Origin of the sequence: uncultured Brevundimonas sp. (genome assembly GCF_963975535.1) — a bacterium.
Taxonomy (GTDB): Bacteria; Pseudomonadota; Alphaproteobacteria; order Caulobacterales; family Caulobacteraceae; genus Brevundimonas.
On record NZ_CAXBHE010000012.1, the window covers coordinates 1 to 46323 of the forward strand.

At 62.4% G+C, this 46323-nt stretch carries 66 protein-coding genes and 1 tRNA gene; 22 read left to right on the forward strand and 45 right to left on the reverse strand.

The features are described 5' to 3' along the window. The 40 genes from AACZ75_RS14065 to AACZ75_RS14260 all read right to left on the reverse strand — a co-directional run. Positions 1 to 240 (reverse strand): hypothetical protein (locus AACZ75_RS14065; RefSeq protein ID WP_339873723.1); only part of this gene is annotated, 240 nt, incomplete at its 3' end. Further along, on the reverse strand, positions 237 to 638 hold the full coding sequence (locus tag AACZ75_RS14070; protein WP_339754181.1) for a hypothetical protein: 402 nt from the start codon (positions 636 to 638) through the stop codon (positions 237 to 239). The genes AACZ75_RS14070 and AACZ75_RS14065, both read right to left, overlap by 4 nt. Further along, positions 635 to 1000: a hypothetical protein gene (locus AACZ75_RS14075; protein ID WP_339754179.1), complete on the reverse strand. Its 366-nt coding sequence runs from the start codon at positions 998 to 1000 to the stop codon at positions 635 to 637. Before AACZ75_RS14075 ends, AACZ75_RS14070 begins: the two co-directional genes overlap by 4 nt. Then, positions 997 to 2142 (reverse strand): hypothetical protein, encoded by a 1146-nt coding sequence (locus AACZ75_RS14080; RefSeq protein ID WP_339754176.1) that lies wholly within the window; start codon positions 2140 to 2142, stop codon positions 997 to 999. The genes AACZ75_RS14075 and AACZ75_RS14080 overlap by 4 nt, the downstream gene beginning before the upstream one ends. After that, positions 2136 to 3188 (reverse strand): glycine-rich domain-containing protein, encoded by a 1053-nt coding sequence (locus AACZ75_RS14085; RefSeq protein WP_339754173.1) that lies wholly within the window; start codon positions 3186 to 3188, stop codon positions 2136 to 2138. The genes AACZ75_RS14080 and AACZ75_RS14085 overlap by 7 nt, the downstream gene beginning before the upstream one ends. 12 nt (positions 3189 to 3200) lie before the next feature. After that, positions 3201 to 4082, reverse strand: a complete 882-nt coding sequence (locus AACZ75_RS14090; RefSeq protein ID WP_339754170.1) for a hypothetical protein — start codon at positions 4080 to 4082, stop codon at positions 3201 to 3203. Then, a complete protein-coding gene (locus AACZ75_RS14095) occupies positions 4079 to 8914 on the reverse strand; it encodes a tape measure protein (RefSeq protein WP_339754168.1) in 4836 nt (1611 codons plus the stop codon). Before AACZ75_RS14095 ends, AACZ75_RS14090 begins: the two co-directional genes overlap by 4 nt. A gap of 362 nt (positions 8915 to 9276) precedes the next feature. Then, a complete protein-coding gene (locus tag AACZ75_RS14100; RefSeq protein ID WP_339754165.1) occupies positions 9277 to 9654 on the reverse strand; it encodes a hypothetical protein in 378 nt (125 codons plus the stop codon). A 102-nt stretch (positions 9655 to 9756) separates the two neighbouring features. Continuing rightward, a complete protein-coding gene (locus tag AACZ75_RS14105) occupies positions 9757 to 10215 on the reverse strand; it encodes a hypothetical protein (RefSeq protein ID WP_339754162.1) in 459 nt (152 codons plus the stop codon). Positions 10216 to 10309: 94 nt separating this feature from the next. After that, positions 10310 to 10504 carry a hypothetical protein gene (locus AACZ75_RS14110; protein ID WP_339754159.1) on the reverse strand — a complete coding sequence of 65 codons (195 nt, stop codon included), beginning with the start codon at positions 10502 to 10504 and terminating at the stop codon, positions 10310 to 10312. Then, positions 10501 to 11052, reverse strand: a complete 552-nt coding sequence (locus tag AACZ75_RS14115) for a hypothetical protein (protein ID WP_339754156.1) — start codon at positions 11050 to 11052, stop codon at positions 10501 to 10503. The genes AACZ75_RS14110 and AACZ75_RS14115 overlap by 4 nt, the downstream gene beginning before the upstream one ends. 41 nt (positions 11053 to 11093) lie before the next feature. Beyond that, positions 11094 to 11651, reverse strand: a complete 558-nt coding sequence (locus tag AACZ75_RS14120) for a class I SAM-dependent methyltransferase (RefSeq protein WP_339754153.1) — start codon at positions 11649 to 11651, stop codon at positions 11094 to 11096. After that, the gene (locus AACZ75_RS14125) at positions 11639 to 12220 is read right to left on the reverse strand and encodes a hypothetical protein (protein ID WP_339754150.1); all 582 of its coding nucleotides are present in this window, start codon (positions 12218 to 12220) and stop codon (positions 11639 to 11641) included. Before AACZ75_RS14125 ends, AACZ75_RS14120 begins: the two co-directional genes overlap by 13 nt. Beyond that, on the reverse strand, positions 12214 to 12762 hold the full coding sequence (locus tag AACZ75_RS14130; protein ID WP_339754148.1) for a hypothetical protein: 549 nt from the start codon (positions 12760 to 12762) through the stop codon (positions 12214 to 12216). Before AACZ75_RS14130 ends, AACZ75_RS14125 begins: the two co-directional genes overlap by 7 nt. Before the next feature lie 46 nt (positions 12763 to 12808). Then, positions 12809 to 13219, reverse strand: coding sequence for a phage tail terminator-like protein (locus AACZ75_RS14135; RefSeq protein ID WP_339754145.1), 411 nt, complete (start codon positions 13217 to 13219; stop codon positions 12809 to 12811). Beyond that, positions 13216 to 13635 (reverse strand): hypothetical protein, encoded by a 420-nt coding sequence (locus AACZ75_RS14140; RefSeq protein WP_339754142.1) that lies wholly within the window; start codon positions 13633 to 13635, stop codon positions 13216 to 13218. The genes AACZ75_RS14135 and AACZ75_RS14140 overlap by 4 nt, the downstream gene beginning before the upstream one ends. Position 13636: 1 nt before the next feature. Next, positions 13637 to 14665, reverse strand: a complete 1029-nt coding sequence (locus AACZ75_RS14145; RefSeq protein ID WP_339754139.1) for a phage minor head protein — start codon at positions 14663 to 14665, stop codon at positions 13637 to 13639. Then, positions 14662 to 15012, reverse strand: a complete 351-nt coding sequence (locus tag AACZ75_RS14150) for a hypothetical protein (RefSeq protein ID WP_339754136.1) — start codon at positions 15010 to 15012, stop codon at positions 14662 to 14664. The genes AACZ75_RS14145 and AACZ75_RS14150 overlap by 4 nt, the downstream gene beginning before the upstream one ends. Beyond that, positions 15009 to 15524: a DnaT-like ssDNA-binding protein gene (locus tag AACZ75_RS14155; RefSeq protein WP_339754134.1), complete on the reverse strand. Its 516-nt coding sequence runs from the start codon at positions 15522 to 15524 to the stop codon at positions 15009 to 15011. Before AACZ75_RS14155 ends, AACZ75_RS14150 begins: the two co-directional genes overlap by 4 nt. A gap of 2 nt (positions 15525 to 15526) precedes the next feature. Continuing rightward, entirely contained in the window at positions 15527 to 15847 is a 321-nt protein-coding gene (locus AACZ75_RS14160) for a hypothetical protein (RefSeq protein WP_339754131.1), read from the reverse strand. Between the two features lie 46 nt (positions 15848 to 15893). Next, positions 15894 to 16433 carry an HNH endonuclease signature motif containing protein gene (locus tag AACZ75_RS14165; protein ID WP_339754128.1) on the reverse strand — a complete coding sequence of 180 codons (540 nt, stop codon included), beginning with the start codon at positions 16431 to 16433 and terminating at the stop codon, positions 15894 to 15896. 80 nt (positions 16434 to 16513) lie between these two features. Then, the gene (locus tag AACZ75_RS14170) at positions 16514 to 17458 is read right to left on the reverse strand and encodes a major capsid family protein (RefSeq protein ID WP_339754125.1); all 945 of its coding nucleotides are present in this window, start codon (positions 17456 to 17458) and stop codon (positions 16514 to 16516) included. A 12-nt stretch (positions 17459 to 17470) separates the two neighbouring features. Next, entirely contained in the window at positions 17471 to 17956 is a 486-nt protein-coding gene (locus AACZ75_RS14175) for a hypothetical protein (RefSeq protein WP_339754122.1), read from the reverse strand. Next, positions 17956 to 19077, reverse strand: coding sequence for a DUF2213 domain-containing protein (locus AACZ75_RS14180; protein ID WP_339754119.1), 1122 nt, complete (start codon positions 19075 to 19077; stop codon positions 17956 to 17958). The genes AACZ75_RS14175 and AACZ75_RS14180 overlap by 1 nt, the downstream gene beginning before the upstream one ends. Positions 19078 to 19080: 3 nt before the next feature. Next, positions 19081 to 20406, reverse strand: coding sequence for a phage portal protein (locus tag AACZ75_RS14185; RefSeq protein ID WP_339754116.1), 1326 nt, complete (start codon positions 20404 to 20406; stop codon positions 19081 to 19083). Then, on the reverse strand, positions 20403 to 21848 hold the full coding sequence (terL, locus tag AACZ75_RS14190; RefSeq protein WP_339873730.1) for a phage terminase large subunit: 1446 nt from the start codon (positions 21846 to 21848) through the stop codon (positions 20403 to 20405). Before terL ends, AACZ75_RS14185 begins: the two co-directional genes overlap by 4 nt. Further along, positions 21817 to 22263 carry a terminase small subunit gene (locus AACZ75_RS14195; RefSeq protein WP_339754111.1) on the reverse strand — a complete coding sequence of 149 codons (447 nt, stop codon included), beginning with the start codon at positions 22261 to 22263 and terminating at the stop codon, positions 21817 to 21819. The genes terL and AACZ75_RS14195 overlap by 32 nt, the downstream gene beginning before the upstream one ends. A 1425-nt stretch (positions 22264 to 23688) precedes the next feature. Further along, positions 23689 to 23798 (reverse strand) — tRNA-OTHER (locus AACZ75_RS14200). Between the two features lie 228 nt (positions 23799 to 24026). Further along, positions 24027 to 24254, reverse strand: coding sequence for a hypothetical protein (locus tag AACZ75_RS14205; RefSeq protein WP_339873732.1), 228 nt, complete (start codon positions 24252 to 24254; stop codon positions 24027 to 24029). Between the two features lie 35 nt (positions 24255 to 24289). Further along, positions 24290 to 24772, reverse strand: a complete 483-nt coding sequence (locus AACZ75_RS14210; protein ID WP_339754107.1) for a sigma factor-like helix-turn-helix DNA-binding protein — start codon at positions 24770 to 24772, stop codon at positions 24290 to 24292. Positions 24773 to 24797: 25 nt separating this feature from the next. After that, positions 24798 to 24947: a hypothetical protein gene (locus tag AACZ75_RS14215; RefSeq protein WP_339754105.1), complete on the reverse strand. Its 150-nt coding sequence runs from the start codon at positions 24945 to 24947 to the stop codon at positions 24798 to 24800. After that, positions 24944 to 25315 (reverse strand): VRR-NUC domain-containing protein, encoded by a 372-nt coding sequence (locus AACZ75_RS14220; protein WP_339754103.1) that lies wholly within the window; start codon positions 25313 to 25315, stop codon positions 24944 to 24946. Before AACZ75_RS14220 ends, AACZ75_RS14215 begins: the two co-directional genes overlap by 4 nt. 220 nt (positions 25316 to 25535) lie before the next feature. Continuing rightward, positions 25536 to 25742, reverse strand: a complete 207-nt coding sequence (locus tag AACZ75_RS14225) for a hypothetical protein (protein ID WP_339754101.1) — start codon at positions 25740 to 25742, stop codon at positions 25536 to 25538. Next, a complete protein-coding gene (locus AACZ75_RS14230) occupies positions 25739 to 26077 on the reverse strand; it encodes a Ref family recombination enhancement nuclease (protein ID WP_339754099.1) in 339 nt (112 codons plus the stop codon). Before AACZ75_RS14230 ends, AACZ75_RS14225 begins: the two co-directional genes overlap by 4 nt. After that, the gene (locus tag AACZ75_RS14235; protein ID WP_339754096.1) at positions 26074 to 26514 is read right to left on the reverse strand and encodes a recombination protein NinB; all 441 of its coding nucleotides are present in this window, start codon (positions 26512 to 26514) and stop codon (positions 26074 to 26076) included. Before AACZ75_RS14235 ends, AACZ75_RS14230 begins: the two co-directional genes overlap by 4 nt. Continuing rightward, positions 26511 to 27656 (reverse strand): site-specific DNA-methyltransferase, encoded by a 1146-nt coding sequence (locus AACZ75_RS14240; protein ID WP_339754093.1) that lies wholly within the window; start codon positions 27654 to 27656, stop codon positions 26511 to 26513. Before AACZ75_RS14240 ends, AACZ75_RS14235 begins: the two co-directional genes overlap by 4 nt. Next, complete coding sequence (locus AACZ75_RS14245) at positions 27653 to 27823, reverse strand: hypothetical protein (protein ID WP_339754090.1); 171 nt, start codon at positions 27821 to 27823, stop codon at positions 27653 to 27655. The genes AACZ75_RS14240 and AACZ75_RS14245 overlap by 4 nt, the downstream gene beginning before the upstream one ends. Continuing rightward, positions 27820 to 29616: a toprim domain-containing protein gene (locus AACZ75_RS14250; protein WP_339754087.1), complete on the reverse strand. Its 1797-nt coding sequence runs from the start codon at positions 29614 to 29616 to the stop codon at positions 27820 to 27822. The genes AACZ75_RS14245 and AACZ75_RS14250 overlap by 4 nt, the downstream gene beginning before the upstream one ends. Continuing rightward, entirely contained in the window at positions 29603 to 30541 is a 939-nt protein-coding gene (locus tag AACZ75_RS14255) for a hypothetical protein (RefSeq protein ID WP_339754084.1), read from the reverse strand. Before AACZ75_RS14255 ends, AACZ75_RS14250 begins: the two co-directional genes overlap by 14 nt. Beyond that, positions 30541 to 30732: a hypothetical protein gene (locus tag AACZ75_RS14260; RefSeq protein WP_339754082.1), complete on the reverse strand. Its 192-nt coding sequence runs from the start codon at positions 30730 to 30732 to the stop codon at positions 30541 to 30543. The genes AACZ75_RS14255 and AACZ75_RS14260 overlap by 1 nt, the downstream gene beginning before the upstream one ends. Before the next feature lie 289 nt (positions 30733 to 31021). On the opposite strand from AACZ75_RS14260, the gene AACZ75_RS14265 reads away from it, so the two are divergent. Then, positions 31022 to 31249 carry a hypothetical protein gene (locus AACZ75_RS14265; RefSeq protein ID WP_339754079.1) on the forward strand — a complete coding sequence of 76 codons (228 nt, stop codon included), beginning with the start codon at positions 31022 to 31024 and terminating at the stop codon, positions 31247 to 31249. A gap of 101 nt (positions 31250 to 31350) precedes the next feature. On the opposite strand, the gene AACZ75_RS14270 is transcribed toward AACZ75_RS14265, so the two are convergent. After that, complete coding sequence (locus AACZ75_RS14270; RefSeq protein WP_339754076.1) at positions 31351 to 31761, reverse strand: hypothetical protein; 411 nt, start codon at positions 31759 to 31761, stop codon at positions 31351 to 31353. Positions 31762 to 32086: 325 nt separating this feature from the next. Between AACZ75_RS14270 and AACZ75_RS14275 the strand changes: the two genes are divergently transcribed. The 21 genes from AACZ75_RS14275 to AACZ75_RS14375 all read left to right on the forward strand — a co-directional run bounded on the left by AACZ75_RS14275 (position 32087) and on the right by AACZ75_RS14375 (position 43911). Further along, positions 32087 to 32665: a helix-turn-helix transcriptional regulator gene (locus AACZ75_RS14275; RefSeq protein WP_339754072.1), complete on the forward strand. Its 579-nt coding sequence runs from the start codon at positions 32087 to 32089 to the stop codon at positions 32663 to 32665. Continuing rightward, positions 32662 to 33336, forward strand: coding sequence for a hypothetical protein (locus AACZ75_RS14280; RefSeq protein ID WP_339754069.1), 675 nt, complete (start codon positions 32662 to 32664; stop codon positions 33334 to 33336). Before AACZ75_RS14275 ends, AACZ75_RS14280 begins: the two co-directional genes overlap by 4 nt. Positions 33337 to 33355: 19 nt before the next feature. Further along, complete coding sequence (locus tag AACZ75_RS14285) at positions 33356 to 33958, forward strand: hypothetical protein (protein ID WP_339754066.1); 603 nt, start codon at positions 33356 to 33358, stop codon at positions 33956 to 33958. 164 nt (positions 33959 to 34122) lie between these two features. Further along, positions 34123 to 34470 (forward strand): hypothetical protein, encoded by a 348-nt coding sequence (locus AACZ75_RS14290; RefSeq protein ID WP_339754063.1) that lies wholly within the window; start codon positions 34123 to 34125, stop codon positions 34468 to 34470. Next, positions 34467 to 34637, forward strand: coding sequence for a hypothetical protein (locus AACZ75_RS14295; protein WP_339754060.1), 171 nt, complete (start codon positions 34467 to 34469; stop codon positions 34635 to 34637). The genes AACZ75_RS14290 and AACZ75_RS14295 overlap by 4 nt, the downstream gene beginning before the upstream one ends. Then, positions 34634 to 34963, forward strand: a complete 330-nt coding sequence (locus tag AACZ75_RS14300) for a hypothetical protein (RefSeq protein ID WP_339754057.1) — start codon at positions 34634 to 34636, stop codon at positions 34961 to 34963. Before AACZ75_RS14295 ends, AACZ75_RS14300 begins: the two co-directional genes overlap by 4 nt. Continuing rightward, positions 34960 to 35175 (forward strand): hypothetical protein, encoded by a 216-nt coding sequence (locus tag AACZ75_RS14305; RefSeq protein ID WP_339754054.1) that lies wholly within the window; start codon positions 34960 to 34962, stop codon positions 35173 to 35175. The genes AACZ75_RS14300 and AACZ75_RS14305 overlap by 4 nt, the downstream gene beginning before the upstream one ends. After that, on the forward strand, positions 35172 to 35975 hold the full coding sequence (locus AACZ75_RS14310) for a hypothetical protein (protein ID WP_339754051.1): 804 nt from the start codon (positions 35172 to 35174) through the stop codon (positions 35973 to 35975). The genes AACZ75_RS14305 and AACZ75_RS14310 overlap by 4 nt, the downstream gene beginning before the upstream one ends. Next, positions 35972 to 37735 carry a YqaJ viral recombinase family protein gene (locus tag AACZ75_RS14315; protein WP_339754048.1) on the forward strand — a complete coding sequence of 588 codons (1764 nt, stop codon included), beginning with the start codon at positions 35972 to 35974 and terminating at the stop codon, positions 37733 to 37735. Before AACZ75_RS14310 ends, AACZ75_RS14315 begins: the two co-directional genes overlap by 4 nt. Then, positions 37732 to 37959, forward strand: a complete 228-nt coding sequence (locus AACZ75_RS14320) for a hypothetical protein (RefSeq protein WP_339873738.1) — start codon at positions 37732 to 37734, stop codon at positions 37957 to 37959. Before AACZ75_RS14315 ends, AACZ75_RS14320 begins: the two co-directional genes overlap by 4 nt. Continuing rightward, positions 37956 to 38495 (forward strand): DUF1643 domain-containing protein, encoded by a 540-nt coding sequence (locus tag AACZ75_RS14325; RefSeq protein ID WP_339873739.1) that lies wholly within the window; start codon positions 37956 to 37958, stop codon positions 38493 to 38495. The genes AACZ75_RS14320 and AACZ75_RS14325 overlap by 4 nt, the downstream gene beginning before the upstream one ends. Then, entirely contained in the window at positions 38492 to 39259 is a 768-nt protein-coding gene (locus AACZ75_RS14330; RefSeq protein ID WP_339873740.1) for a DUF4942 domain-containing protein, read from the forward strand. Before AACZ75_RS14325 ends, AACZ75_RS14330 begins: the two co-directional genes overlap by 4 nt. A gap of 67 nt (positions 39260 to 39326) precedes the next feature. Beyond that, the gene (locus tag AACZ75_RS14335) at positions 39327 to 39716 is read left to right on the forward strand and encodes a hypothetical protein (protein ID WP_339873741.1); all 390 of its coding nucleotides are present in this window, start codon (positions 39327 to 39329) and stop codon (positions 39714 to 39716) included. Next, on the forward strand, positions 39713 to 39916 hold the full coding sequence (locus AACZ75_RS14340; protein WP_339873742.1) for a hypothetical protein: 204 nt from the start codon (positions 39713 to 39715) through the stop codon (positions 39914 to 39916). The genes AACZ75_RS14335 and AACZ75_RS14340 overlap by 4 nt, the downstream gene beginning before the upstream one ends. Further along, positions 39913 to 40107: a hypothetical protein gene (locus AACZ75_RS14345; protein WP_339873743.1), complete on the forward strand. Its 195-nt coding sequence runs from the start codon at positions 39913 to 39915 to the stop codon at positions 40105 to 40107. Before AACZ75_RS14340 ends, AACZ75_RS14345 begins: the two co-directional genes overlap by 4 nt. Further along, positions 40107 to 40601 carry a hypothetical protein gene (locus AACZ75_RS14350; protein ID WP_339873745.1) on the forward strand — a complete coding sequence of 165 codons (495 nt, stop codon included), beginning with the start codon at positions 40107 to 40109 and terminating at the stop codon, positions 40599 to 40601. Before AACZ75_RS14345 ends, AACZ75_RS14350 begins: the two co-directional genes overlap by 1 nt. Continuing rightward, positions 40598 to 41047: a hypothetical protein gene (locus AACZ75_RS14355; protein ID WP_339873747.1), complete on the forward strand. Its 450-nt coding sequence runs from the start codon at positions 40598 to 40600 to the stop codon at positions 41045 to 41047. The genes AACZ75_RS14350 and AACZ75_RS14355 overlap by 4 nt, the downstream gene beginning before the upstream one ends. 151 nt (positions 41048 to 41198) lie before the next feature. After that, positions 41199 to 42770, forward strand: a complete 1572-nt coding sequence (locus AACZ75_RS14360; protein WP_339873749.1) for a recombinase family protein — start codon at positions 41199 to 41201, stop codon at positions 42768 to 42770. Positions 42771 to 42937: 167 nt separating this feature from the next. Further along, complete coding sequence (locus tag AACZ75_RS14365; RefSeq protein WP_339754201.1) at positions 42938 to 43216, forward strand: hypothetical protein; 279 nt, start codon at positions 42938 to 42940, stop codon at positions 43214 to 43216. A gap of 6 nt (positions 43217 to 43222) precedes the next feature. Then, positions 43223 to 43486, forward strand: a complete 264-nt coding sequence (locus AACZ75_RS14370; protein ID WP_339754198.1) for a hypothetical protein — start codon at positions 43223 to 43225, stop codon at positions 43484 to 43486. 74 nt (positions 43487 to 43560) lie between these two features. Then, on the forward strand, positions 43561 to 43911 hold the full coding sequence (locus AACZ75_RS14375) for a hypothetical protein (protein ID WP_339754195.1): 351 nt from the start codon (positions 43561 to 43563) through the stop codon (positions 43909 to 43911). Between the two features lie 141 nt (positions 43912 to 44052). Here the strand turns inward: AACZ75_RS14375 and AACZ75_RS14380 are convergent, their stop codons facing one another. The 4 genes from AACZ75_RS14380 to AACZ75_RS14395 are packed head-to-tail and all read right to left on the reverse strand — an operon-like array spanning position 44053 to position 46196. Next, positions 44053 to 44595, reverse strand: a complete 543-nt coding sequence (locus tag AACZ75_RS14380; RefSeq protein ID WP_339754192.1) for a hypothetical protein — start codon at positions 44593 to 44595, stop codon at positions 44053 to 44055. Continuing rightward, entirely contained in the window at positions 44592 to 45074 is a 483-nt protein-coding gene (locus tag AACZ75_RS14385) for a hypothetical protein (protein ID WP_339754190.1), read from the reverse strand. Before AACZ75_RS14385 ends, AACZ75_RS14380 begins: the two co-directional genes overlap by 4 nt. Then, positions 45067 to 45879 (reverse strand): hypothetical protein, encoded by an 813-nt coding sequence (locus AACZ75_RS14390; protein WP_339754188.1) that lies wholly within the window; start codon positions 45877 to 45879, stop codon positions 45067 to 45069. The genes AACZ75_RS14385 and AACZ75_RS14390 overlap by 8 nt, the downstream gene beginning before the upstream one ends. After that, positions 45843 to 46196 carry a hypothetical protein gene (locus tag AACZ75_RS14395; protein WP_339754186.1) on the reverse strand — a complete coding sequence of 118 codons (354 nt, stop codon included), beginning with the start codon at positions 46194 to 46196 and terminating at the stop codon, positions 45843 to 45845. The genes AACZ75_RS14390 and AACZ75_RS14395 overlap by 37 nt, the downstream gene beginning before the upstream one ends. Positions 46197 to 46323 lie beyond the last annotated feature (127 nt).

Sequence of the window (46323 nt, forward strand, 5' to 3'; positions counted from 1 at the left end):
CATCGTTTCGCCGATGCTGCCGATCTTCGTCGCCTGCTTTTCGATGTCCTTGCCGAGCTGATCCAGGCGGCGCTCAAGGCCGCGCTCCATGCCCTTGACATACGCGCCGATCAGCCCCAGCACAATGCCGATGAGCGCCAGCGCGACATCACGCCCGGTCAGAGATTCGGCAGATGCGTAGGCGACGGTTGACCATGCCAGCGGCAGCACGGCCAGCGGCAACGCCCATTGCCGAATCACAACCGCGCCTCAATCAACTTTCGCGCCCGCTCCGGGCTGATCTTGACACCAGCAGCCATGCCCGCCGCTGCGCTCTCAATCGACCGCCCGTGCTGCACGCTCACGGCATAGCCCCGCGCCTCGCGCCACTCTTTGAACCACTGCGCGTTGCTCAGGATCAGGTAACCCAGCCACATGAGCCGCCATTTGTCGCGCACATGCTGGCGCTCATGGGCAATCGTTGCGGCATCAGCCTGCGGGTGCGCCCAAACCCAAAACAGGGACGATCGGCCCATGACGCGCCCGCCGTTTTTGCCGCCCAAGTCTTTGCGACGGACAGGCACTTTTTCGGGCATAGGCGTCCACGACAGAAGATGAAGTAGCAGGAAGGGACCGAAAATAATCAGGAATGCAGTCATATCGGCTCCTCGGTGGTGACGATTTGCAGGCCAAGTCGCGACATCGCCTCGAATGCAGGCTCGCTGCTGATGTCTCCCTGCATTCGGATGGCTTCACAATCAGCCAACGTGGCTGTCAGCGTCAGCCCCTGTTGCACGGCCCCTTGTTCAGCCGCTGCGTGCGTTGCGCTTGCATCAGAAAGCAGGTTGATAAACGCAACCTGCATTGTCCCGCTGCTGATGTAATGCGTAGCTGGCTCGTTCCCGTCTGCTGAGAGCCCGGTGATATACATGCCATGACCACCAGGGGCGAGACATTCAGCAAGATTGCGAGCAGCATCAACGAGCGAGGCTGGGACAACAATCGTGACATGGGCATTCATGGCAAAACCACTCCCGCCTTGGCAGCCAAGTATGCTTCCAAGCTCTGCCGCTGGCCAACTGAAAGCTCGTCGGCAATCTGCACTAGGGCGTAAATACGCCCGGTGAGGAAATTTTGAGCCCCCCCAGTGCGAGACCCAATGGTCACGAACCTGCCCCCAGAATTTAAGGTGCCGGTAGGTGTTGTGGGGCCATTACTCACCCCATTGTTGAACACTTCAACAGTGGATGCGGATACTTGAGTTAGTACAACGTCTGTGTTGGCAACAGTGGCGGGGCCGGGGTCATTAAAGTCTTCCGTGCCTACAAAGCTAATACTCTCCGGGACAAGGCTCTGTGTTCTGAGATTTTGAGTCAGCCGAGAACCCCCCACGTATGAGTCGGAGTCCAGATACATCTGTAAGCCAACCCCAGTGTTTCGCCCTGAGATGCCCGCAGAGTGTTTCCCAGCCACAATTACGGGGTAGCTGGCTATTACAAGACTATCATCAACACCATCAAACTCAAGCCAATGCCTAGCCCCATCTGTACGATAGAGCTGCCTAGCCGTAGCTGTCGCCTGTGAGGCGTGGTTGCCATTGCCTGATTTATCCAGCGCCAAGCCCACTGGCTGGCCATCAGCAGTGACAGGCGTAGTGCCAGCACTGTCCTGAAACAGGGTGCTGAGGTCTGATGGGTCATACCATGCACCTTGCTCGCCGTTGGAAAATAGAATCAACGGGTTTACTTGCAAGGCCGCTGTATACAGCGTCTCCACATAATCCAACTGATTCGCCGTTAAGCTGGCCGCGCGAAAGAACCCCGACTGCACCTGCTTATTCACGTCCAATGCCGGATGCAGGAAATATCCATCCGCAGCGGCGTCGGGCAGGTTGTAGTAGGCGCGCAGCGGCAGCACGTCCACGGCATCGATGCCGAACGCTGCATATCGCGGCGATTCAGTGCTGCCGATCCGCAGCCAGCAGGCGGGCACCCAGGTTTCGGGCTGCGAGGATGCGTTCAGGTAGCGGCCAAAATCGGGGCCTGCCCGGTCGTTGCCGCCGAGGTAGGTGTACCCTGCGGGCAACGCGGGCAGTGACACACCTACGCCGAAGCCGGGCAGCCCGGCTGTGCCGATGTCGCTGGGGCCGATGGGGACTACCATTGCCACACCCGCACTTCGCCGCGTGCGCCTGCACCTGAGCCTCCGTCGTTGGTTGATCCGCCGCCACCGCCGCCGGGGGCTGTGCCAGCTACGCCGGGAACACCAGCCGAGCCATTACCGGCCCCACCTGAGCCGCCGTATTGAGACGCGCCGCCTGCGCCTTGGGTTGTGTTGCCGCTACCGCCGCCGCCAGCGCCCCCGTATACCGTTGGGCGACCTGCAGTATTTGAAAAACCAGCTGCCGAACCAAATTGATACGGAATACTGTTCGTTGTGGTCGCATCTGCGAGAGCACCGCCCGCGCCCCCGGGATTCCCCGCACTTGATGAGGTTCCTCCAAACCCACCTTTGGCAGTCAATAAAGCGCCAAATGTTGTATTGCCGCCAACATTTCCATCTGCTGCCACCCCATTCGCAATTGCCGCGCCACCGGCGCCGATAACAACAGAAATGGGCGACGAAACATCAGATGCACGAAACAACTGTCGCACGGACTGCCCGCCGCCACCGCCGCCAGAGCTGGTTGTGCTTGCGTTGTTTCGGCCCGATGCACCGCCGCCAATGCACTCAACTTGTATCCACGTCGCATTCGGGCTTTTAGAGAAATCACCCGATGCTGTGATGACGGTGTATTCGTCCTCAATGCCGACGCCCCATTCAACGCCATCTTCGGTAGCGTTGACCTTGAGGACACGCCCAGCCTGCCCCACCAACGACGGCAACCCCGCCGCACTCTGCACCGCAGCGGCGATGACTTCGTTTGAATCTTTGATGTCCTGAGATTCAGCCCGTGCAAGATCGGAGTTGACGGCGGCGACTTGGGCTGAGGCGCGGAAGTCGTCGGCGTCAGAGGCGCTGGTGGCAGCGGCGGTGGCGCTGTCTGAGGCTTCTCCGGCGGTGGTCTCGACGTAATCGGCAACCGTGTTTATGCCGTCAATGACATCCGGAAACTCCCCAAGGAAAGTGTCCATCCGGGGGCTAAAGTTCTCCGGGTCATTCCGGTTCGGTGCAGGGGTGGTGATCTGCGGTACTTGGGGTGCTGGCATTTGTGGTCGCTCCTAGAGTCCTTCAACCCGGATCGTCCCGTCGCTATACGCCGGGCCGGAGAATGTTTTTTCAAAGTCTTGATAGGCGCCGAAAACGATCAGCGAGTCGTAAAGCTCGCTGCCGATAAAGACGGCGGGTTGGTCGCGCTCGTTGTCCAAAATCCGGACGAATCGATCTATGGAAGCTGTCGGGCCGATGACCTCGAAATTCACGCGCTTGACCGATTGGCGGCGCACGAATGTGGTCCGCCCGAATGCGTCTGTTCTGCGAACGCCGAAGCGAACGGTCCCCACTGAGGTGCCGTTTAGGGTCAGGGCGATCTCACGAACAAAGCCAATCGACATCTCTGCACAAGCCGCATTGGTGGCTGTGATTTCAGCGTTGATGGTGGCCGCGCCGTAGGGCGGCAGGTTCAGAAACGCGAGGTCGAAACGCTGCTGGAATGGCTCGAAGCAGTAGGTGTAGAAGTCGACGACATTGCTGTTGTCGATAAGGCTCACGGTCTCGTCGAAAACCACGCCATCCGTTGGATCTTCCATCCAAACCCGGATCTCGCCGCCGCCACCCAGGCGGTTGAACACCACCGCATTGACGATTGATCCGGGCGTAATCGCCACGGTGATTTCGTCGGCGTTGGTGGTCTGATCCAGCGTCGATCCGTCGAACATGCGCCAGCGGTTGACCTTGCCCAACAGCCCCCAGGTTGGCGGGTCTGCGACGGCTCCGGCGGTTGGTTCGTCGGTCGTGCTGCTGACAAGCACCTGGTACAAGTCCAGCCCGACGCGTCGCTGTTCGCCAAGGTTGTGGGTGCCCGCTGACCATTCCGTTTCACTCAGCGGCACGCTGGACGTGAGCGCACTGACCTCTACGGGCGTGATGCTGACGATTTTCATTCGATCACCTGCATGGGCACGCCTTGGGTTTCCACGCGATCAAGCGTGTTGGCGCTGCGCGCCGTGTTCCGGGCGGTCTGGGTCATGACGTTATTGAGCGAAGCCACCTCGCGGCGCAGCGCCGCCACCTCGGCACGCAACGCAGGGTCACCACCACCACCCACCGCCGCCCCGATCTGCTGTTGGTTCCAGATCCGTGAAGGGCCGGTTGCCTCAAGCTCGGGGCCGTTTTCACCCACCACGCGCAAGCCGCCCGAATGCATGCCGCCACTGGCAAAGCCGGGCACCGATTCGGACAAGATCGCCCCGATGCTGCCCTCGATGCCGCGTAGCGCCGATAGCTGCTGCGAGGCCAGCGAGTTGGCGGTGTTGCCCTGTGATAGCAACTGCGCATGCTGCGCCCGCAATAGCTCCCCGCGCGCTGCATCAAGCTCCGCCTCGGCCTGAGCAACGCCCTGATTGGCGATGCGCAGTTGCTCGATTGCCGACACCGTGTTGTTGATGAGCCTGATCTGCTCATCGATCATCTCGATCTCGACCAGATGCTGTGCCTCGGCAACGGCCAATTCGCGGTCAGCGCGGGCCTGTGCGTAGATCAGGCTGCGTTCCAGCACATCAACGGTCCGTTCGTCCGCGCTCAGTTGTTTCTCGGCACGGCCGGCAAGCTGCGCAAGCGTTTCAGCCGTCAGCGATTGCGCCGTGGCCATCTCGATCTGCGACGCAAAATCGTCAGCCTCGAATTGCTGTGCCGCCGACACCGAGCGCTCAAGCCCCGGCGTAACGGACAAGCGCCCTGCCCCGATGCTTTGCAAGTTGCTCAGCGCCTGCGCACGCGAGAGCGACAGCCCGGCAACGCTGGACGCTGCACCGCTCAACAGGCCCACAAGCGCCTGCGATGCACTGGCAACGTCACGCGCACCAGCAATGCGGGCGTTGATCGATGCCGTCTCGGCTGCGAGTTGATCGCGGATGCCCTCTTGGATCACCGCAAACCGTGCGCGCTCGCCTTCGATCTGTTCGTTCAGCACCGCGACCTGAGCGTTGCGCTGTGCTTCCTGAGCTTGTTCCAAAGCCTGCTCGGCGCTGCTGACGCGGGATTGCGCTGCGGTGATAGCGTCGGCCATGGCCTGCTGGGCTGCGGCGGCTGTTTCAGCGGCGCGGGCGGCCAACAACGCCCCGACTTCCAACTCGCTCAGCCGGTTGACCAGTTCAATCAACCCAACGTCCTGCCCGGCCTCAGCACGTAGGTCGCGGAAGCGTTGCTCAAGCTGCGTCATCTCGGGGTCGAGCGAGGTCAGCACGGCGATCTGATCGAGCAAGCCGCGTGACTGCTGATAGCGTGCGGCGGCCAGTGCTAGTTCGGCTTGGCGGGCTTGTTCAGACGCGGCGGCTACCTGCTCCGCGTTGCGTGCAGCCTCATCCGCCCGCTGATCCAGTGTGTCGAAGAACTGCCCCAGCTGCGGCGCTGCGGCGAGTAGTACTTCGTAAGCACGGATGCCAGATTCGGTCGTCAGATCTAGCCCCTGCACGATACCCAGCAGATTTTCCCGGCTGTCGGTCAGCGCAACGCCGACTTCACCCAAGGCACCTGACAATACGGTCCTCAGATTTTCGAATTGCTGCTCCGATGTCAGCAACACCGATTGCAGAGACGACATTGAGCCGGACAACTGATCGCCAAACACCTGAGACAGACGCTCGGCCTGCTCGAAAAGAGCCACGCCCGACAAAGACGTGTTGAGGCCCATCAACCCGGCGTCCAGGCCCTGGGCCTGCGCAGTGATGCGTGCGAACGTGGTGGCGACCGTTTCACCCTCGCGCGAGAAGTCGCGGATACCGGGGACGATGCGTTCAGCAATCACGGTGGCGAGGTCATCAAACGCCAGTTGAGCGCCGTTCTCGTCGCGGAAGATGTCGCGTTGAATCGTCGCACTCAGGTCAAGCCCGGTGCCCGCAAGACGCGCCGCCTGCCCAGCTGTTTCGGCCAGCGAATCGAATGCGGCTTGGAATATCTCGGTGTTGAACTCTTCAGACCACGCGCGCCACTTGCGGCCACGAAAGCCGGAGCGCTTGCGGCTCTGCGTGACCCAGAGCATGGATTCGATCACGCCGTCCTCGACGGATAGCGTCAGCTCCTGCCCAACGGTTCTGAATTTGGTCCCGAAAGCTCCGCCGCCGGTGATGCGGTCAAGACCGCTGGCAACAAGTGACAACGGGTTAAGCACTGCAGCCGCGCCCTGGACGTTTTCGCCGACACGGCTGTTATCGACGGCCAGGCCGCGACCGACTGCAAATAGTCCAGCAGCCCCAGCCGCCCCAAGGGCCAGCATGCCCGGCGAAAGCGCAGTGAGGCTTGCGCTTAGATTAGTCAGCGATGAGGCCAGCGTCGGGAACGTGTTGCCGATGGCATCGATCAGCGGCAGCGTGCCGTTAAAGATCGCGGCCCCGATGCCGCCGCTCGTCCCGCCCAACAGGCCAGCGATGCCACCGCCACCCGTCAGAGATGAAAACGCCGCCCCGCCGATCTGGCCAATAGCGCTCTGAATGCCTGAAACGATGAAGCTGATTGTCGGGCGCAGCACCAGTGACTGGAACTGCGCCTTGAGTACGTCGATGAAATTGTCAGCAAAACTCTTGCCCGCCTCAAAGCCCCGCAGCAGGCCATCAGTGATGCCGCGATTCAGCTCATCACGCATACGCTGCGCAGCAGCTGCGGTTTCGTCTGCGGCGCGTTGGGCGGCAGTTGCGGCTTCTTCTTGGGCGCGCTTGTTGGCTTCGGCGGTTGCGGTAGCGGCGCGCGCGGCTTCATTCTGCGCATTGGCTAGGCCCTCGGTCACTTGTTGCTGCACCATCAACTGCCGCGTCAGCGCATCTGCCGCTTCAAACTCAGCGACAAACCGCGCTTCGGATTCGGTGCGGCCATCGCGCATCAGTTCGTTGATGCGGGTCTGAAAAGCGATCTGTTCTTGCAGGTCGGCTAGGCGGTCGGCTTCGGCGGTGGAGAGGTTGCCAATGGCGTCGGCTGCGGCAGTTGCGGCGGTTTCTGTCTCGCCAAGCACAATCGGCACCGGCTTGACCGCCTCATTCAGCCGACGGATGTCATTGGCGGTCTTCTCGATTGCGCCTGCGACGTTGTTCATCTCGACGGCGATCTGAGTGGCGCCGAAGGTGTCGCCCGCCGCTATCGCAGCTTGGCGTTGCGCTTCATAGATGCCCATCGCGTTGGCAAGCCGTTGAATTTGCGCCTGCGCCTCTTCCACGCCACGTAATTGGTCGGGTGCCAGCAATGGCCCGCCAGAACGTAAGCGTTCTGCCTCATCAGCCAATTCGCTGATTGATTTCTGAGGCGCTCCGGACAGCTCTCCAGCCGCATCACGTGCCCGGTTGAACCAAAGCACCAGAGCGGTCAGTCCAACGACCACGGCGCCGATAGGGCCGCCAACCAAAGCCAGCGCGCCACGGACGACGGCGATTCCGGCAGCGAGTGCCCTTGCGCCAAGGGTGGCCGCCGCAGTTGCGGCAGTAGCGCGCGCAGTGGCAGCTGCTTTCGCGGTCTGTGAGGCGGCAGTTGCGGCAGTGGCGCCAGCAAGCGCGGTTTCAGTGGTGGCCAACAGTCTGTTGGCTGATGCCAGTGATGCGCTTGCGGCAACCATGCGCTGAATCGTGGCGGCCCGGCCCTGTTCGGTAATCTGCGCTCGGAGTCGGACTTTCTCCAACTCAACCTCTGCCCGCACGGAAGCCACCACAGCGCGGACGCTGTTGACCTCTGCCGCCGCCTTGACCTCTGAGGCGCGGGCAGATGCAAGCGATGCGGCAGCGCTGGCGGCTTCTCTCTGGGCATTCTCAACAAGCGCGGCTGAGTGCGCGCGCGTCACTGCCGAAGCCTGCGCGAAGGCGACGCCCGATCCGATGACCGAAGAGGACAACCGCCCCAACCCTACCCCGGCCGCTGCCACCGTGACGACAGCCAGCGCGTTGATGACAAGGCCAAGGTTCTCGGCAAGCGCCGCCAGCGAGCCCCCCAACGCTGCCGAAACACCACGCGCTTGATCCGCTTCGCCGATGAATTTCAGAACCGCGTTGCTCACCTGCGTGAACCCGCGTTCAATCGTGATCGGCATGCGCGAGAATTCTTCCTCGACGGCCTGCGCCTGACTCTCAAGCGCTGCGATCATCCGTTGGACGGTGATTTCGCCGTCGTTGACTTGCTGACGCAGTGCGCCAATACCAATGCCCAAGCCATCGGCCAGCGCCTGCGCAAGCCGGGGGCTGTTTTCGATGACTGAGTTAAATTCCTCGGCCCGCAGCACGCCGCCCGCGAAGGCTTGCGTCAACTGCGTGATGGCGTTCGCCTGATTGGCGGCAGCCGTGCCCGACACCGCAAACGTCTGGTTGATCGTCTCGGTGATGGCGAGGATGCGGGCCTGTTCAATGCCGTACTCAGCCGTCGACCGGGTAATTCGGGCATACAGGTTCGTGGTGCTGGCCAGCGCCGTGCTGGTGCGCTGCGAGATGGCGAACACCTCAGCACTTGCCGCCGCGAACGCTTCCTGTCCGTTGGTCGCCAGACGAATTTGCGTCGTCATGTTGGCGTACTGATCGGCGATGCGAGACAGCGCCTGGATGCCTTGAATCGATGCAAAGGCGCCCACGAAGCCGACGACAGCATTGCGCACGCCGAAGAACGACCGCTCCAGCTTCGCGTTCTCACGCTCAAGCCGCTGCGTTGCGGTTTCGGTCTTGCGAGTGGTGCCAGACAGTCGGTCAAGGTCTCGCGTCGCAGTGCGGACGCTACTGGAGTCCGCGCGGAATCCAAGTTCAGCGATGTCCATTCATCTACCTCCCTTGGGTTCCGGTTGGGCTTGCTTTCTGTTGCTTGATTGCTCGTTGCTGACGGCATGCCGATAGGCGCTGTCCATCGCAATGAGCATCGATACTTCGTCGTTACTGACCGGCGTTCCGGTGAGCCGCGACCACGATTCAATCTCGCCCCATGACAGGGGCTCCGGCCCGCTGTGGCGCTGGTTTGATAGTTCGTGGAAGTGGTCCCAGACGTGCGTCACCACGTCCGGGATTTCAGGCTCATCAGGGGTCCGCGTCTTGAAGCGCTCGTTGCGCTCTCGGCGCGAAATCCCGTCTGATCCGAGGATCGAATACCGAACGTGGTGTTCGACGGCCTCGATCAGGGCTTCGGTCAGTTCTCCAAAAAACCCGCGATGTCGCCAAGGTCTGCGTCAACCTGATCGCTGACGATTGGGTTGCTCAAAACCTCGCGGACGTTTTCTTCGGTGAAATCGAGCTTCTTTCCGCCCCAGTTGGAGTCGCCGTTCCATTCCCAGCTCTCCACGCACGCGATGTGGATTTCGAGGGTCTGGTTCTCAAGCTGCTCCGACGTGACCTTGAATTTCCGGCTCGCCAAGCGCTTGTTCTGGATGTCGTGCTTCACTTTCTTGACCTTGCGGTCAGTTAGCGGGCGCAGGTTCAGGACAAGGCCGGTCGGCTCATCAGTGCCGGGGTGCAAAATCTTGAGCGGGCGGGTTGAAACAGGGGTGAAAGCTGCGGAAATATCCATTAGTTGATCCTCATCTGATCGATCCAAATGAATCCACCGGCCAGGGGGCGGATCAGGTCCCTTTTCGCCCTCATGAGGGCTAGGCCGACGGAAGGGGTGGCGTTAAGCCGAAACGGTCGCTTCGAGGAACTGATTCACGCCGACGGTAAACACCGATCGGATGAAGTCCTCATTGCCGCCGCCCGGATAGACCGGACCGGCAACCGGGCCGCGCAGGTAGTGCACGGCGCCGTTCGGCAGATCGAGCTTGAAGGCGTAAGAGTCGCGCACGGCTGGCTGGCCAGCAGCCTTGAAGGCGACCTGCCCGGCGTCCACCAGGTCAACGGCGCATTCGATCGTGAAGCTGCCGCCGTCGGTCTGGCCTTTGGCCTTGAGAGTCAACGCGCGTGCCAGCACGGGGTAATTCACCATGTTGGTTTCGTTGCCGTACTGGCCAATCGTTCCGACGTTGGCGATCTCGGTGTAGCTCAGCCCCTCGAACGCGGCTTCGTTGATGTCAACGTTCTGCGCGACGGTGGAGATTGAGACGGTTGCATTCAGGTAAGTAGTAGGGTCAGCCATTGGGGTTCCTCACGGGCATAAAAAAACCCGCTGAGAGCGGGCGAAAAAAAACCCGCCGAGGGGCGGGTTGCGGTTACCGGCTGAGCCGGATTGGTTAGAGCTTCTTGATCAGCTCGATTGCCTGTTCAGGGGTGAAGCCTTCTTTCAGGTAGGCGTCGTAATGGGCGCGTTTCAGCTTCGCGATCATGGTTGCGTTCTCGATCAGCGCGGGCAGCTTCCGGCGCAGTTCTTCGCCGGCGGCGAGTATCGCATCAGGCTTTGTCGGCAGTTGGTGAATCTTGTCTGTCATGCGTGCATCCTTCGGGCCGCCACTTTGCGGTAATCCCATCCTACATCGCGTGGCCTGGGCTGGCCGTGGAAACAAATGACGCGGGCCTTGCGGCGGTCGCCTTGAATCTTTGCCGACTGCGCCTCAACACCGAACCGATCAGCCTCGACGTGCGTCTGAATGAAGCCCTGATCGCCCCAGCATTGCCGGGTGGTGCAGCGGGCCATCCAACGCTCAGGCGCTTTTGAAAACTCGGCATACAGATGCGACATTCCGCCGCGCCACGCCATCACGCCGGAACCGATGCCCTCATTCGGGCGGTAGAAGTCAGGCAGCGCCGTGAATTGATCCCGAAACAGCGGCGCGATGTCACCGACGATGACGGTGTCAAGGTCCAAATACAGAACATGACCGCGAAACACGCTGGGCCGGAACAGTTCGATCTTTGACCACCAGCCCGGCCAGTCGTGACGCAGCGGAATCCGCTTGCATGGCACGGCGCAGTCCGACAGGCAAACCAGCCGGACGCCCGGTGAATGCTTCTCAAGGTCCGCTTTGATGCGCTCCACATAGTCGGCACCGTAATGACCGCCAGACCGCAATACCGTCGCTACGGTGTGCATTTTGCGATGACGTACTTTGTTTCGCCGGGTTTGATCTCGACGGAACCGAAATGCCGCTGCAATGCAGCAACCCACCAGTTCGTTGGCTTGACGGTCAGGTGCAGATGCTCCCCGATCCCCTTGCCCATGTGGCACTCAAACAGTGCGATCTGGAAGAAGGCGCATCGGGCCGTGCGAAGTGCGATGCCCTTCAGGCAGTCGCTCACATGCTCAGGCGGGATGTGCTCCATCACGTCGCAGCAAAACCCGTAGTCGAACGTGCCGAATGCGGGCATGTCCCACAGCGTGCCGATGACCTTCGGGCCGTCGAACTCGGTGATGGCATTCTCGGCAATGTCGAATGCAGTCACCCGCAAGCCATGATCGGCCAGCCACTGCGACGCCCGGCCAGTACCGGCGCCGTAGTCGCAAAGGGTCTGACCTTCCCGCATGCCCATCCAATCAAACGCGGTCGCCACCAGCCGGAAGCCGGGCGAGCGTTCGCGATATGCAGGCTGCGCCCACATCTTTTCGTACTTGGCGCGCTCTGCGTTCAAATGATCCATTCGGGCACCTTTGCGGGGTCAATTTTTGGGAAACAGGTGACGCGGCTCCATGGGCTCGCGTTCACCACTTCAATTCCAGCGCCCCGCAGTTGCGGCAATGCGCTCTCGAACAACATCGACAGATGCGCCAGGCTGCGCGTCATCTTCCCATCAATTCGCGGCTGATCATCGGCGTCCACTCCGCACAAGACAATCCGCTTCGGCCTCATGTGGTACGCCAGACCCAGCGCACCGTAGGCGCTGTTGCCGGTGTGGATCGCGCCGGGGTCTTCGCTCAGACCAAGTTTTGCCGACCATCTCCACCGCCACCATTCTGGACTCGATTTGTCCGCAGGTTCCGCTCCGCGATGCGACACCCGGCGAACATGCCCAGGCTCGCCACACGCGATGTATTTCACCGCCGGGCGTTGCCGATCGAACCGCTGGCGATTCTCTTCGCTCATGTCGAGGGTGAACCACAAGTCAGCGCGGGGCAGCCAATCGATGGCGCCGTTGACCGCGATGATTGGCGCCTTGATCCGATCAAAGTCCACAAGCCGCGCGCTTTGTCCATTGGCGACGATCAGCATTTCAAGGCCTCAACCATCGGCATCCGCTCGAAACATTCCAGCGCCGTCCCCGTCGTGGCATTGATGACGCTAACTCCCGCCTTTGCCATGTCATTCGCCAGCGGCTCGAAGTTGCGCCGCCATGCGTTGATGTGGCTCTCCGGCGCGCTGAGCATCCCTTCGTGCTCGCCGTGCCAGTGCCCGCCGTTCTTGCGGTGCATGTCGTAGCCCAGCAACACGATCCGTTTCGCGCCCATGTGCCAAGCCAGATTGATGGCCTGATACCCACCGTTGCCGCCGGTGTTGATGTGGCCGGGCTCAGTGCAAAGGCCAGCGCCCTGCCCTCTCTCGATTCGGTTGATGCCGTATCGCAATTGCGCGGCACTGCTCAGGGTCCATTTCTGACCGGCGAACGCCTCGGCTGCGGTGCCGTAACGTGCCCACCACTGAAAATCGCAGGCGTACAGCACGTGCGCCCATGGGATCAGCTCCCACGTGTTGTTGATGACCATCACGCGCCACGACCGGAACCGGCGAAGGTGCGCGACATCGGTGTAAATCATGCTCGGACCAGATGCGCAGATCACCCACCGATCACACTGCGGCAGTTCAGCGCGACCCGTGGGCGGCATAGGGGATCGTGATGGGCAGCTTCACCCGCGCCGGTTCTTCGATCACAGCCGAAACGTATGGCGGCCGGGACACATAGGCCGGGCCCAGCACGGTGCCGGTGTCGAAGTACGCGATCAGATCGCGCACAACGTCCATTGACGGATTAAGCCCGGCGCCGGGGCGGTTGCAGACCATCGCTTGGCAAAACCCGCGCAGGCTGATGACCTCGGACGCCTTCACGCCGTATTGGAGCGTCCGGTTCGGGAAATACTTGCACTCAATCCAGATGCCTTCGTCCGGCGGCTCGCCACCGGTGCCGGAGTAGATGACCGGGATCGCCGGGCTGTAACCGGCTGCGAACGTCCCCGCCAACGTTGCAAAGGCATCCCAAACCGCATCGTCGTTCATCGGATGCGCGCCTTGGCTTCTTGGGTGACCTTTGCCACCGTGGGCCGCCAGTTCTGCGCGGCGGATCGTAGAAAGCCGTCCTGCGCCTCACGTGCCCGCGCGTACTCAGCTGACCACCCGAAAAAAATCGTGTCGCCAAGCTGCGCCCGGCCAATAGTGAGGGTCACGCCATCGCCGAGAAAATCGAACGTCGCGCCCTCTTCAATCGGACGGCGCGGGCCGGTGGGCATGCCGGTCAATGATGCAGCACCGGAACCACGTAAAAACCCGGTATCGACGCGCATCTTCCCGCCCTTGGCAACCGGCGTTTGGGCTTCCTCAATCGTGCGTTGTACCGATTCGCGGAAAATGGCCAGGGCGCGCTTTCTGCACTTGAGCGCCCATGCGTCGGCAACCGCTGATGCTTGTTTGGCCATGTCAGGTTGCCTCCCCTATCCAGTCAACGCGGGTTTGCGACATGCAGCGGCACTGAATCACCTCGGCTGCACCGGCACCCAGTGACGTATCGCCGGGGAACATCAGCATCGCGCCGGATGGGCTGCGAAATGGCTCGCCCTGTTTCTGGCGCTGGCCATCCATGGCGATGTGCGTGTCACGGGTGCGGCCATCGCCGGACGTGCTCCACTCTTTCAGCACCGAGTCGGCCCGAAACAGACCTTCTTGGATGCCCTGCTCATAAACCTCATTCCGAGCCGCGTTGAACGCGCTCAGCGACTCAGTGCGGGCGATGGTCTCGCCGCGCAATGCCAACAGGCGATCCGAGTAACGCCCGACGATGCGATCAACGTCGGCAGCCTTCACCGGCTTCCCGGCATCAATCGCCCGTTGCACGATGCTGTCAAAGCGACGATCACGCCGGACGCGCTCAAAATACTGGCGCATCTGCTCCGGATCGCCGCTCAGCAACTGCGCCCTTGCGTTCACCACGTACTGCGCCTGTGGGCCACTCAGGCCGACGATGCCGCCCGACCTGCGGCCAGTCTGTCGGCTGATGCGCCCAACGATGTCAAGGGCCGTCTGGCGCGGATTGCGGCCTATCTCCGTGCCACGTGCCACTGCCGCCCGAATGCCGTCCCGTTGACCGGCCGCAATGTCCACCACCAAGCGGCTGGACTCAGTGCGCAGCCACGTTTCCGCCCGCGTGTTGCGGACATCAAAGCGGATCGCGGCACGGCCCAAACCACGGGGCGGACGCAACGAACCGGCCTCAATCGTTCCGCCGGTCACGTACACGCCCCGGATTGATTCGAGCAACTGCGACAAGTCCGCCTCGCTGAATTGCAGGGCGGTGATGACCCCGGCGATGTTGCCGACCGAGATCAGCGACTCCACCTCCGCAATGCTTGCCGCTCCGACCAAGCGCTGCACCTCGGCCAGATAGGCGCGGGCAACGGTTGGCTCTAGGCGCTCAAGCTCAGCAACCAACTGGCGCGCGGATTTGTTCACACCCGCGCGAGAAATTCGTAAAGCAGAACCGTGCCGCCGGGGTTCAGCGGCATCACCTCTGCGAAGTTGTACCGGGCGCCGTCGATCACGATCTTGTCTTTCGTGTCCGGGACAATTGCAATGGTGGTTGAGATCAGGCCCATCTTGTCGCCGACCTGAATCAGCGTTTCCGAGATCAGCGACAGCTTGTAACCGGCCTCTACGATCTGGCAGGGGTACGGGTCGTCAGTAATGACCGGCGCATGTGCCGGGCCTGTCTTGACCAAGCGAACGACGGTGGCGGCCTTTCCATAAGTGCTGATCAGGCGTTGCGCCGTGGCGTTCAGGCGGTCGTAGAAAGCGCTCATACCACCGTGATGCCGGGCAGTTCGTAGGGGCGAAACAGCAGCGGCGCAAGAAGCTCATCGATCACCGCAACAACGGGCCGGTTCGGCGTGCTGTTGGCACTGACCGCGCTTGATGCGTACTGCACCTCTACCGGCCCGACCTTTTCCTTCGTCACCTGCGAGGCTGCGACGTAATCAGGCGAAAGGCTGCCGGGCGTGGCCGCTTCACGCAGTGCTGCCTCATAGGCTGCGTGCTGCACTTCTTCGGGGATTTCGTCCGGCTCGATTTCAAGCCCTTCGTAGTCGGTCGCACCAGTGCGCGGCCATTCACGCGCCTGTGCCCGCCCGCCGGTCTTCACGCCCCGGAACATGGACTGCCAACGCCCGGACATCAGGCGCCAGCGGTAACGGCCGTCCACGTAATCCGACCCACGAACGAGTGCGGCGGTCTTGGCAGGTTCCGTCAGCGCCGCCCACGCGGCATTGGCCCGCGCGAGATGGTAAGCATCAGCCCCAGCAAGATCGCCGTACACGATCAGGCTTCCGGTTCTTCTTCATCCGCCTCGGCCAATGCGGCCTTAAGGCTTTCCAGCGAACTGCGTCGGTCTTTCTTGATGCCGCGCTCGGCCAGGGCGGCGAGAATCGCGCCCTTGTCGTCATCCACGGCAGCCTTGGGGGCAGCGACGGGGGCGGCTTCGGCCTCGACGATCAGAATGCGGGCCTTGACCCACGCGGCGACGACCTTGTTGTCCTTGACCGCGTTCCAGTTGTGCACGGACGTTTTCACGCCGGGATCAAGAACCGTCCCGCCGGGCAGACCCAGCGGCGACTTGTGATTGTTGGTGATGATGGCCATGTTCGATCCTTGTAAATGAAAAGCCCCGGAAAACCGGGGCTCTGAACTATATGAATTGTCCGTAGTGTTTCAACTCAGCCTCCCTTCGCGCCGCGATGGCCTCCGGAAGGGTGGCAAAACACCCCAAATGAATCACTCGCTTTTCAACAGAAATACGGGCAAACCACCCATTCGCTCTGTTTTTATGGACTCCACGATGACCGCTTCTGCTCTTGCGGAACGTTCGAGTATTGAGGTTGTTTTGAGCCCTTGAAGCAATTCGCAGATTCGTCCATCGGTTGTCATTTCGAATGCGATTCTTATGATCGACATCCATGTCAGATGGCGGCCATTCTCCGGTCATAAGCAACCACGCCAGATGATGGGCGCGATATTGCCGTCCGAACAAAATGATTATTTTGTAGCCGTCTTTGAGAGTTCCAGCCTCATCGCCATGAAAACGTCCGCCGCCAAAGCACATGACGCGGACTTTCCAGCGAAAAATGCCGGTCTCCGGATCATAGTCGAGACGGTTTCTGACCTCTTCTGCGGTGAAACACCGCCGCTCGCGAAGAGTTTCCTTTGGAGTAAACTCCGACTTGCCCATAGCAACCCCCAACGGTTGTTGTGTGGAAGAGGGCCCGGGGTGTTGACGCACCCCGGGCCTTCGTCTTTCTACCTCAGATGCTATACGCCGTCAACGTAGGCGACTTCCTTCGGGAGACGAACGTCGAGGCCACCCAGGCGCATCACGCCCGGAACGTCCCAACGCAGCGGACCCGACTGGTACACCGGCAGGAACCGGTGCGGCATCGGCATGTGCAGCTTAAGCACCTGCGGATCGTTGCGATACGCAATCATTCGCGGAACGCTAGAAACCCCAGCCGCATCCAGCCCACGCAGACCACGAATGGTCAGCGGGCGGCCGGTCATTGCCGTGTACACGTTGTTGCGGATGAAGAAGCTCAGCACCGTCTCGTCGCTGTCCGTGGTCATGCGCCGGGTGGCGATGACTTGGAACTTCAGCCACGGCAGGAGCAGCGTGTCGGCCATTGCAACCGTGTTCGTGCCGTTGAACACATTCAGGATCGCGCTGTTCATGTCCTCGACCATCTGGTCAGGCGTGGCGCTTCCGGGGGCGCCAACAACGCCCCAGTTGCCGGTGGCAGCAGCGCCAGCCGTCACGCCCTGCGCATCGAACAGGCCGGTGAAGCCCTTCGAGGCATCGCCCAACAGCGCAACGCGGTCGACCATTTCTTCGGCGGCACGACGTGCGGCCATGGCGTCTTCGTTGGCTAGGTTGATGCCGAGCAACTGCGCACGGCCCACTTCTTCCCAGCCCCAGCCGTAGCCGATGCCAGCGGTGTGCACCGGGGTTTCAAACTTCGACCGGGTGGTGCCCGCTTTCGGGATGTCGTCGGAATTGCCATTGATCCAGTCAGCCGCACCGTGGCGGTCAGAGCTGAAATAGGTCACCGAGCTGGCGAACTCCGAACCGGAGGTGTCAACCGGGATCAGGCCCCGGTACTGAATGTCCGGGTAGCGGGTTGCGTAAACGCCCGGCTCGATGATCGAGGTTTGGGCGATGACGAATCCGAGCGCGGACTGTGCATCAAAAAGAGGATTGCTCATGGTATTGGCTCCTTAAGCCAGACGCACAACGGCAAGGCCGGTGGCAGATGCGGAGGTGTCCCAACGGGCGCCAGGGATTTGCACCGCCGAGTTGGCGTTGCTGTCCTGGAAGTCGCCGTTGGACGGGCGGACGAAAACGCCGTCGCCTGCGGTGCAGCCGCTTGCGCAGACGACCCAGACGTCACGGCCACTGCCCACGGGGGCGATGCGGGCCGATTCGCCGATGCCGAACGAATCAACCGTCCGGGCGGTGACTTGGCCGTCAACGACCGTCATGCCGGCCGCCGATCGATCCAGCAAGGTGATGCCCACGAACGTGGTGTCACCGGAGCCGAAGGCTTCGACGCCCTTGTCGGTCGCGCCCTGGGTGACGGCACGGCCGAAGCCGATGACTGCCGTTTCCACGGTGCGGGAGATGATCGGGCCATTGATCATCGTGGCGGGCATACCCGCTACGGCGACGGCCTGGGTTTCGGGGTAGTTGGTTTGGATAGCCATTACTGGTTACCTCCCTTGTTGGGTTCGTTCAGGGCGGCGACAGAAGCCGCATACCCGTTGTCGTTGGCGGTCTTTCGGTCAACGCCCTTGATCAGCACCTTGCGCACGGGATCGGATGCAGCGTCTTCAGCGAGGATGTCGAAGCGCGCATCGATGTACGCCGCCGTCTTGTCCTTGATCGCCGCGTCGCCGCACTTGGCAGCCACAGCGGCCTTGCGGATGTCTGCATCCGACTTGCCGGTGTAGTCCTGATCTGCGATGCCCTTGGCGGTTGCGATCAGGTCAGCGCGGGCCTGAACGCGGGCGTCCAGATCGGCATCACTGAGCACCTTGCCTTTCAGGCTGTCGATCTCGGCATCACGCTTTGCGAGGTCGGCATCCTTGGCGGCAATGGCCTTGGCGTGGGTGTCTTCCAGCGATTGACGCGCAACTTCGGCGTCCTTCATCTGGCTCTGTAGCTTGGCGATTGCCTGGGCACCGGCATCGGTCGTTTCAACCGACAGTCCGTCAACCAGGATCGTCCGGGTCTTGCTGTCACTCATGGGGTTCTCCTTGGGAGATTGGATGTCGGCGCGATCCGGTTCACCGGGGGCGCGCCAATCCCCGATGCGTGTGCTACCCGCCCTGCCTTTACTGACAAGGGCGATGTGATTGATGCGGATGTCCCGCTGTACTGCGTCATACGTCTCGCCTTCGGGCGATTCGCCGGAATCGAAAACGATCTCCGCGAGGTAGCCCATGGAAAGCTCGCGCTTGCCCTTTTCGTAATCGCTGATCGCCCCGGCATCCATCAGGATCAGCGGCACGCGAACGTGATCGCCGTCTCGAACGATGTCGTCACCGATCTGCCCGATGGAATCCTTTTTCCACGTGTCAGCGGTCACGAATGCCGCCGGGTGGTCGTTGGTTGCGGGCTTGTGGGCGTAGCTGGCAAGGCTGTCGCGTGCGAACACCTCACCCTCTGGCCGATACACGCGCACAACAGGCATATCGGGGCGGCCAAGCTCACGCCCGGCGTACTCCTGAATACCCGTGCGGGCTGCGCGAACGTCCGCGACCAGATAGCCGTCCACAGTTCGGCGGACGCCTGTCGCAGTGACGGCGTCATTGAATTTCTGCATGGTCTATTCCTCCGGGGTTACTTCAGCCGGATCGGTTTCGTCTTCGTCCAGCTCTGCGCCGAACTCCGCAATCGCCGCCTCAAGGCCAGGCGCAACGCCAAGCTCGGTCAGCATGTTGACGGCCGTCCGGCTCATCGCGTCGTCGGGGATCAGGGCAGTCTCACGAAGCGTCTTGATCGTCTCGGCAGTTGCCTTGCCGATGTCGGCACGTTCCTTCGCCGTGGTCTGCCACAGGCTCGCCCACTCGTAATACAGGTCATCGGGGCGCGACCCGAGCGCGGAGCGGATCAGGCATTCATCGAGAATCTGCATTGATGGCTGCAACACCAGTTCTTGCATGCTCTGGATGCGGTCGTAGTAGTTGCGCAGGTCCGATTCACCCGTGGCACTCATGCCGCCGGGCGATTGCCCGAGTAGCCGCGTCATCGGGATGTCGGCAGCGCCGGATACGATCTGCAAAAAGGTATTCAGCACGTCCGGCAATGTCGCGAAGGTGGCGCTTTTCTGCTGATAGTCCTCTTCCGAGTCGATCAGAAGCGCGCCGTTGATGCCCTTGGCCATGGCTGCGAGCGTTGCGCGCTCCACCACAAGACGCCGGTATTCCGGATCGGCCATGCCTTCCATGAACCGGGGAATCTTGATCACGTCAATCTTCGCTTCAAACACCAGTGAGGCGATGTTGGCGCCCGTGGCATCGGCGTTCTTGACGGCATCGATGCAGGCGTGAAGCACTGAATCGCCCCACCCATAATCGAAGCCCGTAACCAATTCGGGGTCAGGCTGCGGGTTGCCGATGAATCGCACGATGCGAGACGGGTGGATCTGTTGATTGCCACCGCTGCCCGAGACATCGTAAGCGCGCGGCAGGTTGTAGAACTCCGACAGCGGGTCGGTCTCAAGCTCTTTCGGGTTCAGCACGCGGCGGCTCAGAACGGTGAGATAACGCACCCCCCCAGCCTTGACCGTTTGCGGGTTCAGCGGCTTCGAGGGGTCAGCATCGTTGGTCCCGATGTACAGCCCGGCGCCACCGTAAAGACGGCCCCGCGTCCACGCTTCGAGAACCTTTGCCTTCAAGCCCAGCCGCTTTTCCTCGGCTTCGATCTTCGTGATGTCGGCGGACTTAGCCTGCCAGTTGCGCCACTTGCGGCACGCATCAAGGGCCGGGATGTCCACGATCTTCTTCGGCAGCCATGCCGAGCGGTACATGTTCGACAACTGGTCGTCGTTCGTGCACGGCGCGGTGTAGAACGTGCCCGATGCCTTGTCGCGCTCAGTGCCCAGATTGGCAACCAAGTTCTTGAGGCTGTCGTTGTTCTGGACGGTCGTCATGCGACGTTGGCCAGGTTGTAGCTGCTGCCAGACAACAGGGCAGCAAACGCCCCCGAAAGCGCGTCCACCTGGTCATCATGGGCTGCGTTCGGAAACATACTCACCTCGTCTAAAAACGCTTCGTTCCAACTGCCGCGAACGAGCTTGATATTCCCCGCTTCGGCCTGGGCCGATACCGGGGTTGCGCGCACTTCTTTCGATCCGGTCTCGCGTTCGGCTCGGGCATTCCAACCGGCCAACAGGCGCACCAGATACGACGCGTAGCTTTTGCCAGCGCTGCCGGGGTCTTCCGGCAACACAATCGGGACTGACTTGCCGTCTTGCAAGGCGGTCGCCTTGATCGTGCGCTCCACGCCTGCCGCCGCCTCTCTGATGCGCGTCACGGCCTCGACGTAATAGATTCCGGCCTGTTCGCTCAGCAGCAGGCCCACGGTCCAATCAGGATCGCCGGTGCCCTTTGCCTCGGTTCCGGCCAAGTCCCAGCGGCGCACCTTGCGGCGACTTGCCGGGGCTGCGTCGACAATCTCGAACCACGCCCGCTTGAACAGGCCACCTTCGCGCGGTGCCGGGCGCTGTTGCATCTGCCCGGCCCATGCGTAGCTGCCCATCACCTTCTTGTCGCGCTCAATCACAGCGGGCGGGAAGCGCTCGGGAAACAGCAGCTCGCCGTCGTTTGTGCGCGGGTCCGTGAACCCTATGCTGGTCTTGCAGCGCCGATCCGGCTCGAACTCCATGGGGAGCACAAGGGCGTCATAGCCCAAACCTTTAGCCTCGATCACTCCGATGACATCGCGTTCATGCAACCGCTGCATGATGCAGACGATGGCGGACTTGTCCGGGTTGTTCAGACGAGTCGGAACGGCCTCAAGGAACGTGGTGTTCACCGTTTCCCGCTTCGCCTCGCTTGCTGCGTCGTCAACCGATAACGGGTCATCGATCACGATGCTGTCACCGCGTGAGCCGGTCAGGCTGCCGAATGGCATGGCCTGCCGAAAGCCCGTCGCGGTGTTCTCGAATTTCTTTTTCTCGTTCTGGTCGCCGGTCAGCTTGACCTCTGGCCAAAGCGAGCGATACCAGTCCGACTCAATCAAGCGCCTGCAACGCAGGTTGTCGCGGATCGCCAGTCCTTCGGCGTGCGACGTGGCGATGATCCGCTTGTGCGCCTGACCCTTCGGCCCCCACTGCCACGCTGGCCAGAACACCGACGCCATCAATGACTTCATGCTTCCGGGCGGCACCGCGATATACAGTCGCGTGATCTGCCCGTCGGTCACCGCCTCAAGATGCTCTGCTACCGCGTCAATGTGCCAGCCATGAACGTACGGCTGACCGGGTTCGATCACGTGCCACGCTTGCTGAACGAAGGTCGCAAGCGAGCGCTTACACGCCTCACGCTCGATTGCCAGCCAATCAGCCGGGGTCAGTTTCAGCGCGGCGGGCACGTAATAGCTCGGCAATCGTGCCGTTGGAGAGTTTCGAGGTATCGATGGTGGCCACGGCAACCGCGCCACTGTGGTGATGATTCAGGCTCTCAACATGCACACCGGCAGCCTTGCCGCGTGCCACCTCGGCAGCGATAGCGGCGCTGATCTGCTTTTCATCAATCGCCAGATCGCGCAGCATCTTGAGGTCTTCAAGGTGCCCGCGAAGCGTTACCTGGGCGGCTTCCGCCATCGGCTTGCGTAGGTCGGCCACCCTTTGCGACACCTTAGCGTCGGCCATCAGCTTGCTTGCGTTCACATTCACGCTGGAAGGCTTCATGCTCTTCACGGTGTATGCGTGCCGGTATGCGTCGGACTGATTCATTCCGGACGCTACTGCTTGGGCGAACTTCTCTTGTTTCGGCGTGAGAGCCATAACGCGCCCTCATTAAGCCGGACGTGAGATGGCCCGCTCTGGGCTCCATCCGCGCCGCAGGCGTCTGGTTATTAACCTTCGGCTGATCCCAACTTGGTCCGCCCAGTCAGCCGCGAACATCTTCTTGCCGCCAATTTCTAGCGGCACGGCCTTCCTGGTATTGCGAGACTGCTGTTTCGACGTCGCCCATCGGCAATTGCCGGGCGCATAACCCAGAGTTGGGTCTATTCTGTCAATCGAATGAGCGGGGCTTGGGCGCTCTCCCATGTCAGCGAGAAACGACTCGAAGGATTCCTCCCACCTCGGACAGACCTTGACCCCAATCGCTCCGTACCACCTGAAAGAAAGGTTTCTCTTGTTGTTGCACCTTTGCTTCATGTTGTGCCACGAGCTGTAGGTTATTGAGCCGCGCTTACCGTGCTTTGTTGATCTCTTGTTTTCCGCCTCCTTTATGAGGCAGCCGCAGGACCTTGAACCGGTGGGTGTTAGCTGTCCTTGAGAGAACTCTCGCTCAACGCCGCATTCACATCTGCAGAGCCAGATTGTTCTTTGGTACGTCGGGTACTTACGCACTCCGATCCGCTCCAATACCTCTAGTCGTCCGAACTTCTGGCCAACAAGATTCTTGGTCATTGAGATTCCCGAGAGTTGTGCCGACCACCGCCGGCAGGGCCAATAGATGCCCCGCATACACGGGGCCTCCCTCGCTATCGACTGAGCGATGCTGGACGGGGAGAAGGGTGAAGTGGGTCGCCGGTTACAGCGTCCGGCGCGCTTGCTGCGTTGCAGCGGCTTACAGCGCTGGTGGTCATCTGCGGGTTACTGGTCCCGCGACCTGATGCCACTCAGGTCAGTTCATGCCCTTCGGTCGGCTGGCGAGCCGCTTTCGTTTGAGGGACCGGCCCCGTTAGCCTGGAACGGAGCAACCGCATGATGTTGGCGCAGGACCGTGGAATCGAACCTGGTCAGCGATCCAGATATTCGATTGCTCGTCTCAGGGCGTCGGTGCTATCAGAAAGAAAGCCGATTGCCGAATTGCATTTCGCACAAAGCAACCCGCGAACCCTCCCGCTCTTATGACAGTGATCTACGCATGTCCTGCGACCCTCAAACGAGGCCAGGCAGATCGCGCAACTCCCGTTCTGAGCTTCGAGAAACTTCCGGTGCTGCTCCGCATTGATGCCGTATTGGCTTCTCAACCGGCCATCAAGGGAGCGATTTCTTGCGGCACTGGCCATATAGCGAGAGGTGTTTGCCCTGTAGTGCCGCCGGTTGTACTCGGCCTTACACGCCTTGCAAGACGACTGGAGCCCTTTGCGCGCGTGAGCGTAGAACGCGCTTGCCGGCTTTTCATCGCCGCACGTCCCGCAAACCTTCATTCCTGCCTCCTTGGAGACCCGGCCGAGACCATCTCGCGTCCCACATTGGAAGCAGGGGCCGGAGTTGAACCGGCGCGCTGGCCTGAGACGTTGCGGCCATTTCCTGCCGCCTCGGGAATCCTCAGGTTTCCGGCTCTGCCACTGAGCTACCCTGCTGTGAATGAAAGCGGGCCGGATCGCCAATCCGGCTGCGCGGTGCTGTGCTACGCCTTCGACACACGATCTAATCGGTCATGACTCCGCGTCGATCCGCGACTTCCGAGTGCCTGTGCTACAGGCTTCCGCTTTCAAGCGATGCCGTCCGGGGCCTCGCGCTACGCACTTGGCTGGTGCCGCATCCTTCAAAGCTCTCGGCTGTCCGAGAATCAAAAACCGTCGTACCCGTCAGTCGCCACGGGCGCCCTTGGTGGCTTCTTCGACGCTATCCGCTGCGTCAACAGCAGCATCAGCCATGGGCTTGGTCACGGTGCGGGTCATGTCCGCCGCGATCTTCACTGGCGCAATGGCGATCTTCGCCACGTCTTCGACAATTCCGAGAATTGATCCGAGCATTTCAGGTCCTCCAACGCAAAAAGCCCGCTGGTCGGCGGGCTCTTTAGTCAACTTCTGCACTATGCGCTTTCTTATACGCACTAATTCCGCGATTGTCAAATGTCCCTGATTCGACGCCCGTACGTCTCCATCATGGCGCGGTCATACGTCGTCATGGCGTAGTGGCGGACGGCTTCGCGGAGCGTGCCCAGCGCTCGGTCGTGGAGGATGCTCACCAAGTCTCGGTCGGCCCGCGCCTTGTCGGCGATCTCCTGCAACGACATCATGCGGATGAAGCGCGCACGGATGATGTCGCGGGCCTGTTGATGCAACTCCATCACGCGGGCATCGATGGTGCGATAGAGCCCCTGCCCGTCCTCATCGGCCTTGATCAGCTCGGCGAGCATCGGGTCAGAGTGCGTTCCCGGTGAGCGAACATAACGCTCCTGTTGTTCGACGCTGCCACCGCTGCCGAGGCCTGGACGCTTGACCCGTGCCCAGCCGCCCCAGTCGCGCATGATCTCGGTGAACACATCGTTGCGCTTGAACCGTGCGCGCACGTTCCGCATCTCGATTGGCATCATCGTCGCAGCGTTCAAATTTTCTCTCCCGGTCGTGCCGCCATCACTGTCGCAACCCTCGCCTCTCCATCTCCGCGACGATCTCGGCTCTGATTCGATTGGCCGCATCGGCTTGCGGGCTGCCCGGCCTGGGTGGGCGCTGGTTGAACAGGCGCGCTTTCAGCTTCCGGTCTGATTCGACTTTGAGGTTCATGCAGCCTCCATGCTCAGATACCGCGTGATCGATTCCGCCGCCTCATCCCAGCCTTTGGCCACGACCGTGGCGTAACCCTGCCCAGCGAGCCGTGAGAGCCATTCGCGCTGCTCGGGTGACGTAGTGCTGCCCTTGCGCCGCTTAAGCTCCACAAAGAGCCCGTGGGAGCCGCCACGGGGCACGGGGAGGCAAAGATCAGGAACGCCGGGTTTCACACCTTCGGCTTTGAGCCGCCCGGCAGTGGCTTTGCTCCGATGGCCACCGTTTGGCACCGCGAACAACAGCGCCAGTTCGGGATACGCGGCCTTTGACGCAGCGGCCCAACGCATCAGGGCCACTTGCTCGACGTGTTCGGTTGGGCAGGTCATGCGTAGATGCTCCCGGCCTGCCCACGCTCATTGCTGTCTGTGCAATCAAGCCGGTGGTCGCTAGCCTTCGGGCAGCGCTTGCAACCGCAAGTGCCGCACAAGATCATCTTCGTCGCGGATAGCGGCGCAAAGAAGCCACCAAATGAGGCGCCCTTGCGTTGCTCATCAATGCACCGATGGCACTCGCATTGATCGCTTCCGTCTGTGATTCCTCGAAGGCTCATCCCACCACCTCAATCTTGCCCCGGCACACACCATCGTCATCGCGCATGTGCGTCGCAAACGACACGACCCGGTAGTCCGGCACCTGATCGATTTCAATCGTCCGATACCGGGCGCAGCTTTCGCGCTCATCACAGATCGGGTCGGACGGCCCCAGTCCGATGCGACCGGCGCAGCGGCTCACGTCTAGGGATAGGGGGGTCATGCCGCCACCCCGATCAACCGATTCTGTTCGGCCAGCAGCTCGTCATCGGTGCCCCAATGCGCCCGGAATGGCTTCGCGCCACGCGCGAGGCTCGGCCCCATTGCAAGCTCTGCCATCTGCACCGGCAGAATCGAAACGCCGCGGTGATGCCATGGGCAAAGGCCGATGGTGTAGTCATGCCCACGGCGGCGGCCACAGTCGGTGATGTGATGGATCTCTGGCGGCTCATATACGTACAGCGTTTTGAGGCAGCAGATGCAACCGATTTCCTTGATCCGCTCGAAGCGGGCCTGTTGGGCCTTCGTGGCCTTGCCGGTGCTGTTGTGTAGGGTCATGCCGCCCGCTCCTGTTCAGCCTGCATCAGCGACTGAAACTCAGGGTCGGACCACACAACGCCACGGTCATTGCCGAACGCATACATGAGGTCGATCAAGTCGCCCATCTCCGCAATCGTCATCTTGCTGGTGCGCTGCCCGAGAATGACGAAGCCGCCATCGATTCCCATGGCGACGCGCTGGTGACGTTTCAGGCCAGCCGACAGCACATGCTTCCAGTCATCCGGCGTGAGGCGCTGCATGCGGCCGTCAACCGGCCATTCCACCTGCCGGGCGATGTCGCCCAACATGGCCCACATTCGTCGGTTTTGGACCGCGCTCCGCGTGTCCCGGTGCGCCTTGAGCGTGATGTCCTGCGGCCCCTGCGTCTCGACGGCCTCCATGATCTGGCGCCAGACGCGGGCGAGGCTTTCGCGGGTTGCTGTGAGGGTGGTCATGCGGCCACCTCGGCGAATAGGGGCATCGTCGCGGCCGCGATACGTGCCTTGGCGATCTCCGCGTATTCAGCGTCGCGCTCGATGCCGACGAACCCAAAGCCTTCAATCACCGCAGCTTTCCCAGTGCTGCCGCTGCCCATAAACGGATCGAGCACCGCGCCGCCCGGTGGGGTCACCAGACGGCAGAGGTAGCGCATCAGGTCGGTAGGCTTCACGGTAGGGTGGGTGTTTCGCCGTGGACCGCTTTCTGCACTCGGCGGCCTTTCGCCACGAGCCACACGGTAATCCTGATCCGTCCACTTGTTCCCGTTTGGGCGATGCACTGCGTCAAGATGCTCCAGCCCTTCTTCCCGATCCTGCTTGCTGGCCTTGGCGCAGTAGAAGAAACGGGCGGCTGAGCCGCCGTTGTCTGCATGGCCAGCACCAACAAACGCACCACCCTTGCCGAACACGTTGGCGCCACTGGAGCCGAGCGAGGTGTTGTTATTGCGCGGCGCACCACTCGAAGCCCCCGTCACAGGAAACGCCGCCAGAACCTCGTCGCTGCCGTCATGGATCAGGTTGGCGGGCCAGCGGCCAGCGTCGATATTTTCGATAGCGTGTCCGGTTCGCGCCCACGAGCCGCTTCGATCTTCTGTCCCGTCCGGGTTCTTTGGATATTCGGCTTGCCCTGACCGCTTCGTCGCCCCTTCCGTGCCTACCCGGCACCCATCAACATTGATCGCCCCGGTGCCATACTCCAGCACGTTCGCTGCTACCGTGCCGATGAGAGGCTTGCGGGCGACGGTGATCGGTTCTAGCGCGGGCTTCAGCGCGGTCCCGCCCCACTCGCCGTTGTGCGACTTTGGGAATCCGGAGCCATAGACCCACGCGATCATGTCCCGAATCTCGAAACCGGCGTCCTCGATGCGAACTGCCATGCGGTGTTGCGTGCGCGTGCCAGCGAACGCCAGCAGGTGGCCGCCCGGTTTCAGCACGCGCAAGCACTCGGCCCATATCTCAGTGCTCGGCACGTCGTAGTCCCACTTCTTGCCCATGAACGAAAGGCCGTATGGAGGATCGGTCACCACTGCGTCGGCGCTGCAATCCGGCAGATCACGCATTGCTGTCAAGCAATCGCCAGTGATGATTCGCACGCTCATGCCGTCACCGCCATCACTTCCACCTCGCTCACAATCCGCTCAAGCTCTTTCACCAGCTTGGCGTGATCCATCGTTTCGTCGTGGCGCTGAATTGCCCGCATAAACAGCCGCATGCCCTGTCGGCATTGAACGCTGGTGAGGCCGTCAACGAGGTCATCGGCGCTCATGTGAAAGCCTCCTGGTCATGCCATGACGGGCTTCCATCCGCGTATTCCGGCAAGGTCGGCGGCCTGTCGAAATAGCGGTACGTCTGCCACTCGAACCAAAGCGAGATGAAGGGCTCCTCGTCTCCGTTGCGCTGCTTCACACAGCCCAACATGCAGTCGGGCCTAACGATCAGGTCTTGCGTCAATCGTCCGGCCTTTCGCACGTCCGCTTCTTTTGGCTTGTTGCGCCAGACGATGACGGCGGTATCCACCATGTCCACAATACCGCCGGAACCTTTGATGTCGCCCTTCTCGGGCAGTTGGCTCTCGCCCTTCTCGGTCTTGCGGACGTGGTGCACCAGGGCAACGTGCGTGTTTTCGGTGCGCGAGAAGTCCGACAGACGATCCACGAACGATTGCTGTCCGGCGTAGTCGTCGTCCTTGATGCCCAGCTTGGAAAGGTTGTCGATCACGAACAATTCCACGCCGTAGCGCTTCACGGCGTAACGCATGGTTTCGATCAGCGTGTCGGCTTTGTCCTTCGTGCCGGGGTCGAACACCCAAAGCGAATCGCGCCAACTTTGCGAGAGCATCCGGGACTGACCCTCGGTCGGCTCGCGACGGCCAATGGCCTGAATGTGCAACCGACGCAACAGCTTGGGCGGCGTGAACTCCAAGCTGGCAATGCAAGCCCGGTGGCCCATCTTTACAGCGCTGACGGCAATCATCCCGACAACTTGCGACTTCCCGTGGCCGTTGATTCCAGCCCAAAGACTGGTTTCGCCGGGCCGCAACACAAGCGATTGAGCCTTGCCGCTCCACGGCAGCCGAATGCCCGCCTCTGGCCCCGTTTTGCTCAGTTCGGCCCACACCGCATCGGCGTAGTCCGCCGCGCTTTTCAGGTTCTCAGGGTCAAGGCTTCTCGCGCTGTCAACGGCCCGCCGCATCTCATCAGCGGGGATGCCATCGATCAGGCACTGGTTCGCGTCCTTGCGCGGCAGTACGGCCACGCGGACACGTTCGCGGCCAAGACGCTTGGCGATTTCTTCGGTGGCCTGGGCGCCCGCTGCATCGCTGTCGAGCGCCAAAACGATCTCATCGAAACAGGCCAGCCGGTCGAACTCGTTATCGATCCACTGTTGCTTGCCCTTGTCGCCGCCACCGAACGGAACCGATAGCGCGGGCATGCCGTAATCCCACATTGCCAACGCATCGAACTCGCCTTCCACCAGAATCACCCGGCGCTGTCCGGGGTCGATCACCTGCCAGCCGAACAGGCAAGGCTCGCAATCGGCATCGGTCCAGAATTTCTTTTCCGGAATGGCCCGGTACTTCGCCGCGATCAAGTCCCCGTCACGAAGATACGGGAACATCAGCGCGCCCTTTTTGAATGCCAGCTTGTACGCCGCCATGGCCGCGTCGCTGATCTTTCGCACTGAGCGAACCCACTCGGCACCCTGCGGCGGCAGCGAGCTAACGCCCTCCTTGGCGGGCTTGCTGAATCGGCGCTTTGGGGCTTCGACCTTCGGCTGTTTGATGCCAAGCCAATCCATCGCTTCGCGGCAAGCGGTCGGCAAATCGACGTTCTGCGTCTGCATCCACAAGCCGATCATGTCGCCGCTTTCGCCGGTTGCGAAGTCGGACCACACGCCGGATTTCTCGCCGGTCAGGTGAACTTTCAGGCTTTCCCCGGCGCTGCCGTCGAGGTCGCCGCAGATCCATTCGTGGCCCTTGCGCTTGCCGTCCCTCAGCAGGTGCAGGCAGGCCCGCTCCACGTCCCCGGCCAGGCGTTGTGCGATTTCAGTGGCTCGCATTGGCGGCCCCTGGTCCGGGGAATGCCCGGTTGTTTTCGTCGATGATGCGCTGCTCCCACTCGGGGATAGCCTGCCCGGCTGCCTGCTGGTCCTTGCACCAATCGCCCTTGAACCCGCGCCAAGCATTCTCCGCAGCCATCTTCACGGCCTGAGCCGGTGAAAGCCCGGCGGAAGCCGCCTCTCGCTTCACCGCCTCCCATGCGCTCACGGTCAGCGGCGCCCGATGCTTCGCCCTCACTGCCAGCCAGTCCACGGCGTGCTGGTCGTTCACCCCTTCCGCCGCCATCTGCTTGGCCGTCACGGTTTTGGATTTCTTGGGCGTTGGGGAATCATCGCCGCCATCAGGCGGCAAGCGCACTTCGGTGCGCGTGTCTTTTGCTTTTTCTTCTTTTGGAAACGGTAACGGAGACGGAGACGGAGACGGAGACGGTAACGGAGACGGGGCACTGCCAAAACCTGCCAATGGCATGCCACTGGCACTATCTTGGCACTGTGTTTCGGTGCTACCCGCATGCGTCGAGCTTGCTTCTAGCAACTTTTCTGCATAGTCGGGCATGAGCTTGGCAGCAGATTTCCGTCCGTGTTGCTTGCACAGCGCAGCCCACCGAGACTTCTCTGAGCGCGCTTCGGCACCCGCAGCCCAAGGGTTATGTTCTGCCCAGTCGTGGACGCTTCGCGTGCCCTCTGCGCCATCCAGAAATCCGACATCAGCAAGCGCGGCGACAAAAGCCCCAGGCTCGCCAGTCCAGTCAACGGCGAGCTCGATGTCCTCGTCGGTCAAGCCTTCCAGATCGCCAGATGATCGGTTGCCAGCCACCCATAGGAATAGGCAGACCAACCTGAACGCGCCACCCTCACCAATGCGGCGGATGAGCTTTTTGGTTTTCGGATGACGCGGCAGTTCGAGCGAAATGCGGGCGTCCATCAGATCTCTACACCCAGCTCAACCATGATCGATGCGGCGCGAAACGCTGCTTCAAATCCGGCCTTCCTCTCTGCTGAAAACTCCATGTCCATGTCGCCCCAGCCAGTCAGATCAGACAAAAGCTGCATCACTGCCGGATGCGCCATCGCTGCTTTGGCAAGCTGCGCCGCCTCACTTAATTCATCTGCCATGCTCATTTCCTCGCCATCCAGAGAAAAGGCCCCGGCGTGAGGGCGCGGGATGGCAGCGCGCCCTCCGGTGTTGCAACACCGTGCCGAGATAGTCGTTGCGGGCGCTCACACGCCCTCCCTGTCCGCAATGCTGCGGATGGCCCGCTCGTAATCGGCAGGGCTTGCCTATGGGTTCGCGTGGACCCAATCGGCCTTGCTCATTTCGTACCGCTGATGCGCCGTGTGCTCGCGGCAGAATCGCTCCGCATGCGGCCAACAGACGTCGGCATACCAAGATTGATCGGCGCGCTTGCGCGATGCGATGCTCTTGCCGCTGACGCCGATTGAGCAGGTGCCAGCGCCCGCTTCGGGATTGATCGCGTCGGGCACGAAGTGCGAGCAATCGACGCACCTTGTCCAAGCGCTATCCACGTTCGCGCGCCTCAAGTGCATCAAGCTCCATTTGCAACCGATTCCGCTCACGCGCCGTCAGCCGCGCGCCACGAAGCTGCAGTTCCAGCTCCCGGCGCTCCTGTGATCTGGGCACCGAACGCAGCGCCACGGGCTTCGAAGGATGGCCCTGGCGCGGCTTGCGCGGGCGAGCGCTGAACTCCAAGCGCGGAAAGCGGGCGGGCGTGGTCATGCGGCGCGGGTGTCGCGCAGAAAGCTTTTGATCGTCGCCAACTCGGCTTCGGCGGCTTCGCGCTTCTCGCGCTCCTGCCGCAAACGGCCCTCTAATTCGCTCTCACGCTTGCGCAGCGATGTCGGGTCATAGCCCCGGCTGTAGGCCAGCCAGAGAAGCGGCAGGTCGGTCCCTGTGGCATCCATCAGGCGATCCAGAAAATCGCCCTTTATCCCGGCGTCGCCCTGCTTGATGCGTGCCCATGTCGGAGCATCAACGCCGGTATCGATTGCAACCACCTTGTCATAGCTGCCGGACATCTCAGCGGCCCGCGCACAAGCGTGATGCAGGCTGCGGATATTCGGCAAAATCGACAGGTCGATTTGCAGTGCCGGGCGCTTAACGCGCAGGTCCAATTGCATGTCCATGGGCGACCTACAAGGAAATTGCGTTGCGTTGTAAGTCGGAATCAGGGCAAAAAAAGGCCCATGAATACGAGCGAACACGACGCGAGGAATAAAAGGCCCGACGCGCGATCTGGAGAACACGCGCCGGGGAATCGCCCTGCCCCGCGAGGGGTGACGGGACAGGGAGAGGAGAAAGGTTCACGCCGCCTCGCTGGTGGAGGGGGTGCTACGGATGAGGGATTGATGCAGCGCCAACAAACTGATGGCGGCATCTGCGCGCGGGGCGGCGGTTCGCCCTTTGATAATTTCACGCACTGCATTGGCAGTTACGCCCATGTGCCGAGCGATGGAATCGACCGATTCGCCGCTCAACATCAGTTCATCAATTCGCTGTTTCCATGTCATGCAACCTAATTTACAGGATACTGTAAGCGCACGTCAACAGCATTCTGTTACAGCGTTCTGTGACTATCGGCGCATGGAATCGGTAGGTGACAGAATCAAGAAAGCACGCGCGCGCGCAGGCATGTCGCGCACCGAGCTTTCTAAGCGCTCGAAGGTCGGCTATAGCACCATCGCTGAAATCGAGAACGGCGGCATGCGCTCATCGACAAAGTTGCACCAGTTGGCGGCCCCGCTAGGAGTCTCGGTTGAATACCTAGCAACAGGAAAGGAGGCGCCGACATTGGCGCTCCCCGCTCCACCCCTTGCCATTGCGGGGCCAGCTTCTACAAGCGAAACCCGTCGCATTCAGCAGCGTGAAGGCGGATGGATCGGGGCCAAGATGACGCCCGCCCAGCAATCCCTATTGCGCGCCGTCGAACTGATGGGGCGAACAATCCCCGACGAACGTGCCAAGGCGCTCGCCGAGCTGGTGCTGTTGTCTGGAGGGCCTGTCGACGCGCCGCCAAAAATCACGGCATGACCTATCCCGCCGCCCTCGCCCTCGCCGCCCGCTACGGCCTGCAACGCGAGTTTGCGATGTCGTACCGGCAGGTCCGCCCCTGGTGGGCGTTTTGGATCAGCGAGGAGCGTGCGGTATGGTCTGCGCTGGTGGATTGTGATTTGCAGGGGCATCGAGTGACAAGCAAAAATGATGATTCGCTGACCGAGCAGATCAGGGCAAAAGTGCGCCAACGCAAAACCGACGATTTTCTTCGGGAGAACGCTGCCGCCGTAGCCGAAGCGGAGCGCATAGCCAAGATTCAGCGCTCTCGCGACAGAGAAGACCTATCGATCAAAGTAGGTGTATCGCTTGCCACCGTGGTCATTGCGCTATCTGCTGTCTGGCTTTTCTTTGGGCCGGACGCCCCAGCGCCTCCGAAAACCGATGCCGAGATTCGGCACGACGAACTGTCGATTGGGTTCAGCGTCTGGAATGGCTCACACATCGAGCTGACGCAACGAATCAAGGCGGCCATGAACGACCCTGATTCGTACGAGCATGTGGACACGCGATACCGTGACAACGGCGATCATCTAATCGTCACCACGTCCTTTCGCGGCGCCAACGCTTTCGGCGGCAAGGTGGTCAACACCTGGACGGCCAGAACAGCGATTGACGGGCGAGTGTTGCAGATCATCTCCACGCAGTAGCGCGACCACGGAGCGACAAATGAAAACCGCAATGCAAGCAATTCTGTTGTCCTGCATCTTCATCTGTGCAGCCGCCACGGCTAATCCCAAAATTACGCCCGGCGCTGACTTGCCGGTCACCCGCAGCGGATACCCCAAGACGTTCGAGCGCTGGGGCGAAGCTGGCGTGGCTCGCATCAACAAAGCCATCAAAAACGGTGCTCAAACTGTGGCGGCCAATAGCAAATGCGACAAGGTGGAAATTGTCGCCCTGTCTGATGGTCGATCATCCCCTCCGAACAACATCGTCCTGTTTGCAGACTGCCGCAATGGCGAGCGCTTCTATCTCACAGAGGCACAAGCGAACCAGCGGGCGGCTACGGCCTCTCAGTCTCAGAAGCTCGCAGGGATCAGCAAGGGTGATGCGATTGTCAAATGCCGCGATGCTATCCGGGCAAACCTCGCAGTTCCCAGCAGCTTCAACCCCGCCACGCTTTCGACCCAAGCGATAAGCAACAAAACAACCGGCACGTGGCTTGTCACGATGAAGTTCAAAAGCAAAAACCGCATGGGTCAGGAGCTGCCAGGCAATGCGGAGTGTTCTGTCTCAGGCGATGGCCCGCCGCAGGTCACCATAAACTGACGGCCTTTCGGCTCACCTAACCCCGCCAAGTGCGGGGTTTTTTGTGGGCGCTAGCTAAGTGGTTGATTTGCCTTGAATCATAATTACAGAATCCTGTTGCATGCGCCTACAGCTTTCTGTAATATGTACTCCATCGCCCCACCACGGGCCGAATGGAGAACGAGATGGCACGCAAGACTTACACCACCCCCGAGCAGGAAGCCCGCGAAGAACTCGCAATCGAGGCCACCTACGGAGAGGACTCAGGCGACTGGCTGGCCCGCTATTTCAAGGCCGAGGCGAACGACAACAGCCTCGCCGCCGATGTGTTCATGGACGAGCTGAACGACGCCCTGATCAACAACAGCAACGACATCATCGGCATCGTTTTCAAAGAGCGTTATCGCGCCTTCATCGCCGCCAACCTGGACGACGAACAGGTGTGGGACCGCATGCGCAAAAACCGTCTGGCCGATGAGGAATATGCGGCTGATGAGCGTTATGCGGCTCTACGCGATGAGGTGGAAGCATGATCCGCGCCCTCATCAATCTGCTGATCAACAACCCCCTGCCGGAGTGGGCAGACCTGCCCGATGGCTGGGAGCCCAACCCGGCAACCGTCGGGCGGATCGCTCGCGAAGCCGACGCACTGCGGGCCAATGGCGAGCGGAATGCGGCGGTTCTGGGGGGTGGCAAATGAGTGCCCTGCGCATCAGGGGCTTTGACAGCGCCTATCCCGGCAGCATGTCTGAGCGCGAAGACGGCGGTTATGTCCAGCGCGACGACCCAGGAAGCCTCGCCGGCGCGTTGCTCGAACTTGTCCGGTCTGGCGATCGCGCGGCCCGAAACCTCCTCGACGATCTGGATCAAGCGGCGGCTGAGTTGGCGAAGGCAAACGCCCAGCGCGACAGTCTGCTGATAGCACTGATCGGCTGCGTCGAGCACATGGAGTGCAGCACTCCACAGGGCTTGAAAGCGTGTGACGACGCCGCCGCGCTGATTACTGCGATGGGCGGTGACGCATGAGCACCCAAACCATCCGCGTCCGCCTCCCCGCCGACGCCAGCGCCATGAGCGTGACGATGGCCCTTGCCTCAGTCGCGCAACGCATGGGCTTTCGGCTCACGGCCACGCACTCAGAGCCGGGCATCACCGACATCGACATGGTGCCCGGCTACGTGCCGAGCAACGTCATCCCCATGCGCCGGAGTGGCGCGATCAAAGGAGTTAAGTCGTGACAGCGATTGCAACCATTGAGCAGGCGCGTCCGCTTGTTCGGCAGGAAGGCCGGGCACTGACCGCACTCGACATCCGCGAACGGGTCAACACCATTCAGCAGGTGATGAGCGCGGTCATGAAGCGCGACGTGCATTACGGCGTCATCCCCGGCTGCAAGAAGCCGAGCCTGTACAAGCCGGGCTCCGAAGTGCTTTTGGCCACCTTCCAGATCGCCACCAGCATTCAGGTGACAGACCTGTCTACGGACGACTGCATCCGTTACCAAGTTCGCGTCATCGGCACCCACTCACAGAGCGGCACGCTTCTCGGTGAGGGCATCGGCGAATGCTCATCCAACGAAGAGAAATACAAGTGGAAGAAGGCGTACGACGAAGAGTGGAACGCCACGCCTGAGAACCGCCGCCGCATCAAATTCGGCAATTACAAAGACAAGCAGGTCCGCACGGATCCGGCTGACGTGGCCAACACCATCCTCAAGATGGCGAAAAAGCGCGCACAGATCGACATGACGCTGACCGTGACCGGCGCGTCGGACTGCTTTGACCAGGACATCGAAGACCTGCCCGAACACCTGCGGCCGGCCGATGACGTGGGCCGCAACGCTGGGCTCATGCCATACGCCGACGACCAGTTCAAAAAGAACTTGCCTGCATGGCAGGCGGGCATCGCATCCGGCCAGTTCACAGCCGCCGACGTGATCAAGAAGGTCGAGACACGCGGCCTGCTGACCGACGAGCAGAAAAAGCAACTGACCGACACGAAGGTCAACCCACCGCAAGAACAGGAGATTCCTGAGTGAAGACCATTGAAGGATTGATCCAGGGCGATGCCGCGTGGCATGCCCACCGAGCCACAACCCGTAACGCCAGTGACGCGCCGGCCGTTATGGGCGTGTCGCCCTACACCACCCGCAGCGAACTGGTGAAGCGCTACGCCACCGGCATCGCGCCGACGGTCGACGAAGCGACACAGCGCCGCTTTGATAGCGGCCACGAAGTGGAGCCCGCCCTTCGCGCCATTGCCGAAGGCATCGCCGGAGAAGAGTTCTATCCCGCCGTGGCCGTCAGCGATGACGGTTACTTGGGCGCCAGTTTCGACGGCGTGACGATGCTGGATGACGCCATCTGCGAAGTGAAGCTCGCCAACCGCGCGAAGATGGAAACGATCCGCGACGGCTTCATTCCCGAGGGAGATCGTTGGCAGATCGTTCAGCAGTTCGCCGTGTGCGAGTCCGCGACCCGCTGCATCTACGTCTGCGGCGACGGCACCGAGGAAGGTAGCGAATCGCTGATCATCGAACGCGCCGACATCGAGGGCGACATTCCGAAGCTAATCGCCGCGTGGAAGCAGTTCGACGCCGACGTTGCCGCGTACGTGCCCGAGGAAGCCGCCCCGGTCGTCGTGGCCACCCCCACCGAATCCCTGCCCGCCGTCTCGGTGCGCATGGACGGCGCAATCGCCGTCATCAGCAACCTCGACCTGTTCGGCGACCGACTCAAGGCATTCGTCGCCGGCCTGGACATGAAGCCCGACACCGACCAGGCGTTCGCCGATGCCGAGGCCGCAGTCAAGACGCTGAAAAAGGCCGAAGAGGCACTGACCACCGCCGAAGAATCCGCGCTGGCGCAGATCGACCCGGTCGAGGCCATGCGACGCCAAGTTGCCGACCTGCACGAAACCGCGCGCAGCACGCGCCTGCTTCTCGAAAAGGTCACCAAGGCGCGTAAGGAACAGATTCGCACCGAGGAAGTGGCCAAGGCCCGCGCGCAGTTCAGCGAGCACGTCGAGGCCATCAACAAGACCTTCGGCGGCAAGGTTCGCCTGCCCGACGTGCCGGCCGATTTCGGAGGCGCGATCAAAGGGCTCAAGACCCTGACCAGCCTGCGCGACGCCATCAGCACCGAATTGGCACGCGCCAAGATCGAGGCCGACCGTATCGCCAACGGCATCCGCACCAATCTGGAATTGCTGCGCACCGAAGCCGCCGGGCATGAGTCGCTTTTCTCCGACGCTCAGCAGCTCGTCACCAGCAAGTCCGAAGACGACCTGCGCAACCTCATCAAGACGCGCATCGCCGAATTCCAGCAGCGCGAGCAGGCCCGGCTCGATGCCGAGCGCGCAAAGATCCGCGCCGAGGAAGAGGCCCGTGCCCAGCGTGAGGCCGATGCAAAAGCCGAGCAGGAACGCCAGCGCATCCGGCAGGAAGAGCAGGCCAAGGCGCGGCAGGAAGCCGACGACCGGCGTCGACTGGAGGCGCACGCATCGGCAGAGCGCAGCGCCGCCGCAGTCGAGTCAATGGCACGCAGCGAAGAACCGCCCAAGTACGACGCGACGCCGATCAAGTCCGCCAACGACGACGGCGCCCGCATCCGCCTGGGTGAACTGAACGCCCTGATCGCCCCGCTATCCATCAGCGCGGATGGCCTGGCGCAGCTCGGCTTCGAACACGTCGCCACCGACAAGGCCGCGAAGCTCTACCGGGCGTCCGACCTGCCGCGAATCCTTGGCGCCATGTCTCGGCACCTGATGAGCGCCGACAAACTGGGGCGCGCCGCATGAGTTCCCGCTACCGCCCCGGCGCCGATAACCCGATGGCGCGCCACAGCGACCAAATCGTGCGCCGCGCCCGCCTCATTTACGCCCGCGGCTACACCCAGCAAGAGACGCGGCAGCACCTGGCCGACGAAGGCATCGAGGTCGATCGCTACACCCTGTCCGGCTGGCTGCACTGGCATAGCCGCGTTGATGCCGGCGGGGCCTTGCGCGAGGGGGTGGCCGCATGACGTTCATCTTCCGCCACCACGAAGCCGATGGCATTCGGTCTGAGGCCGTATTCAGCGACTGCGAACGCTACCGGTACCTGCTGTCTCGCCGGTGGTCGGACGAGCCCAAGGCTGTGTTGCTCGCGATGAACCCCAGCACAGCCACCGAGGTGCAGAACGACCCAACAATCGAGCGCTTCATGCGTCGTGTGGGCCTCTGGAACTCGGCGGGCGCAGATTACGGCGCCGTCTCTGTCGTCAACGTCTTCGCGTGGCGCGAGACCGACAGCAAGCAACTGCCGAAGCGCATCGCCGAGGGTCGGGACATCGTCGGTCGGCACAACGACACGGCAATCACCGAGGCCTGCACTGATGCCGGGATCGTCATCTGCGGATGGGGCCAGCCCGGAAACCTGATGGGCCGAGGCCCGGCGGTCATGCAGATGCTGCGGCGTCAGGGCATCCGACTTCATGCGCTGGCCATCAACGCTGACGGAACGCCCAAGCACCCTCTTTACATCGGCTACGCAGCCACTCCGGTGGAGATCGAGGCATGAGCCTATCCACCACCCTACGCCTTCCGCCCACCATCGCCGAAATGGTCCGCCACCGTGACCAGGCTGTCGCTCATCTGCGCGAGGCCGGTCGCTGCATCGAACAGGCTGCAGAAGCTGCGACGATGATCCGCGAACACGCCATGCCCTTCGGTGCGCGCTTTCAGCAACCGCTCGAAACGCTGATTGCCGAGTTGGATCGCAAGGCATGGCGTGAAGCATTCCGCATCGGCGGCTTCGAGGCGGTTTGGGATGCGAAGGCGCGGAAAGAGTTTGACGACTCGCTCGAAAAGAACCCGCCCGAGTTCAATGCAGCGAACCTGCGCGCCAACCTGATGGAGTACCTGCCGCAGAAAGACCACCTGTTCGCGCGTGGCTTGGTGGCCATCTTCCGCAAGCTCAGCGGCGACTACAAACGCCACGCCGATGCCGGGTTCAGCGTGCCGCAGAAGATGATCGTGCGGAGCTGGTCAAGCGCCAGTTATTTCCGTGGCCGGCAGATCGCCTGCTACTACGACGGCGAAGTCCGCGACTTCATGCGCGTGCTCTACAAGCTCACCGAGCGCGAGTTCGACTACGGCCCGGTGCAGTCGCTCATCAACGCCGCATGGGCCCAGGGCGAGCCATTCCACGACGAATACGTCGTGCTGAAGGCGCACAAAAACGGGAACGTCCACATTCACATCAAGGACCGCGCGTTGCTGGCGCGAATCAACACCGTTGTCGCCGATTACTACGGCGGCAACGCATTGGGAGAGGCCGCATGAAAACCAAGAAGCGAGACGTGCGTAAAGCCCGTCGTCAAAAGGAACAGCGGAAGTGGGGGCAGGCGAGGTGAACTACCCAACCAAAGACCACCACCGCGTCAGCCCCACCGGCCAGCACATGGGCCGCAACGCCGCGCGCCTGGCAGCACTCGGGCAATCCCGGCTCAAGGCTGCGGGCCTCGAAAACCACAACGTCCCGGCAGTGCGCGGCGAGATGTGCGCCACCTGCGCATGTCGGGAAGGCACGGTGCCGAATGGCTGCCTTCAGACGCAGCTGGACTTTCTCAAGTCGGTGACCGAGGGCAAGGGCTTCTACTGCCACTCGCCGAAAGACGGCCGCCTGTGTGCAGGCTGGATCGCAGCCCGCGCCGAAGTCGTTGCGCGGCCGCTGCCCGAAGCCGCGCTCAAGCTGATCGAAAAGTGGGAATACAGCCCGGCTGATGAGGCCGCCGCATGACCACCGATCGCACAACCGACAACCGGATCAAATACAGCGACGCCACCGTCCGCCGCGCCCGATTCCTGCACGCCAGAAACATCTGGTCGATCTCTGAAATACAGGGTCACTTAGCCGATGAGGGTGTGACCGTCGGCATGTCATGCCTCAAGGCGTGGCTGCGCGGTGATACCCGGCGAAATGTTGGGGGGATGGGATGACCCTCGCCCTCGCCATCGCCTGCGCCGCCTTGGGCGGCTACTGCATCGGCCACGCGATCGGGCGCTTAAACGATGCCGCTGCGGCGGAAATCGAGCGCCTCAATTCCGAGCGCATGAACGACCGACAGATGATCGAAGCCCTTGAGCGCCGGGTGTCTGTGCGCGCCAATTACGAACAGGAGTGTGGCTGATGCCAACGCTATCAGAAGTGCAGGAACACGCAGCCGATGCCGAACACCAGGCATTCCAGCGGGCATACGACGCCCTGCTCAACGTTGCCAAGGACCCGATCACCTGTCGGCATTTTTGGGATGCGGGCTTTACCGCTGGACAGGCTGACGCGAACGACATGCTGACCGTGGCGCACATGGACGGCTATGCCAAGGGCCGGGATGCGATGCGGGCTGAACTGGCGCGGCAGGAGCCCGTTGCATACGGCTACCCGAACACGGCGATCACCGGCAAGCGCCACGCCATGATGATGGTCCGGCTCGACATCCTATCAGACGATCAGTACGGCGGCGCTCAGTGGGTGCCGTTGTATGCCGCCCCGCCTGATATGTGGGAGTTGGTGGAGGCGTTGCAATATTGCCGAAACCTGATCGGAGCATCGCGCATCAAGGGATCAGACCAAACATTACGGATGGCAGACGCCGCCCTCACAAAGCATCGGGGGCAATCATGACCCGCGACGAAGCACGCGCAATCCTTGAGGCCCACAACAAATGGCGGCGCGGGACGGAAGGTCCGCCGAAAGCCGATCCGAAGGCGATAGGTTTGGCCATCGACGTGGCCGTGGCCGAACTCGCCAAGCCTGCGGCAGTGCCGTACTTGGAATCGGCCATGGCTGTTATCCGCATCCGAAAAGCCATAAAGGACTGGGAGTCTGGCCTCGATGACGGCATGTCTGCGCTTGCCAAGATCAAGACCGCGCTCGCCGCATCGCCACAACCCCCAGAACCAGCCGCTGATGTTGAGGCGGCGCGGGTGGATGCTAACCGGTACAGGTTCATCAGGAGCCTCAACGCAGAGCAGTTTGATTCTGTGTTTGGCAATTGTCCACGGGCCGCAAAAAACGAGGCGCTCGATCGGTATATCGACGCCGCCATGAACCAGGAGGCCGGCCCATGACCCCCGCACATCACGCCATCATCGCCGCCCTGGCACAGCGCGCCGTGGCCGATCATCTCACCCCCAAACCAGCATCAGAACAGGCTGAGTCCGCACAGCGACCGAATCACCCCGCATTGCCAGACCGGCAGCGGGCGGCATAACTTCGGCTATGAGAGTCGCCGCCTACGCCAGATATTCGTCCGATCAACAACGTGCAGCATCGCTGGATGATCAGCTGCGCAACGTGCGGCACTGGTGCCAGCGCAACGGCGTGCCCGAGCCCGTCGCCTACACCGACGCCGCCATCAGCGGCGCCAGCGACAACCGCCCCGGCTACCGCGCGCTGGTGGCCGACATCACCGGCGGGCGCGTTGATCTGGTAGTGGTCGACGACCTCAGCCGGCTCAGCCGCGACAGCAGCGAAATAGGCCAACTGCTCAAGCGCGTGCGGTTCGCCGGAGCGCGCCTGGTGGGCGCCAGCGATGGCGTCGACACCGCCCGCAAGGGCCACAAAATCGACGTGGGCCTGCGCGGCCTCATGGGCGAAATGTACCTCGACGAACTGGCCGACAAAACCCATCGAGGACTCACCGGCCGCGCCCTTGCCGGCGCCAGCGCGGGCGGCCTGCCCTACGGCTACCGGGTAGCAGGAACCGGCCAGCGCACCATCGACCCCGATCACGCCCAGGTCGTCCGCCGCATCTACAACATGGCCGCAGCCGGGCACACACCCCGGCAAATCGCCGCCGCGCTCAATGCCGACGGCGTGCCCAGCCCGCGCGGCAGCAGCTGGGCCATGAGCGTGATCTACGGCGACCGAAAACGCGGCATCGGCATCCTCGCCAACCCCATCTACCGGGGCCGCCAAATCTGGAACCGCAGCACCTGGACCAAACATCCCGACACCGGCCGCCGCCTGCGCTCAGAGCGGCCCGAAAACGAATGGATCATCACCGAGCACCCCGAGCTGCGCATCATCACCGACGCGCAATGGCAGGCCGCCGACGCCACGCTGCAAAACCGGCGCAGCCGATCAGGCGCCCCACCCGGAAGATCGCCCAGGCACATGCTCAGCGGCCTACTCAAATGCTGCGACTGTGGCGGCCCCATGGTCGCCGTCGACGCCTACCGCTACGGCTGCGCCCGCGCCAAAGATCGCGGCCCCACCGTCTGCGCCAGCCGCCTGCGCGTCGCCCGCACACACGTTGAAAGTGCCCTTCTCGCCGGCATCAAACGCGATCTGCTCAGCGAAGCCGCCTACCACGCATTCGAGCGCGAGGCCCGGCGCCTACTCACGCAAGCGGCCCCCGACACCGGCAACATCGAAAAACGAATCAGAGACGCGGAGCGCACGCGCGAAAACATCATGGCTGCACTCAAGGCCGGCATCATCACTGCCGGCACGCGCCAGGCCCTCATCGATGCCGAGCAAGGCGTGACCGACGCAAGTGCCGAACTAAAAGCCGCCCGCAACTACCAGCCCGCGCAAATTCTGCCGCGCGCCCGCGAAACATGGCGGCGCCTGGTTGAGCAACTCGCAGACGCACGCGACACACCCGAAATCAGAAGCGCCGTGCGCGAACTGCTTGGGGATGAGATTGTTTTGGGGGAGGACGCCGGGGGAGTGTTCGCGGAAGCGCGAAACGGCAGTCAGATATTAGTGGTAGCGGGGGCACGCTCCGAGCAATATCTGAGCATCCCGTACCGCATCATGATCCCCACGAACGGGCGCGGAGTATAGCGGCGGAGGGGCGGCAAGTACAACAGCCGGCGGCACCCGGTCGCCTTGGGCGCCTGCAAAATAATTTTGCAAAACACTTGCGCCCCTTGGTTTTGTCTGTACAATAGGCCCATCAGCAGCAAAGCAACCGCCCCGGCGGAACCGGGAATCCTGAAAGGAGCAACATCATGAGCAACATCCAAAAAGCCGCCAAAACCCTCACCAGCCAACTTCTTGCCGGCATCGAAGCGCACGCCGCTAAGATCGACGCCAGCCCGGTTGATTCGGTGATGGCGATGAACGAGGTGGAAGCCACCTTGATCAAGCTGTCGAGCAACATGGCGGAAAAGGATTTTCAGCAGAGCAACGGCGCCGACATCGCGCGCAGCTACCTGATCGAAGATTTCCGCAAGGTTCAGGTTGCTGAATGCCCCAGCTTTACCGCCCTCATGCTGAAAAAGTCGTAAGCCTCCATGCACTACGAAATATCCATTGTCGCCAACCCTTCCGGCTTCGGCGAATTCCAGGCCCAACCCATCAACGGGGAGGGCTGGGACAGCGCTTGCGACTTACTTGCCGGGATCGCCAACAACACTGCCGAGTACAGCGAGCTAGGCGTCGACGATCTGATCGAGGGCGCCGAAGACATTCGGGGGCGGATTCACAGCGAGCCGCCCCGGGTCTTCGCCGCCCGGTTTGGTGATGCGATCCGCTATTTTGGCATCGCCGAGCTTTGAGCGAATCCCTCATCCACCTACGCGTCCCGGCGGCCACAAAAGGCCGCTGGATTCGCGCTTCACGGGCCGAGGGCATGCGGCTCACCGATTGGATTGCAAAAGCCGTGGAGGCACAGATGCCGCAGGCGCTGACCCGCTACACCATCCCTGACGGGATCGATTTTGCTGATCTGCGGCTCGCCCGCGATCCTGACGGCGCGGTGTCGTTTGATACCGCGCCACTGGTGACGATCTGCGAGGCCTCGGGCATCGACCCCAACCTCATGAGCAATGAGGACAACGCCAGCGCGATGATCATGGCGTGGTACGCGGAACACCGGCGGCGCGGCGGCGCTCCCGACCCGGTGCAGGATGATCTGATTGCCGAGGTGCGGGCTGAGGAACGCATCGGCCAGACCGTCAGCCTGCCACCTGGTCGGGCATGAATAACCACGGCGGCGCTCGCCCAAACTCAGGCCGCCCCACGGTGGGCGACGTCCGCGTCAACGTGCGGCTGGATCGCGCCACCGTGGATCGCCTGCGGGAGATCGGAGACGGCAACGTGAGCGAGGGGATTCGGCGGGCGGCTAAAACCGCCACCCCACCCGAACCAGCGCCCTGAGCGCGCCGCGCTCATCCTGCTGCACGTCGGCGCCGAGCCGGAACCGGGACACGTCCCGCTCGATCCACACGCCGCCGCGACCGCCGAACGGGTCATAGCTCAGGCCAGCAGCCCAGGGCCTCACCGGCGGCGGCAACAGGCCGGGCAGGATCGGCACATCGAGCGCCCGCAGAATCGAGCCGTTGGGGCTGGACGCAATGACCCGCTGCCCACCCTCATCATCACGCACCAGCGACAGGTCGACGCGGCACACCGGGCACCCTGGCGCGTCGGGCTGCACCTCGACCTCGACGCGGCGCACCTCGACGTTGCCGCGCGGGATGCGGTGCGGTGCAGGCGCGTCGGGCGGCGTCGGGTCGCGCTCGGCAATCACGCTGCCGTCGTCTTGGATCACTGCCGGGCGGTACTCGACGCGCTCGATCACCGGGGCGTCGCCCAGCCCCAGTCGGTAGCCGAACACGCCCACCACCCCGGCGAGAATCAGCGACAGGGCTGTTTCGCGCGTCATGCCGGCACCCCGTCGCGCATCTGCCGCGCCATGGCGAGCACGCGGCGGCGTTCGGTGATGTCGTCGCCGGCCATTGCCGGCCAGCGGCTCAGCAGCAGGCAATCACTGGCCGCGTTGTAGTCCGCGCGCCGCAGGGAATCCCACAGGTCGCGCTCGGCCAGCAGGGCGTCGCTGCCGATTACCAGCGCCACGTGCAGCACCACGGCCGCGCGCTGCGGATCTAGCTCGGGCAGCGAGAAGATGCGCCCGCGCAACTGGCGCGACACCGCGTACAGATCGGCGCGCAGTTGTGTTTCGGCAACGTGGGGCGACAGCGGCTCGCGGGCGATGCGCCACAGCCAGCCTATGACGGTTTCCCCGTTCTCGATGGCCGGTCGGTCGTGAAACGATTCCAGCCGCTGGACTGACGCGACGGCTTCGCTCACGTTGCGCGCCTCGCGGGCGTGGAAATCTGCGGTTGCTTTTTCGTCTTCATTCACGCTCATCGCCCGCAAGGGGCGCCCCCGGTTGTAGTGATAGATCGGCCTCGGCATCGCGGCGGCGGCACAGGCCCGGGCCGTTGGGCGTGCCGCGCCACAGCCGGCACATGGCGCGCAGCTCTCGGGCCACGCACTGCACATCACTGGCCGGCAGGCAGTCGTCACGAATCGCGCGCATCTCGCGCCGGGCGTTGCCGCTCATTGATCCGCCCCGGTTGTAGACGAGCGACACAAGCGCGCCCTCGGCGGGCGGCGGCAGGGTTCCCAGGGCGTCACCGAACGCGCGCCGCGTGCGGCGGTGGTACTCGGGAATCGACACGTCGGCGAACACGCGGTAGGCGTAGCCGTAGGCCGTGCTGATGCCCCGCCACTCGCCGATGCGGGCTTTTGCCGCGTTGCCGGTCACCCCGGCGGACATGGCCAGCCGCTCGCGCTGCTCATGCAACTGCCAGTCGCGCAGGATCACCCCGCTGGTCTGGTGGCCGCCGTCGTAGCCGATGCCCCATGTCGGACCGCTGGGACCGCCGGGGTAGTACACGCCAGCCAGCCGGGCGCCGTAGTAGCCGGGGCTGGACACCTCGAATTGCACGATCAGGTCCACCGCGCCGGGGTACACCGTGGGCGCGGGCGTGGCGGTGGGCACCGGCAACACCGGCTGGGGCGGCAGTGTCGGCACGGCCTCGCGTGCGGCCACCACCACCGGGGCAACCGCTGCACTTACCGCCGCCTGGCCACCCTCAATCGAGGGCGACTGGCACGCGGCAAGGATCAGCGCGCAGGCCGAAAGAACCAGAGCGCGAGCCATAGCACCGCAATCCAGAACACAGCGTTGGTGAGGTACACGGTCACGGCCCCGCGCTCGCCCAGCATCAGGCGGCGCCACAGCTCATGTTTCGCGGTCGCGTCCAGCTCCATTCGCCAGCGGCGCCACGCGAGATAGCTCAGGCCCAGGGCCGCGAAGCCGTACGCCAGCATCACCGGCAGCTCGGCCAGCCATGCCAGCAGGTCAGGTCCAAGCCCGCCGCTCATGCCACCCAGCACCACGACTGCGGCAATCGCCAGCGCGGCTTGCAGCGGCAACCAGCCGACGAACTCGGCGAATCGTTGAATGAGCTTGATCATCCGTCAGCCCTCACCGTCAAATGTCGATCCATCCGCTTGTGCAGCGATGACACCGCGCCTTCGACGCGCCCAATCGACTCATGCAGCGGGGCCATTGCGGCGCTCATCTCGGACTTTGGCTGGTAAT

Excerpts from the sequence above, each read along its gene's own strand:
- AACZ75_RS14185 (WP_339754116.1), bottom strand. The coding sequence starts at position 20,406 with ATGACGACCGTCCAGAACAACGACAGCCTCAAGAACTTGGTTGCCAAT.
- AACZ75_RS14380 (WP_339754192.1), bottom strand. The coding sequence starts at position 44,595 with ATGACGCGCGAAACAGCCCTGTCGCTGATTCTCGCCGGGGTGGTGGGC.
- AACZ75_RS14365 (WP_339754201.1), top strand. The coding sequence starts at position 42,938 with ATGAGCAACATCCAAAAAGCCGCCAAAACCCTCACCAGCCAACTTCTT.
- AACZ75_RS14095 (WP_339754168.1), bottom strand. The coding sequence starts at position 8,914 with ATGGACATCGCTGAACTTGGATTCCGCGCGGACTCCAGTAGCGTCCGC.
- AACZ75_RS14230 (WP_339754099.1), bottom strand. The coding sequence starts at position 26,077 with ATGACCCTACACAACAGCACCGGCAAGGCCACGAAGGCCCAACAGGCC.
- AACZ75_RS14140 (WP_339754142.1), bottom strand. The coding sequence starts at position 13,635 with ATGGCCAAACAAGCATCAGCGGTTGCCGACGCATGGGCGCTCAAGTGC.
- AACZ75_RS14355 (WP_339873747.1), top strand. The coding sequence starts at position 40,598 with ATGACCCGCGACGAAGCACGCGCAATCCTTGAGGCCCACAACAAATGG.
- AACZ75_RS14295 (WP_339754060.1), top strand. The coding sequence starts at position 34,467 with ATGATCCGCGCCCTCATCAATCTGCTGATCAACAACCCCCTGCCGGAG.
- AACZ75_RS14215 (WP_339754105.1), bottom strand. The coding sequence starts at position 24,947 with ATGAACCTCAAAGTCGAATCAGACCGGAAGCTGAAAGCGCGCCTGTTC.
- AACZ75_RS14370 (WP_339754198.1), top strand. The coding sequence starts at position 43,223 with ATGCACTACGAAATATCCATTGTCGCCAACCCTTCCGGCTTCGGCGAA.
- AACZ75_RS14225 (WP_339754101.1), bottom strand. The coding sequence starts at position 25,742 with ATGACCCCCCTATCCCTAGACGTGAGCCGCTGCGCCGGTCGCATCGGA.
- AACZ75_RS14320 (WP_339873738.1), top strand. The coding sequence starts at position 37,732 with ATGAGTTCCCGCTACCGCCCCGGCGCCGATAACCCGATGGCGCGCCAC.
- AACZ75_RS14135 (WP_339754145.1), bottom strand. The coding sequence starts at position 13,219 with ATGAACGACGATGCGGTTTGGGATGCCTTTGCAACGTTGGCGGGGACG.
- AACZ75_RS14290 (WP_339754063.1), top strand. The coding sequence starts at position 34,123 with ATGGCACGCAAGACTTACACCACCCCCGAGCAGGAAGCCCGCGAAGAA.
- AACZ75_RS14195 (WP_339754111.1), bottom strand. The coding sequence starts at position 22,263 with ATGGCTCTCACGCCGAAACAAGAGAAGTTCGCCCAAGCAGTAGCGTCC.
- AACZ75_RS14300 (WP_339754057.1), top strand. The coding sequence starts at position 34,634 with ATGAGTGCCCTGCGCATCAGGGGCTTTGACAGCGCCTATCCCGGCAGC.
- AACZ75_RS14150 (WP_339754136.1), bottom strand. The coding sequence starts at position 15,012 with ATGAGCGCTTTCTACGACCGCCTGAACGCCACGGCGCAACGCCTGATC.
- AACZ75_RS14250 (WP_339754087.1), bottom strand. The coding sequence starts at position 29,616 with ATGCGAGCCACTGAAATCGCACAACGCCTGGCCGGGGACGTGGAGCGG.
- AACZ75_RS14375 (WP_339754195.1), top strand. The coding sequence starts at position 43,561 with ATGCGGCTCACCGATTGGATTGCAAAAGCCGTGGAGGCACAGATGCCG.
- AACZ75_RS14105 (WP_339754162.1), bottom strand. The coding sequence starts at position 10,215 with ATGGCTGACCCTACTACTTACCTGAATGCAACCGTCTCAATCTCCACC.
- AACZ75_RS14360 (WP_339873749.1), top strand. The coding sequence starts at position 41,199 with ATGAGAGTCGCCGCCTACGCCAGATATTCGTCCGATCAACAACGTGCA.
- AACZ75_RS14255 (WP_339754084.1), bottom strand. The coding sequence starts at position 30,541 with ATGGACGCCCGCATTTCGCTCGAACTGCCGCGTCATCCGAAAACCAAA.
- AACZ75_RS14240 (WP_339754093.1), bottom strand. The coding sequence starts at position 27,656 with ATGAGCGTGCGAATCATCACTGGCGATTGCTTGACAGCAATGCGTGAT.
- AACZ75_RS14350 (WP_339873745.1), top strand. The coding sequence starts at position 40,107 with ATGCCAACGCTATCAGAAGTGCAGGAACACGCAGCCGATGCCGAACAC.
- AACZ75_RS14080 (WP_339754176.1), bottom strand. The coding sequence starts at position 2,142 with ATGGTAGTCCCCATCGGCCCCAGCGACATCGGCACAGCCGGGCTGCCC.
- AACZ75_RS14160 (WP_339754131.1), bottom strand. The coding sequence starts at position 15,847 with ATGGCCATCATCACCAACAATCACAAGTCGCCGCTGGGTCTGCCCGGC.
- AACZ75_RS14345 (WP_339873743.1), top strand. The coding sequence starts at position 39,913 with ATGACCCTCGCCCTCGCCATCGCCTGCGCCGCCTTGGGCGGCTACTGC.
- AACZ75_RS14305 (WP_339754054.1), top strand. The coding sequence starts at position 34,960 with ATGAGCACCCAAACCATCCGCGTCCGCCTCCCCGCCGACGCCAGCGCC.
- AACZ75_RS14070 (WP_339754181.1), bottom strand. The coding sequence starts at position 638 with ATGACTGCATTCCTGATTATTTTCGGTCCCTTCCTGCTACTTCATCTT.
- AACZ75_RS14180 (WP_339754119.1), bottom strand. The coding sequence starts at position 19,077 with ATGCAGAAATTCAATGACGCCGTCACTGCGACAGGCGTCCGCCGAACT.
- AACZ75_RS14100 (WP_339754165.1), bottom strand. The coding sequence starts at position 9,654 with ATGGATATTTCCGCAGCTTTCACCCCTGTTTCAACCCGCCCGCTCAAG.
- AACZ75_RS14165 (WP_339754128.1), bottom strand. The coding sequence starts at position 16,433 with ATGGGCAAGTCGGAGTTTACTCCAAAGGAAACTCTTCGCGAGCGGCGG.
- AACZ75_RS14170 (WP_339754125.1), bottom strand. The coding sequence starts at position 17,458 with ATGAGCAATCCTCTTTTTGATGCACAGTCCGCGCTCGGATTCGTCATC.
- AACZ75_RS14395 (WP_339754186.1), bottom strand. The coding sequence starts at position 46,196 with ATGATCAAGCTCATTCAACGATTCGCCGAGTTCGTCGGCTGGTTGCCG.
- AACZ75_RS14245 (WP_339754090.1), bottom strand. The coding sequence starts at position 27,823 with ATGAGCGCCGATGACCTCGTTGACGGCCTCACCAGCGTTCAATGCCGA.
- AACZ75_RS14235 (WP_339754096.1), bottom strand. The coding sequence starts at position 26,514 with ATGACCACCCTCACAGCAACCCGCGAAAGCCTCGCCCGCGTCTGGCGC.
- AACZ75_RS14340 (WP_339873742.1), top strand. The coding sequence starts at position 39,713 with ATGACCACCGATCGCACAACCGACAACCGGATCAAATACAGCGACGCC.
- AACZ75_RS14085 (WP_339754173.1), bottom strand. The coding sequence starts at position 3,188 with ATGCCAGCACCCCAAGTACCGCAGATCACCACCCCTGCACCGAACCGG.
- AACZ75_RS14120 (WP_339754153.1), bottom strand. The coding sequence starts at position 11,651 with ATGGATCATTTGAACGCAGAGCGCGCCAAGTACGAAAAGATGTGGGCG.
- AACZ75_RS14110 (WP_339754159.1), bottom strand. The coding sequence starts at position 10,504 with ATGACAGACAAGATTCACCAACTGCCGACAAAGCCTGATGCGATACTC.
- AACZ75_RS14125 (WP_339754150.1), bottom strand. The coding sequence starts at position 12,220 with ATGCTGATCGTCGCCAATGGACAAAGCGCGCGGCTTGTGGACTTTGAT.
- AACZ75_RS14220 (WP_339754103.1), bottom strand. The coding sequence starts at position 25,315 with ATGACCTGCCCAACCGAACACGTCGAGCAAGTGGCCCTGATGCGTTGG.
- AACZ75_RS14130 (WP_339754148.1), bottom strand. The coding sequence starts at position 12,762 with ATGATTTACACCGATGTCGCGCACCTTCGCCGGTTCCGGTCGTGGCGC.
- AACZ75_RS14175 (WP_339754122.1), bottom strand. The coding sequence starts at position 17,956 with ATGGCTATCCAAACCAACTACCCCGAAACCCAGGCCGTCGCCGTAGCG.
- AACZ75_RS14330 (WP_339873740.1), top strand. The coding sequence starts at position 38,492 with ATGAGCCTATCCACCACCCTACGCCTTCCGCCCACCATCGCCGAAATG.
- AACZ75_RS14390 (WP_339754188.1), bottom strand. The coding sequence starts at position 45,879 with ATGGCTCGCGCTCTGGTTCTTTCGGCCTGCGCGCTGATCCTTGCCGCG.
- AACZ75_RS14325 (WP_339873739.1), top strand. The coding sequence starts at position 37,956 with ATGACGTTCATCTTCCGCCACCACGAAGCCGATGGCATTCGGTCTGAG.
- AACZ75_RS14270 (WP_339754076.1), bottom strand. The coding sequence starts at position 31,761 with ATGGACATGCAATTGGACCTGCGCGTTAAGCGCCCGGCACTGCAAATC.
- AACZ75_RS14285 (WP_339754066.1), top strand. The coding sequence starts at position 33,356 with ATGAAAACCGCAATGCAAGCAATTCTGTTGTCCTGCATCTTCATCTGT.
- AACZ75_RS14280 (WP_339754069.1), top strand. The coding sequence starts at position 32,662 with ATGACCTATCCCGCCGCCCTCGCCCTCGCCGCCCGCTACGGCCTGCAA.
- AACZ75_RS14075 (WP_339754179.1), bottom strand. The coding sequence starts at position 1,000 with ATGAATGCCCATGTCACGATTGTTGTCCCAGCCTCGCTCGTTGATGCT.
- AACZ75_RS14275 (WP_339754072.1), top strand. The coding sequence starts at position 32,087 with ATGGAATCGACCGATTCGCCGCTCAACATCAGTTCATCAATTCGCTGT.
- AACZ75_RS14090 (WP_339754170.1), bottom strand. The coding sequence starts at position 4,082 with ATGAAAATCGTCAGCATCACGCCCGTAGAGGTCAGTGCGCTCACGTCC.
- AACZ75_RS14260 (WP_339754082.1), bottom strand. The coding sequence starts at position 30,732 with ATGGCAGATGAATTAAGTGAGGCGGCGCAGCTTGCCAAAGCAGCGATG.